This window comes from Achromobacter sp. B7 (assembly GCF_003600685.1).
GTDB lineage: Bacteria > Pseudomonadota > Gammaproteobacteria > Burkholderiales > Burkholderiaceae_B > Achromobacter > Achromobacter spanius_B.
This window is the reverse complement of record NZ_CP032084.1, coordinates 970,923-1,026,458: the sequence shown is the minus strand read 5'-3', so window position 1 is coordinate 1,026,458 and position 55,536 is coordinate 970,923. Positions and strand designations below refer to the sequence as shown.

The window sequence follows — 55,536 nt, the reverse complement described above, 5'->3', positions numbered from 1 at the left end:
CTGCTGGAAAAACTGTCGACCGGAGACGGCGCGCCGGTCCTGGACGCCCTGGCAAGCTTGGCGCCTGACGCTGAGATCACCGTGTCATGGCCGGGCGTCTACGCCCCCGCGCCGCTGCGCGCGATCACGCGGCAGGAGGTGGCGCGCCGCCTGGGCTTCGAGCCAAATCCGGCCGCGTAGCGCCAGATCTGCGGCGGGGCAACACGGGGCGGCTACTGGCAACACAAGGCGTTGCGGGAATCAGCCCCGGCCGCTTTTGACCAGGGCAAATTTGCCATCGCCCAGCAGCATCAGCACGGCGGCCGCCACGGTCAGGAAGATGGGATATTCCCAGCCGCCGCCCGCGTTGCCAAAGCCCCAGCCGTTGCCAAAGTGCACAGTCGACGCCACGAACAACTGCACCACCGCGATGGCCGCCACCCAGCGCGGCACGATGCCCAGGATAAGCAGCACGCCCGCGCCCACTTCAAAGAACGTGACCGGATAGGCCAGCCAGCCGGCAAAGCCGATCTTGGCGAAGAACTGGGCGGTGCCGGGCAGCGTGAAGACCAGCAGCTTGGTCAGGCCGTGGGCCAGGAACATGACGCCAAGCGCCACGCGCAGCAACAGTGCGGCATAGGGAGCGGTACGGGTATCGATCATGGCAAATCCTTCTGGGTAGCGCGGATCGTCCAAGACCGGACGATGCATCAGGCCGCCATTCTTACGATTCCAAAAACAAAGATAAATAGGCAGAATTGCAAATTATTGTTCCCCGATAGGAAACAATCTTGGACACTCACACCGCCATGCAGACCTACGCCAAGGTCGTCGAGCTTGGCTCGTTCGCGGCAGCCGCCGACAAGATGGGCCAGGCGCGTTCGGTCGTGACGCGGCAGATCGCCTACCTGGAACAGAAGTACGGCGTGCGCCTGTTGAACCGCACCACCCGCAAACTCAGCATGACGGACGCGGGGCGCGCCTTCTACGAGCGCGTCCGGCCGATCCTGGCGGAAGTGGCCGACCTGGAGCTGTCGCTACAGGCCGAAGGCCAGCGCCCCAGCGGCCGTTTGCGCGTCAGCGCGCCCGTGTCGTTCGGCATCCTGCACCTGGGGCCGGCCATTGTCGAATACCTGCAACGTTATCCCGACGTCATCATCGACCTGGACCTGAACGACCGCGTGGTGGATCTGGTCGAGGACGGCTACGACGTGGCGGTGCGCATCGGTCCGCTTCAGGATTCATCGTTGGTTGCGCGCCCGCTGGCGCCTCAGCAGTTGCTGGTCTGCGCGGCGCCGGCCTACCTGAAGCAGCACGGCACGCCGACCACCCCGGAAGACTTGAAGCAGCATCGCTGCCTGCACTATTCCTACGCCAGCACCGGCAATGAATGGCATTTCGAGAAGGACGGCGTGACGCATCTGGTTCGGGTGAACGCAGCGCTGCGCGCCAATAACGGCGATGTACTGCGCACGGCGGCGCTGGCGGGCCACGGCGTTATCCTGCAACCCGAGTTCCTGGTCGGCGACGACATTCGCGCGGGGCGCCTGGTGGCCTTGCTGGCCGACTATGCGCACACACCCATCTCCATGTACGCCATCTATCCGCATCGCCGCTTCCTGTCGCCCAAGGTCCGCTCTTTTGTCGAGCATCTTGAAGAGCGGTTTGGCGGCAGTGCGCCGGCCACCCCAGGGGGACGCGCCACGGCGCGCCGCAGCCGTTAGAATCCTACCCATGACCGCGAAACCGTCCATCGAATACTTCCCCGCCCCCCGCCGTTCGCTTTTTTGCAGCCAGTGCGCCACGCCCATCACCCGCCGGGTGCCGGAAGGCGACAACCGTGAGCGCGACGTCTGCGATCACTGCGGCGCGATCCACTACCAGAACCCGCGGTTGGTGGTTGGCACGGTGCCCGTGTGGGAAAAACGCGTACTGCTCTGCCGCCGTGCGATCGAACCGCGCTACAACACTTGGACGCTGCCGGCGGGTTTCATGGAATTGGGCGAAAGCACGGCACAAGGCGCGGCCCGCGAAACGCTGGAAGAGTCCGGCGCGCGCATTCAGCTTGGCGAGCTCTACACCATGATCGACCTGCCGCAGATCGACCAGGTGCACGTGTTCTATCTGGCCCAGGCGCTAGGCCCCGAACTGGACCCCGGCCCCGAAAGCCTGGAAGCCCGCTGGTACGACGAAGCCGACATTCCCTGGGACGACCTGGCGTTTCGCACGGTGGTAACGACCTTGCAACACTACTTCGACGACCGACGCCAAGGCGCGTTCGTGCCCCATCACTACACCCTTGAATCGCACCGTTGAAGCTGCCCTGGCTTGCCGTCGACACCCCGTTTCCGCCAGCGGAATATGCGCTGACGGAACCCGACGGCCTGCTTGCGGCCGGCGCGGACCTGTCGATGGACAGGCTGATCCAGGCTTACTCGAACGGCATCTTTCCCTGGTATTCCGAAGGCGAGCCCGTGCTGTGGTGGAGCCCCGACCCGCGCATGGTGCTGGCCACCAAGGATTTTTCGCCGTCCCATTCGCTGCGTAAGCTGCTGCGGCAGATCGCTGCGCAGGAAATCGACGCCCAGCCGCGCGTGCAAGTGCGTGTCGACACGGTGTTTTCGAGGGTCATGGCGCAATGCGCCGCGCCGCGTGACGGCCAACCGGGCACCTGGATCACCGCCGCCATGCAGCAGGCGTATGCCGAATGGCACCGGGCGGGCTACGTGCACAGCATCGAAACCTGGATCGATGGCGAGCTCGCCGGTGGCCTGTACGGCATCAGCCTGGGGCGCATGTTCTTTGGCGAATCCATGTTTACGCTCGCCCCTAACGCGTCGAAGATCGCGCTGGCGTACCTGATTCGCTACCTGGCCGCGCAAGGCGTCGAGCGCATCGATTGCCAGCAGCAGACCCAGCATCTGGCCAGCCTGGGCGCACGCCCGATACCGCGCGCGCAGTTCCTGCAACATGTACGCCGGGCTACCGCCCAGCCTCCGATTTTCTGGGCGCCGGGCACGCTGGACAGCCTGGGCCGCCTGTTGCCCGCGACCCGTTCCACATCCCACCAGGCAGCGGAACCGACGCGGGATTCAGCGTCCGATGCAACGCCACTTAAGCGTTAATATGTAGCCATCGCGTCGCGGACGTACCGCGCGATGCGCACTTCCCCATGAGCCAGCTCAAAGAACTTCCCTTCTCCACGCTGCAGTTCTATGCAACCGCGCCTTACCCGTGCAGCTACCTGCCGGGCCGCCAGGCGCGGTCGCAGGTTGCCGCGCCCGGGCATCTGATCAACGCGGGCACCTATTCCCAGCTGGTCGAACAGGGCTTTCGCCGTAGCGGGCTGTTCACGTACCGTCCCCATTGCGACAACTGCCATGCCTGCGTGCCGGTGCGTGTCGACACGTCGGGCTTTGCCCCCAACCGCAGCCAGCGGCGGGCGTGGCGCGATCACCAATCGTTGCAGTCGTTCGTTGCGGAATTGGCGTGGTCGCCCGAGCACTACCGGCTGTATACGCGCTACCAGCAAGGCCGGCATCCGGGCGGCGGCATGGACGAGGACAGCCGCACGCAATATGCGCAGTTTCTGCTGACCAGCCGGGTCAACACGCGGCTGGTTGAATTTCGCGACGCGGACGGTGTGCTGATGATGGTGTCCATCATCGACGTGCTGGATGACGGGCTGTCGTCGGTCTATACCTTTTACGACCCCGATATCGAGGGCAGCCTGGGCACCTACAGCATCCTGTGGCAGATCGAGCAGTGCCGCACGTTGAACCTGCCGTGGCTGTACCTGGGCTACTGGATCGCCGAAAGCCGCAAGATGTCTTACAAGTCCAGCTTCCAACCCGCGCAGTTTCTTGTCGACGGGGAATGGCGGAATCAGGACTACCTGTCCCTTTGATCGTGCCGTACGGTGCGCGGCCCGATTGCGGCAAGCGCGGCGAAATTGGCTCTACAATTCCGCCCCATGTCTATCCTCTTCCACGCCTACCCCCTGGCCCGCCCGGCGCTTTTTGCCATGGACGCGGAAACCGCCCACGAAGTCACGCTGTCGGGCCTGCAACGCGCCTATGAATGCGGCGCGACGCGCAAGCTGATGCATGCGCAGCCCTCGGCACCTAGCACGCTGATGGGCATGCGGCTGGCCAACCCCATCGGGCTGGCGGCGGGGCTGGACAAGAACGGCGCCTATATCGACGCGCTGGGTAACCTGGGCTTTGGTTTCATTGAAGTCGGCACCGTGACGCCTCGCGCGCAACCCGGCAACCCCAAGCCGCGCATGTTCCGCCTGCCGCGCGCCAACGCGCTGATCAACCGGCTGGGCTTCAACAACCAGGGCCTGCCGGCGTTCCTGGCGAACGTGCAGCGCAGCCAGTGGCGCAAGCAAGGCGGCATCCTGGGCCTGAATATTGGAAAGAACGCGGACACGCCGATCGAGCGCGCCGCTGATGACTACCTGATCGGGCTGGAGGGCGTGTACCCGCATGCCGATTACGTGACGGTGAATATTTCGTCGCCCAACACCAAGAATTTGCGCGCGCTGCAAAGCGGGGACGAGCTCTCTGCCTTGTTGGCGCAACTGGCCGACAAGCGCCGTGCGCTGGAAGACCAGCACCAGCGCCGCGTGCCCATGGCGGTAAAGATCGCCCCCGACCTGACCGAAGAACAGATCGACGCCATCGCTGACACGCTGCCCCGCCATGGCATTGACGGCGTCATCGCCACCAACACCACGCTGTCGCGCGATGCGGTCACCGGCCAGGCGCATGCCGAAGAAGCCGGCGGCCTGTCGGGCGCGCCGGTGCACGAGCTGTCATTGAAAGTGATTCGCCGCCTGAAGGCTCAGCTGGGCAACAGCCTGGCGATTATCGGAGTGGGCGGCGTGTTGTCGGGCGCACAGGCCCGCGAAAAGATGGACGCCGGGGCGGATGCCGTGCAGCTGTACACCGGCTTGATCTACCGGGGCCCCGCCCTGGTGGGCGAATGCGTGCGGGCTACGGCAAAGCGCTGAACGCTGCCTCCACACGCTCGCGGCGCGCAGCGCAAAATGCGGGACAAAAAAAAGGGGCCACCCGGTGGGTGGCCCTAATTCCAGCTCTGCTCTGTCACTCAACAGTACTACATTACTGCGATTTGCGCAGCATCGCGCGCCAGGACTCAGGCGGTGCGACGGCTACGGCTGGCAACCTTGGTGGCGGCGTCGGCAGCATCCGTCGCAGCCTTGAAGGTCGCGTTGGCGGCGGCATTCAGGTTCGATTCGGCGACTTCAGCGGCCTGCTTGGCAGCCTTGGTCACGGAGTCGTAGGCGCTGGTCGCGGTGGCCAGCGAGGACTTGATCAGGGCAACGGCGCTTTCCGAACCGGCCGGAGCGTTCTTCGACAGTTGGTCGACGGCTTCGCTCAGTTGCTGCTGGCTTTCAGCGATTTGCTCTTCGGTCAGCTTGACCAGGCTGCCTTGCACGCCGGCAACGATGTCGTACACGTGCTTGGTGTAAGCCATGGCCTTTTCAGCGCCCGGCTGCAGCAGGCCCGACGCAAACGCGGCGGCTTCCTGCGGATCCTTGACTTCAGAGGCTTGTTGCGACTTCTGGGCGACTTCGTCCAGCGTGGCGCGCACAACCTTCATGTTCAGCTCAACCAGCTTTTCAAAGCCGGCGAAAACGGCGGACTGGGCAGCCACAAAAGTGTTGATGCTTGCCTTTTGGCGATCCAGGACTTGCTGCGGAATTGCGCTCATAGAATGCTCCTTTAGGGGTAGCCGGAAGCTTTCCGGCAAGAAGGATTGGTGTCTGCGACGAGAAATAGGAACGTGCGCGGAAACTGGTACTACAAGCTACCGCCGGCCCGTTTGATGCACTGCACAATTCACATTCTAGACTGCCACAAATTGCTGTCAAGCAGTTTTTGTGCAACGCAACAAGTATTTGCACTTTAACGGTGCAGCCGCGTGCACGCCATTGATCCAGAACAAGGTTTTGCCCTGCTTCGGGAAAAACCCGACATGACGGCGTATCAATTCTTTTCTAAACTGCTTTCACGCTGATGACAGAAAAATCAATCCATAAGTCAGCGGCCAAAAACTAAATCGCAGCAAGCAAAACCCTGCAATTGGAGACTTCATGACCTTTATTCCCCGCACGCTTACGGCCCTGCTCGCGGCCAGCGCCATGTTCGCGGCCGGCGCCGCCCACGCGGAATTTCCGGAACGCCCCATCAATATGGTGGTGCCGTTCGCCGCAGGCGGCCCGACCGACAACGTCGCCCGATCGCTGGCCGAAGCCATGCGGCCGAGCCTGGGACAGACGGTCGTAGTTGAGAACAAGGGCGGTGCCGGCGGCACCATCGGCACCACGCAGGTTGCGCGCGCCCAGCCCGATGGCTATTCCATTCTGCTGATGCACGCCGGCTTCTCCACGGCGCCGTCCCTGTACAAGAACCCCGGCTACGACCCGTACAAGAGCTTTGAGCCCATCGGCCTGGTGGTCGACGTGCCCATGACCATCATCGCGCGTTCGGACTTCCCGCCGAACAACATCAAGGAACTGGCCGAATACGTCAAACAGAACAAGGACAAGGTTTCGCTGGCCAACGCCGGCATCGGCGCGGCCAGCCACCTGTGCGGCACCATGCTGGTGGAAGCGCTGGGCGTCCAGCTGCTGACGATTCCGTACAAGGGCACCGCCCCCGCCATGAACGACCTGCTGGGCAAGCAGGTCGACCTGCTGTGCGACCAGACCACCAACACGACGCAGCAGATCGAAAGCGGCAAGGTCAAGGCCTATGCCGTGACCAGCCTGAAGCGCGTGCCCACGCTGGACAAGCTGCCGACCATGGACGAATCCGGCTACAAGGGTTTTGAAGTGGGCATCTGGCACGGGATGTGGGTGCCCAAGGGCACGCCCAAGCCGGTGGTGGACAAGCTGATCAAGAGCTTGCAGGCCGGCCTGGCCGACCCGAAGTTCCAGGAACGCATGAAGCAGCTTGGTGCCACGGTGCTGACGGCCGAAGCCAACCCGCAGGCACTTGAGGCCAAGGTCAAGCAGCAGGTTCCGCAATGGGCCGAGCTGTTCAAGAAGGCAGGCGTCGAGCAGCAATAAGCTGACGCTGACGGCCGACCCTGGCCGAATGGCAAAAAAGCCCCGAAAGGGGCTTTTTTCATGGTCCGGACCGGCGCGGGCGCGGACTGCTCAGGGCCGCAAGGCTTCCGCCGCCATGCCCAAGCCGTTGAACCCGGTGGACACCGAGGGTTCGTAGCCGAGCGCCTCGGAAATGCTGGCGGCGGTATCGACCAGCGCGCGTATCCAGTCATCCTGCAAGCGTTCGGCCGGGGCCGAGATGGACAGCCCCGCCACCAGCTTGCCGGTATCGTCAAAAATGCCGGCTGCGATGCAACGCACGCCCAGTTCCAGTTCTTCGTTGTCGCGGGCGTACCCATGGCGCCGCACCAACGCCAGTTCACGTTCCAGGCGATCCAGGTCGGTCAGGCTGTTGCGCGTGTGGCCGGCCAGGCCGGTGCGCAGCGCGTACGCGCGCACTTGGCGCGCATCGCCGGTGGACAGGAACAGCTTGCCGGTCGAGGTCAGGTGCAGCGGGGCACGGCCGCCAATGGCACGCACCACCTGCATGCCCGAGCGCTCGCTCCAGGCGCGGTCGATATAGACGATTTCGTCGCCCTGCTGGACCGACAGGTTGATGGTCTGCCCCGTTAGCTTGTGCAGGGACCGCATGGCGGAAATGGCCGCTTCGCGAACGTTCAGCCGCCCTTTCACCAGCGACCCCAATTCCAGCAGGCGCATGCCCAGCTGATACAGGCCGTTGTCCACGCGTTCAACGTAGCGTCCGACGACCAGGTCGTTCAGGATGCGGTGCGCGGTCGAGGCATGCAGGCCGGTGGTGGCCGACAATTCCTTGAGGGTGACCGGGTCTTGCTGCGCGGCCAGGGCGTCGAGCAGGCGCATGGCTCGCTCGATGACCTGGATGGCGATGGGGTGGCCGGACGCGCCTTCGGTCTCGGCGTCCAGGGGAGTGCGGGGTGTCGTCAGACGGGGCATAGGGGGAGATAGGCTCGCGCCGCAACGCCGTAAAAGACCGGCCTTGCGGCAACGCAGCAAACAGTTCTTTCCCGTATTGTGAAATTTAAGACGCCATTTTGCAATGGCTTTTTTGCGACGAGATCAAGCCGCGGCGGGCGGCGCCAGCTTTCCGCCCAGGCGCAGCACCTCGGCGCGCAGGAACTCCAGCGCCTCGGCGGCGGCCGCCGGTTCCCCTTTGACGCCCAGCTCAATATGGGGCGTTCCGCCCGCTTCGCCCACGCTGGGCAGGCTGAAGGCGCGCACGTCGGGCCAGCGGCTTTCCACGCTGACCATAGCCGGCGTAATGCGCGATTCGGGCATGCTGAACACCAGGAAAGAATGCTCGACATGGGCGCGCACATGTTGCAGCGCACGATAGCGCGTGTCCAGGGTCCATTCGAGCATCGGCCAGGCCATCACGGGAAAGCCGGGTACGAAGGTGTGGTCGTGGATGAAGAAGCCCGGAATACGGTTGTACGGGTTGGGAACGATCTCGCAGCCTTGCGGAAACACGCCCATTTGCAGGCGCTGCTGGTTTTCCGGCGCGCTCATGTCGGCCGTGCCCTGGCCCTTGGCCGCCATTTCGGCGGTGCGCAGCGCAATCGCCTGCTCGGCCTCCGGGTGCAGCGCCAATGGCAAGCCCAGCGCGGCAGCGGCGGCTTGGCGGGTGTGGTCATCAGGCGTGCCGCCGATGCCGCCGCAGGAGAACACGACGTCGCCCGTGGCGAAGCTGCGCTTGTAGGCCGCCACCAGTGTGTCGCGGTCGTCGGGCAGGAATTCGGCCCACCCCAGTTGCATGCCGCGAGCACTGAGGAGCTCGACGACCTTTGAAAAATGCTTGTCCTGACGGCGGCCCGAGAGGATTTCGTCGCCAACGATGATAAGACCGATGCGACGGGCGGCGGATTCTGCGGCCATGTCCAGTTCCAAAACGGTAAGGGTTAAATGCCGGTCAGGCTTCGATGACACGATCCTGGCGCAAACGCCGAAGCGCTTCCAGGCCGTAGTGCGCGTAGACCAGCGCCGAAAACACCGGCAGGATAATCCAGGCGGGCGGCAGCAAGTTCAGCAGTGAACAAATAAGCCCGATGGTCCAGAAGCCGCCGTTGTTGCGTTCCAGGATCAGCTTGCGTTCTTCGGGGCTGGCGTGTTCCACGATGGCGTCCACGCGCATCATCCGCGAAAAAGCAAAGGCCCACCAGAAGATCGACAGGATGATCGCCATGGGCGGCACCAGCCACAAGGGCAGCGTCAGCACCCAGCCGGCGGCGAAGGCAGCCGATACCCAGATGGCGTTCCATACGCTGACCGCCGTCGAGAACTTGCCCTGCGGCGTCACGCTGGCATATTCGCGCTGCCCCACGTGGCGCAGCACCAGCGGCATCACGAAAACAGCGGCAATGGCCAGGCCCAGGATGCCGGACACGGGCAGCAAAATGGCGGCGGCAATGACGGGGATGAGATAGATCTTGAGCGAAAACAGGCCCATTGCGATCATCCATTCGTCGGCGCGATTCACCATGTCCCAGTGGGACACCTCGGCGCGCAGCCAGTCGGTCAATGGCGTCCAGAACAGATACAGCAACAGGAACGCGCCAACCAGCGCAATCAGGAACGGCAGCAGCACCGCGAACAGCATCGTGGGATGGCATTGCGACACCAGCGCGCGCTTGAACGCCTGGCCAACGCTGACGGCGCCCGTGCCGGCGCCAGAGAATCGGCCATTGCCGGGCGCGGCGGTATCGGGGCGTAAAGCGGTCATAAGAGCTTGAAAAAGGGGGTGGACATCCCGGGTATGATAGTCAAACACGCCCCGATCTGCTCACATGTCTCTACTCGTACCCGGCTCTGACCTGGCCGCCTTGCGCGCGCGGCTAAGCGCAACCCCCGACACCTGGCTCATCGCCTGCTTCTGCGCGGCCTGGTGCGACACCTGCGAACAGTACAAGCCCAAGCTTGAAGCGTTGGCAGACGCCCTGCCGCAGCACGTGTTCGCCTGGATAGACATCGAAGACCATGCCGAACTGCTGGGCGATATCGATGTCGAGAACTTCCCGACTCTGCTGGTGCAAATCGGGTCGCGCGCGGTGTTCTATGGCCCCATGTTGCCGCACATCGGCCATCTGGAACGCCTGATTGAAAGCGTGGACGCGAACAGCCCGGCAGTCAGTTCCGAACTACCCGATCTGCCAAAACTGCTAGCCGCCTGATTCCCGGCACCGACAAAAAAACCCGCAAGGCCAAACGGCGTTGCGGGTTTTTTATGCGGCCCGGGGCGGCGATCAGTTCTTGCGCGAGCCGCCCAGCAACACTGCCACCTGGCGCTTGGGCGACGACGAACCGCTGTCGTTCTTGGGCGCGGGTTCTTGCTCGGACGAAGACGACGCCGAGGGCTCGTAGGGCTTCAGGAAGAAATCATCCACCGGTTGGCGCGAGCCGCCTGACGTGTAGCCCGAGCGGCGATCGGATGAACGGCCACCGCGGTCGCCACGGCTTCCTTCACGGCTTGATTCACGACCCTCGCGCGAGGACGAGGACGAGGACGACGGGCGGTCTTCGCTGCGGCGATGGCTGCGCGCCACCGCGTCGGCCGGCAAGTCCAGCGTGCCGCGCGGCACTTCGCGCTTGATCAGCTTTTCGATGTCGAGCAGGAAGCGTTCTTCATCCGGCGTGAACAGCGCAATGGCTTCGCCCGATGCGCCCGCGCGGCCGGTCCGGCCAATGCGGTGCACGTAGTCTTCGGCGTTGTACGGCAGGTCATAGTTGATGACGCAAGGCACGCCGGCCACGTCCAGGCCGCGCGCGGCCACGTCGGTGGCCACCAGCACTTCCAGGTCGCCAGCCTTGAAGGCTTCCAGCGCCTTCATGCGGTCGGCCTGGGTCTTGTCGCCGTGAATCGATTCGGCCTTGACGCCATCGCGTTCAAGTTCGCGGGCCAGCCGGGCCGTGCCGATCTTGGTGTTCGAAAACACGATCACCTGCTTCAGACCGCGCGACTTCACCAGATGCACGACAGCGGCGCGCTTGGCGTCGCTGGACATCTTGTAGGCGATCTGCGTGATGGTGGTGGCCGTGGCATTGCGCGCCGCGACTTCGATCTCGACCGGCTGGTTCAGGTACGAACGGCCCAGTTTGCGGATTTCGTTGCTGAACGTGGCCGAAAACAGCAGGCCCTGACGCTGCGCGGGCAGCAGGCGGATGATGCGTTCCAGGTCGGGCAGAAAGCCCATGTCCAGCATGCGGTCCGCTTCGTCCAGCACCAGGATGCCGACCTGGCTCAGGTTCACGTTCTTTTGTTCGACGTGGTCCAGCAGGCGGCCGGGCGTGGCCACCAGGATTTCGCAGCCGCGACGCAGCGCTTCTTTTTGCGGACCGATATCCACGCCACCGAACACCACGGCGGAACGCAGGGGCGTTTGCTTGCTGTAGCGCTTGACGCTTTCGAACACCTGGTCGGCCAGCTCGCGCGTGGGCGTGAGGATCAGCGCGCGCACCGGGTGGCGCGCGGGCGAGGCGCTGGTGTTGGCCAGCGGCATCAGGCGGTGCAGGATGGGCACGGTGAACGCGGCCGTCTTGCCGGTGCCGGTCTGGGCGGCGCCCATGACGTCGCGCCCTTCCACCACGACGGGGATGGCTTGCGCCTGAATGGGCGTCGGAATGGTGTAGCCGGTTTCGGCGATGGACTGGAGCAGCAGCGGGTGCAGTCCAAAATCGGCAAACGTCGGCGCGGGCGCGTCGGCGGGGGGTGCTACGGATTGAGTGGATTCAGTCATCAGGGTTTGGCAGATACCGGGACCAGTGAAAAAGAACAAAACGAGAGTGCTACATGCACTGCACTACATATGCATCGGGGCAATCTGAATACGCGTGGTCGCATCGCGACGGCACGCAAATCGCCGCGAAGCGGATTCGGCTTCGCGGGCAATCGGCACCCTGCCTTGCAGGCCAGCGGGCGCATTCGGGATTCGATACTTATGAGGGCAGTACCAGGCCCGGATTGCTGTGGATAACGTGGATTTTAGCGCAGGCGCCCTACCACAACATCAAAGAGTGGTTTCAGACGGGTACGGCAACACCGCCAGACAACGGGCACGCCCGCTTCCAGCCGGTTTAGACTGTCCACCAGGTGGACTAATCATGATCGAAAGCCGAACATCAGCCGGCCAGCCAGCGCAGCCCCCACAAGACCAGCATGCCGACCACGATCACCAGCACCGCGCTACGGGTGCGGAGAAAAACCAGGATGGCGACCAGACCGGCCACCAACTTGTAATCAAACACCGGCCCCAAGCCCGCCTTCCAAGGCAAGAGGTCCGGCACGACGATGGCGGTCAGCGCGGCGGCGGGCGCATAGCGCAACGCGCGCCGCACGCCATCGGGCAAAGGAATGTAATCGCCGAAAAGCATGAAGCCGGCGCGCGTCAGGACGCTGCACAGGGCCAGCAACAGGATCGCCGAATAGACGTAGATCTCGGAGGGCCAGAGGGTCATGGACGCGCCTTGAAGAATCGTTCGGCCCACATGCCGGCCACGACGCCCGCGATGACGGCCGCGGCCAAGCCCAACCGCAATGGCAGGACCTGCCCGGTCCAGGCCACCACGCCGGCGGCCAGCATGGACACCAGCATCGGCTTGGAATTGGCCAGCGGCACGGTAATCGCCAGCAGGGCCAGCACCGCCGCAAAATCCAGCGACCAGCCGGTGGGCACCATGGTGCCCAGGTAAATGCCGACGATGGAAGACGATTGCCACACCAGCCACCCCGGCACGATGGTGCCCAGGAAGAACCAGAGTTGATCGCGCGTGCCGCGTTCGGCCGAATCGCCGTAGCGCGGCATGAACAGCACGAAGCCCATATCGGTGGTGAAGTAGCCCAGCCCCAAACGCTTGGGCCAGGACAGATGCCGGAAATACGGCTGCAAGGCCGCGCCGAAAATCAGAAAGCGCAGGTTCACGACAAAGCCGGCGGCGAAGATCAGCCAGAGCGGTGCGCCCGTGGCGATCAGCGGCAATGACGTCAACTGAGCCGAGCCCGCGTACAGCAAGAGCGTCATGGCCAACGCCATGGATTCGGTCAGCCCCGACTTGACCATCGCCACACCCGTCACCAAGCCCCAGGTTGCCGTGGCGATCAACGCAGGCACGATAGCGTGCACGCCGGCGCGAAAGGCGTTCAGGCGTTGCTGGCGCACCGCGCCGGGATCTTCGGATTCAGAAAGCGCGGATTCAGAGGACAACGGCTGGCCCCTGGCGGTTCGGACAGGACGACATGGGAACTCTTACGGATTGCGTGGGCCGAATGGCACCACGCCGGTGCGCGAATAGGCCGGTATTGTAACCTCGTCGCTTGATACAATACGCGCCTGAAAATTCTTGGCTGGTCGGGCCTGGCGCGGCGCAAAATCGGCCATGGTGAATGGCCGCGTCCCGAAGTACCATCACTGGCTAAGTCAGTTGTGATTTGCGCGGTGGGTTCAATACCGGCCGCACATTGCCCAATCCGCCGTTTATCGGTTTTTTTATTCAGGAAGATCCATGACCGCTGCCCCGGCCGCCGTCCCGAACGCTCACGAAGTCATTGAAGTCGGCGCTGAAGACCTGCCCGTTTTCTGTCCCGGCCCGAAGGCGCCGCTGTGGAGCATGCACCCGCGCGTCTTCCTTGACGTGGCCCGTACCGGCTCTGCAAGCTGCGCCTACTGCGGCGCGCAATATCGCCTGAAGGCCGGCACGGTGCTGCACGGCCACCACTAAGCCAGCCGCCTTCGACGCCCAACGCCACGGTTACCGCAGCCCTATGTTTGCCACCCCCGAAGAAGCCGAACACGCGTTCTACGAAGCCCTGGAACAGGGGGACTGCGTCCGCCTGATGCAGGTGTGGGCCGACGACGAAGAAGTCGTCTGCATCCACCCCGGGGGCCTGCGCATCGTCGGCCACTCGGCGGTGCACGACTCCTGGCAGCAGGTGCTGTCCAACGGGCCGCTGCATGTCCGTCCGCTGCGCCCGCTGGTCATGCTCAGCATGATGTGCGCGGTGCACGTGCTGGTTGAACAGGTGGCGGTGCGCACGCGCGAAGGCACGCAGTTTGCAAACTGCTACGCCACGAACATCTACCACAAGGGCCCAACCGGATGGCGCATGGTCATGCATCATTCGTCGTCGGCGCCCACGGAAGCCGGGGTGCTCGACTTGCACGACGTACCCGACATGCTGCATTGAATCGGGTGGATTTTTAGTTGGCCGCTGCTCGTCTTGACTCGTCTCCATGCCCCGTCCCCTCCTGGTTACCCGGAGGCGACAGCCAGACGGTCTACGCGTCCTTGTTCGCGCAATACCACCGGATCGCCTTCGTGCGCGACCGGGTGGACACGCCCGACACCGATTTCGTGGACTTCGACTGGACCGGACCCGGCCTGTTTCCGCACAAGGCTGCCGACGGTGCGCCTGTCAGCGGACAGGGCCCGGTTGCCAATGGCAAGACCGCCGCGGCGCGATGGATGACGGCACCCGATTGGCAGTCGCTGCCGCAAACGCCCGACACCCCCGCGCTGATCCTGTTCCATGGCCTGGAAGGCGGCAGCAACAGCCGCTACGCCCAGTCCGTTGCTCATTATTTCCGCGCGCGCGGCTGGATCGTCGTCATCGCGCATTTTCGGGGTTGTTCGGGCGTGCCCAACCGCCTGGCGCGCGCGTATTACTCGGGTGATTCCGCTGAAGTCGGCTTCCTGCTCAAGACCGTGCGCGACCGCATTCCGCATGCGCGCTGGCATGCGGTGGGCGTGTCGCTGGGCGGCAATGCGCTATTGAAATACCTGGGTGAACACCAGGAAGACACCACCTGGCTGACCGCCGCGGCAGGCGTTTCCGTGCCGCTGGACCTGGTCGCCTGCGGCAAGACCCTGTCCACCGGCATCTTCAACCGGCGCGTTTACACCGCGCATTTCCTGAAGACGCTCAAGCACAAGGTATTGGAAAAGGCGCATCGTTTTCCTGGCGCGATCGACGTGATGCGTATCGCGCATGCGCACGACCTGCGCGAATTCGACGACACCTACACCGCGCCGATGCACGGGTTTCGCAATGCGCTGGACTACTGGACGCGTGCGTCCAGCAAGCCGTGGCTGCCCAAGATTTCGGTGCCCACGCTGGTGCTCAACGCCCGCAACGACCCCTTCATTCCGGCGGCATCGCTGCCCAAGCCGGAAGACTGCGCGCCCACCATCCTGCTGCACCAGCCCAGCGACGGCGGCCATGCCGGCTTTCCGACGGGCGCGTTTCCCGCACACCTGAACTGGCTGCCCCAGCGGCTGGGCCGCTTCTTCGAAACGGGCCTGTAGCTGTAGCGGTAAGCGCGGCAGTAGTTGGCCACTGGCACAAGCGGTGGCCGGATGACTCCGGCCATTACGGCATCGCCGCCTGCCATCAACCCGATTTGAAGCGTTCCAGCAGCTGTCGTTCTTCGGCCAGCTTGTCTTTGACTTCCTTGATCTGCACGTCGATCTGCGATTGCTCGTAGAAGTCGGTCGACAGGCCGCGCGCCTGCTGTAGCTGCGACTCGGCGGCGGCGAACGCCCCGGTCATGACATAAAACCGCGCCAGGTCTCGGCGCGCCTGCACGGGCTTGCCATTGCGCTCTTCGCTTTGCGCCAGCATCTGATACAGGCTGGGTTCGTCGCTGCCCCATTGCTTGATCTTGGCGCGCAGATAATCCTGCGCCTCGGCATGGCGGCCGTTGCTTTGCAACGCCTGCGCATAGGCGATACCCAGCGCCCGCTGGTCCGGCCAGCGCTTGGCGGCGGCCTGCGCCAACTCCACGGCGCGGGCGGTGTCCTTGCGCGCCAGCGCGATGTCGACACTAAGCTTGGCCAATTGCGCGGAATTGCGCCCGTTTGCGGTGGCCAGGTTCCAGTACCGGTCGGCTTCAGCCAGGTTGTTGCGCTGGAACGCTTGCAGGGCCAGCCCGTAATAGGCGGCCGACTGCCGCACCCCCGACAGCGCTTGCGCCTCGTCCTGCAATTGCTGCCCGGCCGAGCGCAGGCTGACGGCGTCGCGCCCCTGCACCACGCGCATCTTGGCGCGCACGTACCAAAAATCGTCGCTGTCGATATGGCGCGAAGCCGGCAATGACCGCACCCGGTTCTGGACATCGGACATCCGTTCGATGGACAAAGGGTGGGTGCTGGCCCATGAACCGCCGCCGGCCCCTTCGTTCAGGCGCGACGCATTCATCAGCCGCGAGAACATCTGGGACATGCCCTCGGCGTCGTACCCCGCCTTGGTCAGCATCTGGAAACCGGCCCGGTCGGCCTCGCGTTCCGCATCGCGTGAAAAGCCCAGCTGTCGATTGATGGCGGCGGCCTGGCCAAACGCCGCCACGCCCATCGCCAGGTTGCCGCCGCCACCGGCCAGCGCGGCCAGCAACGCGCCGGCCAGGCTGGCCAGCATCACCATGCCGTTCTGGTTCTGCTGCGTCATGCCGCGCGCGATGTGGCGCTGCACGACGTGGCCGATTTCGTGCGCCAGGACGGCGGCCAGTTCCGATTCGCTGCCCGAGGACACGATCAGGCCGGTATTGACGCCGATAAATCCGCCCGGCATCGCAAAAGCGTTGATTTCGGGGTCGCGCACGCCAAACATTTCGACGTCGGGCACGGCCCCCGGCGCAAAGGCCGCCAGCTTGCGGCCCATGGTGGTCAGGTATTGGCTGAGCTCGGGGTCGTCGACATAAGTCGGGTCACGCCGGCCTTGCGACATGATGGCCTCGCCCAGGCTGCGTTCCAGCATGGGCGAGAGCTCGGCGGCGGATGCGGCCCCCATGGTTGGCAGACCCACCGGTTGCGCCCAGGCGGCAACGGGAAGGGAGGGGGCGATCAACGCGGCGCTCAGGGCGAGAATCGCGCTTCGTTTCGCAATAGCGCAAATGGATGGCATGTTCCTGCGGTTCATAAGCCTATGATAGCGATGAGCTTAAAATGTTTCATCGATACTCCCAACGAGGTCTCAATGCGTCCCGTCCGTAAAGCCGTTTTCCCTGTCGCCGGCATGGGCACCCGCTTCCTGCCCGCCACCAAGGCGATGCCCAAGGAAATGCTGCCCGTGGTCGATAAGCCATTGATTCAATACGCCGTTGAAGAAGCGGTCGCCGCCGGCATCACCGATCTGATCTTCGTGACGGGCCGCAACAAGCGCGCCATCGAAGACCACTTCGACTCGGCCCCGGAACTTGAATCCGACCTGGAAAGCAAAGCCAAACACGAGCTGCTTGCCATGGTGCGGGGCATTCTACCCGCGCATGTCAATTGCCTCTACATCCGCCAATCCGCGCCGCTGGGCCTGGGCCACGCCGTGCTGTCGGCCGCCCCCGCCGTGGGCGACGAACCCTTTGCCGTATTGCTGGCCGATGACCTGATCGACGCCGACACGCCGGCCATGAAGCAATTGGTGGATGTGGCCGTGGCCCAGAACGCCAGCGTGCTGGGCGTGCAGGATGTGCCCCGCGCCGATACCCGCAAGTACGGCATCGTGGCCACCCGCGCCGGCGAAGCGAATCTGGATCCGCGCACGGAACGCGTCACGCATATTGTGGAAAAGCCCGAGCCCGATGCCGCCCCGTCGACGCTGGCCGTCGTGGGCCGCTACGTGCTGGAAGCCGCCATTTTTGACCACCTGCGTTCAACCAAGATGGGCGCGGGCAACGAAATCCAGCTGACGGACGGCATCGCCTCGCTGATGCGCGAGCGCGCCGTGTTCGCGCACCGCTTTGACGGCGTGCGCTACGACTGCGGCAACAAGGCGGGGATGTTCCAGGCCACCGTGGCGCTGGGCAAGAAGTATCACGGACTGGTGCCGGAATAAGCCCCGGCCGGCCTGAACCACGTTCAGGCGGATAGCGCCGCACGGGCCTTGGCCCGGGCGCGCGCATCGCGGTCCACCTTGCGCAGCCGCCCCTTGGCGGACAAGCGCATCAAGGTGCCCAAGGCCACCATCAAGCCGATCACCTCGACCAAGGCAGCCGGAATCCACATCGTGAGGCCGCCGATGGTCTGGTCTGTTTGCGCCGACATGGCGATGGCGCGGCCACAGAGCTCAAACAACGGATAGATATCGCTTTCAGTGAAGGCGATGACGGCGCCCGCCACCATCTGCGGCAGCATGGTCAGCACCGGAGAAATCACGCGTCCGCCCGGCGTCATGGCCGCGGGCGGCGCGGGGCGGCGATCCAGGATCAGGTTCCAGTACATGAAGCCGCTGATCACCACGGACCAGTTCATCAGGCGATACAGGCGCCAGTCCAGCATGGAATAGAACTGCACGGACGGAATCAGCCAGACCAGCACCAGGAAGACGAACAGCGTCGGCACGAAAATCTTGTTGGTCAGTACGGCAACGGTGACCCGCCCGCTGCGCGTGCGCAGAAAGTCACGCAGCCGGATGCGCCAGGACATCGGCAGCCCGGCGCGCATGACCTGGCCCGGAAATGCCGCCATCACCAGCAGCGGACCCAAATGGTGTAGCACCAGATGCTGGATGCGGTGGATGAAGAACATCCGTTCGGCGTAGTAGTCGACGCGCGTATGCATCGACAGATACAGCAGCACCAGCCCCAGCCAAAAGAAAAAGCGACGCGCGCCGGTCACATGGTGAACGCGTTGCCCGCGCACGAACAGCACGATCGCCACCACGAAGGAGGCGACCAACGTGGGAGAGAACTCCCAGGGTATGAGCCATTCAAGACTATCCATGCGGGCCATCCGAAAGACATCGGGAAAGACTGGGCCGGCGGCGCGCGCCGGCCTGTGGGCTGATTGTAGTAGACCGCGCCGGCCCGTGGTCCGGTGGGCCGGCAGGATCAGAAGTGATGCGAAACGCCCGCTCCGACGCGCGTGGTGTGGGAATGGGCGGGGTCGAACTGGTCGTCCAGCGTGTAGTTGGACGCGTACCCGGCAAAGCCGTATAGCGTCGTGCGTGGTGACAAGGCATAGGTATAACCCAGGGTCGCCACCTGCGCCTTGCGCGCCGTCATGCCGTTGTCCCACTGCCAGTCGGGTCGCGCCAGGGACCACTGCACCAGCACGGTGCCCGGGCCGAACGGCACGCTGGCGCCCACCAGCCAGGCATTGATGGTGCCGCCCTGGACAAACGGGGCCGGACCCAGGCCCTGGCCCAGGTTGTCGGGGTCGCCGCCGTCCAGGCCGACATAGCCGTTTTGTTGCCGCGACCACGCCAGTGACAGTTTCAGCACTTCAAAGTCGTAAGCCGCGCCCAATTGCACGGCGCGGGGCCGCTTGGCCCCTGCAGCCGAATCGGAACTGGCCAGCTGCAATTGATCCCACGTGGCCACGGCCAGCAATGGTCCGCTTTCGTACTTCAGCCCGGCGCTGACCGCGCGGGTGTTCTGGTTGGACCGAAACCGATTCTGGTCGCCGGCATCGAACGAGTAGCCCGCGCCTAGCTGGAAGCCGTTCCAGTCCGCCGACGTCACGTTCACCATATTGCTGAACTGGAAGTTGTCCGAAGCCTTGAACGTGGCGCCCATGCCCATGTCCTTCCAGGACGCAATTTCCAGCGCGTTGCCGAACGTCTGGCCGATGGTGCGCTGGCGCCCCAGGCGCACCTCGCCATAGGTATCGTTGCCCAAGCCGACCCAGGCCGCGTAGTTGAACAGGCGGCCCTCGTCTTCCAGCTGGCCGCTGGACGGGTCGAAGCCGCTTTCAAGGCCGAAGCGGCTGCGCCAGCCGCCGCCCAGATCGTCGGTGCCCGACAGGCCCCAAAGTGAATCCGTCAGCCCGCCGTTCAACACGCCGGCGTGGCTGCCTTGTCCGGACACACTGGTCACCGCTACCCCGGCATCGACGACGCCGTACAGGTGCAGGCCGAAGTCTTCGACGGCGGCGGCCGTGGCCAGCACGGGCGACAAAATCAGCCCACCGACCATGACGACCGCGCAGAATGCCTTTTTCATGCTTTCTCCTATCAGGGCGAGCACCTTTGCCCGCCCCGCCAGATGTGACCTTATTGCGGCCTTATTGCCAGCCGTAACGACGTACCCAAATGCCCTTGAGCAACTGCGTCAGCACGCAGTAGCTCAGCAACACCCCCACCAGCCAGGGGAAATAGCCCCATGGCAACGCTTGCAGCTGGAAGTACTCGGCCAGCGGCGAGAACGGCAGCATCAGGCCCAGCACCACCACCATTGCCGTCATCGCCATCAACGGCCAGGACGCCCGGCTTTGCAGGAAAGGAATGCGGCGCGTCCGGATCATGTGCACGATCAGCGTCTGCGACAGCAAGCCCTCGACAAACCAGCCGGACTGGAACAGCGTCTGATGCTCCGGCGCATTGGCATGGAACACAAACCACATGATGCCGAACAGCGCGATATCGAACAGCGAGCTGATCGGGCCGAAGAACACCATGAAGCGCCCCAGGCCGTCCGCATCCCATTGCTGCGGCTTCTTCAGCAGTTCTTCGTCGACATTGTCGAAGGGAATTGCCGTTTGCGATACGTCGTACATCAAATTCTGCAGCAGCAGGTGAATGGGCAGCATCGGCAGGAACGGCAGGAAGGCGCTGGCGACCAGCACCGAGAACACATTGCCGAAGTTCGAGCTGGCCGTCATCTTCAGGTACTTGAGCATGTTGCAAAAGGTCTTGCGGCCTTCGATCACGCCGTCCTCCAGCACCATCAGGCTCTTTTCCAGCAAGATGATGTCGGCGGCTTCCTTCGAGATATCCACCGCGGAATCCACGGAAATACCGACGTCGGCCGCGCGCAGGGCCGGGGCGTCGTTGATGCCGTCGCCCATGAACCCCACCGTATCGCCTTGTGCACGCAGGCTGCGCACGATGCGTTCCTTGTGCGCGGGCGTCAGCCGGGCAAACACGTTGGCCTGGCGCACCGCCACCGCCAGTTCCGCATCGTCCATGGCTTCAATCTGCGCGCCCAGATACACGCCGCGCACCTCGAAATCGACCTCGCGGCAGACTTTCTGCGTGACCAGTTCCACATCTCCGGTCAACACCTTGACCTCGATGCCGGACGCTTTCAGCGCGGCCAGCGCCGGGCCGGTCGATTCCTTGGGAGGATCCAGGAAGGCGATGTACCCCACCAGCACCAGGTCCGACTCGTCGGCCACGCCATAGGCCAGTTGCGTGGGCGGCATTTCCTTGACGCCCACCGCGATGACGCGCAGCCCGTCGCGGTTCAGCTCGGCCGTGACGCGCCGGATATCCGCGCGCCGCGCGTCGGTCAGCGGAAATACCGAATCGCCCACGCGCAAGCCCGTGCACGCCGTCAGCATTTCTTCCAGCGCGCCTTTGCAGATCAACTCGTGATGGTCACGGCCGTTTTCCGTTTCGTTGACGACAACGGACATCCGCCGCCGCGAGAAATCAAAAGGAATCTCATCGACCTTGCGGTACTTGGTGGCCAGGTTCAGGCTGCGCTTGACCTCGGCATGCTGCAACACCGCCACATCCAGCAGGTTCTTCAGGCCGGTCTGGTAGTAGCTGTTCAGGTAGGCATAGGCCAACACATCGTCGCTGCTGGATCCGTACACGTCGGTGTGGCGTTCCAGCACGATACGGTCTTGCGTCAGCGTGCCCGTCTTGTCGGTGCACAGCACGTTCATCGCGCCCAGGTTCTGGATCGCGTCCAGGCGCTTGACGACGACCTTGCGGCGGGACATGCGCAACGCGCCCTTGGCCAGCGTGGCGGTAACGATCATCGGCAGCATTTCCGGCGTCAGGCCCACGGCGATTGCCAGCGCGAACAGCAAGGCTTCCAGCCAATCGCCCTTGGTGACGCCATTGATGACGAAGACGATGGGAGCCATGACCAGCATGAAGCGGATCAACACCCAGCTGACACGGTTGATGCCCTGCTGAAACTGCGTCGGGGCACGGCTTTCCTGGGTGACCCGGCCGGCCAGCTGACCAAAGTAGGTATTGGCGCCGGTGGCGATGACCAGCGCGCTGCCTGATCCGCTGACCACGTTGGTGCCCATGAAAGCCATGTTTTCCAGCTCTAGCGAGTTGTCGGTTTCCTCGCGCTGGACGGCGTGCTTTTCAACGGGCAGGGATTCGCCCGTCAAGGCGGCCTGGGCGATGAACAGGTCCTTGGCGTTCAGGATGCGGCAGTCGGCGGGGATCATGTCGCCGGCCGAAAGCAGCACCACGTCGCCGGGCACCAGTTCAGCCAGCGGCACTTCCAGCTGGTACGAGCCCGAGTCGTGCAGCGGGGCGCCGAACACGCGCCGGCCGTTGGCGGCATCCGGCGTCAGCACGTCCGCGCGCAGCACGGTAGCGGTGTTCTGTACCATGGCTTTCAGCGCTTCGGCCGCGCGGTTCGAGCGCAGTTCCTGGGCGAAGCGCAGCACAGTGGAAATCACCACCATGGAGCCGATGATGGCCACGGCTGTCCACGACTTGTCGTCGGCCTCGGCCATGCGCACGTCGGTCAGCCAGGACAGGCCGGCCAGCGCCGTCAGCAGCAGATTGAACGGGTTGCGGTACGACAGCCACAGGTGCGAATACCAGGACAGCAGCTTTTCGTGGTCGACTTCGTTGGCGCCGTGGCGTTCGCGGGCAGCGTCGGCCTGGGCTTGCGTCAAGCCGCCACGGCCACTGGCCAACTGCGTGAACAAGGCGTCCAGCCCCATGCGGGATTGCTCCAGCATGCGGCGGTTGGCGCGCCGCGATGCCTCCGACGGCGTCGACGCAACGGCGGTTTGAGCGCCCTGTTCAAGAATGGGGGTGCGACGGAAGTGACGGCCTGCGCGGCGGCGGCCGGCGGCCGACGAAAAGAAGGATTTCAGGAAGGTAAACATCGGAGTGCTCCGGTTTTTCTTGGATTTCTTGTCGGAGACACGGCTTTCCCGCCCAGGCGCCGGCCACGCGGGCAGGAACGGGCCACGGCCATGATGGAAAGCCGTGGGTCCGCCCATGCGGGCGTGCGCAGGCACCGGGGCAATGTTGCCGGTGTCCGGATCGCGGTGAATCGCGCCGGAGTGCAAAAAACGGAAAGGGAGCTAGCTGGGAATCGAAACCGGCGCCGTCGACGCGTTCGTCAGTGGGACGCGGTAAGGCCGGGGATTCAATGCTGCGGAGTCCGTCGGAACCGGAAGTCTGTCCGGCCGGTCGGCTCGCAGGCGAGAAGACAGGTCAGACAGGCATGCCGGCGCCGTGCACTTGGCGCAATCGAGGGTCGGGGTCTAAGGCACTAGGCATGATCTCTCCTGGGACAAGTGGGCGTTACGCAGCCATTGCGGCGGCTTGCGCGCCGAAATGCACGTGGCGCACGGCGGGGTTGGCGCTGAGGCGGCGCGCTTGCGACATCAATTCAGCACGCAGTTCGGGCGGGCAATTGACGGTGATGCAAGCCGATGCCAGGTTGGGGTCGCGGCCTTGGTCGACCTGCACTTGCGAGACATCCAGGCCGGCGGCGCTGAAGTCCAGGCAGATCTGTTTGCGCAAGGCGCCCAGTTCGTCGCGCGGGCAAATGACCGTCAAACGCGACGTGCCGCGACGGCGGCCCAGGGCGGTGGCACGGTCTACGCCGGCGCGGCGTAGGAACAAGTCGAAGAAACGCATAACGACCTCCATTGCGAAAATGGGGAGCGTGATCGCGAGTACGCGTGCAGCCGGACGCAGCGCATGGCAAACGTGCACAAAAGACGTGCACGAACGCTGACGCTGCGACTAGCGGCGGTTCTGGCGGTTTACGTTGGGGAATTTCCCGGCAAGCCGAAGGCTTGCGCTATTGCCCGGGGTGGAACCCTGGGCTTGGGATACGCCGCAACCTGTATGACAGGATGCGGCAGATGGAGCTCTGCGTGTTTCCTGTCAGACAGCGATGTCGATGCAAGATCGACTACTTTCGCCGGAATCGGTATTCACGAAGACTGCTCCTGGGATGGATAACGGACGGATTTTACGCGGGTTTCCACTGATGGACAAGGTTTTTGCGGTGCAACGACGCAACTGATGCAAAAAAGAAAAGCGGCGCGGGCCTGGCAGGCCGTGCGCCGTGTTTTCCGTACAGGCCAGCTGCTGTCAGGCGTAGAAATGCCAGCCCAGATAGGCCGCGAACAGGGCATAAAAACCGCCCACCGCCGACAACGCGGGCACGCTCATGACCGAGCGGCGAAAGCGCAGCCACAACAGGCCGATCGACAGCATCGTGAACAAGCCCGCCGCCAGCAAGGGCGCATCCAGCAGCCACGGCGTCATGAAAATACCGAGCGCGCTGGGTATGGTGGCCTGGATCATCATGGCGCCCGAAATATTCGCCAGCGCCAACCGTTCCTTGCCCTGCCGGACCCAGATCAGCGCATTCATGATTTCGGGCAGCTCAGTGGCCACGGGCGCCAGCAACAAGGCGGCCACGTGCGGGGACGCGCCCATGGCGACGCCCAGCAGCTCGATCTGGTTGACGAACACGTGCGATGCACCGGCAATCACCACCAGCGCCAGCACCGTTTGCATCGCCGCCCAGAACATCGACGGGTCGGTGTCGCGGGGCCGCAGCTTAAGCGGTTCGAGGTCTTCGGAATCGGCCCGTTCTTCGTCATGGCTAAGTTCGCGTTTGACGTACATGCCGTAAGTGGCCAGGAACAGAATGCCCAGCCAGGGCTTCCAGGCAAAGGCCAGCAGGCCCAGCCCCACCTTGAAAATGAAAATGCCCATGAACCAGGCCTGGTCGCGGGCCAGCCGGCGCTGGTCCGCGTTGATACAGTTGGCTTTTTCCGGCTGCCCCCCACGGCGGGCGCGCCACAGCGCGATGCCCACCACGGCGTATGCCAGGGTCGCCAGCACCAGCGGGCCGCCCATGGCTGCGCCGACGCCGATGTCTTTCTGTTCAGGGGTGTCGCCGAACACGACGGCCATGAAAGTGACCGCGCTTTCGGGCAAGGCCGTGCCGAAGGCCGCCAGCACGGTGCCGGTGGCGGTAGCGCCCAGATGGAAGCGGTGTCCGACCCATTCAACGCCATTGACGAAGAATTCGCAGGCGAAGTAAATCACTGCCGCGGACAGGAAAAACAGGAACAGGGTGAGCAACATATGAACGCAGCCGGACGAGCAGAAACCAATTGGCGCGACGCAACGGCTCGCCCGGCTAGGGTGAACGCTACGCGGCCAAAGGTCTCGCCTGGCTGATCCATGCGGCGGGCGGGCCGCTTGCATGGAAACCGTTAGCGCCATGGAGTTCTAGCAACCGCTACGCGGCACTGAACCACCAAGTCTGTTGACGCTAACTCCTTTGGGGGCAAAGGATGGCTACTCCCCAATGACAGAGCCGCGATTGTAGCAGCGCAAATCGCGCCGTCCAGTCAAATTCGCCTGGACCGCGCCGGTTGGGTTTCTGCTGTTGCGCGCGCGCGATAGCGGGGTAAAGTAAGCCGCATCCCTCACCTTTCGCGGGGCTAGCGCCCCTGCCCGCCATGAGCCTGCCTCCCGCCGACATCGCTCCCTTTGCCGCCCGCCGCCAACGCTTGATGGAACGGATGCGCGCCGACGGCGGCGGCATCGCCATCTTGCCGACCGCCCCCGAGGCGATCCGCAACCGCGACGCCGAGTTCCCTTACCGCCACGACAGCGACTTTTTCTACCTGACCGGTTTCACCGAGCCGGCAGCCTGGCTGGTACTGATCGCGGGCGCCACGGATCGCGCGCTGTTGTTTTGCCGGCCGCGCCATGTCGAACATGAAATATGGGAAGGCAAGCGGTTCGGCCCCGAAGCGGCCGCCGATTACTTCGGCTTTGACGACGCCCACCCGATCGATGCGCTGGACGAACTGATACCAAAGCTGATGCTGGACCACCCCACGCTGTATGCGCCCCTGGCCGGCGACAAGCATCGCGACGGCCGCCTGCATCGCTGGCTGTCCGCCGCGCGGAATGCGGGGCGCGCCGGGCATGCGCCGCCCAGTCGGCAACAAGACATTCGACCGTTGCTGGCGGAAATGCGGCTGATCAAGGACGCCTCTGAAATCGCCAGCATGCGGCGCGCCGCCAAAATATCGGCCGGCGCGCACGCCCGCGCCATGCGCGTGGCCCGCCCCGGCATGCACGAATACGAACTGGAAGCGGAACTGCTCTATGAATTTCGCCGCCACGGCGCCCAGGCCGTGGCCTACAACAGCATCGTCGCGGCGGGCGCCAACGCCTGCGTGCTGCATTACCCGGCAGGCGAAGCCGTGCTGCGCGACGGCGACCTGGTGCTGATCGACGCGGGCTGCGAAGTCGACAGCTACGCCAGCGACATCACTCGGACCTTTCCCGTCAACGGGCGCTACAGCGGCCCGCAGCGCGCGCTGTACGACCTGACCGTGGCCGCGCAAGAAGCCGCGGCGGCGGCCACCGCGCCCGGGCGCACCTTCAACGACGGCCACGACGCCGCGTTGCGCGTGCTGGCACAGGGCATGATCGACTTGAAGCTACTGAAGGGGTCCCTGGACGGCGTGCTGGAATCGGGCGACTACAGCCGCTTTTACATGCACCGCACCGGCCATTGGCTGGGGCTGGACGTGCACGACGTGGGCGATTATCGGCAACCCGGCCCCGCCCAGCCCTCCGGCGACCGGCCGTGGCGCACGCTGGAACGGGGCATGATGCTGACGATCGAACCCGGCATCTACGTGCGCCCCTCGGACGATGTGCCGGAAAGCTACTGGAACATCGGCATCCGCACCGAGGACGATGCGCTGGTTACCGATGAAGGCTGCGAATTGATCACGCGCGGGGTGCCGGTGCAGGCATCCGAAATCGAAGCGTTGATGCGCGAATAGGGCCGCCGGGCGGGGGCGGAAAGCGCAGCAGGCCGTGGGCAGCAATGAGCGCCGCGGCGGACAGCATCCCGCGCTACAGCACCAGCCCGTCCAGCCAGCCCATGGCGACCCAGACGTAGACCACCACCATCGCGATGGCGAACATCGACACCACCGAACCCACCAGGCAGGCCAGCAGCGCCACCAGCACCGGGCCCCAGCCCGTGGATGTGGGCCGCCCCAGGTCGGGGTTGTAGCGCCGGTCAAATTTCTCGTCGGACATCAGCGAGAACACGGCGCTTTCAATGAAGCCGTCGATCATCGGGATGAACAACAGGAAGAAGGCCGGGTTGTCGTACCAGACGGGGTAGAAGCGAAACGCGCAGAACAGGCTGACGATGGCCAGCAGCGTTACCGCCCAGGCGTAGCGGCGGCCCAGGTACCACCAATGCGCGCCAAACGAGCCGAACAGGCAGGCCAGCAGCCCCACGGCGACCTTGCCGCGCGGGCGGCGGGCGGTGGCGGATGCAGTGGCACTAACCGATGCAGCGGACACCGAAGAAGAAGCCTGAACCTGCGTCATGTCGATCAACCGGGAAGGGTTACGCGCGGCCCGCCGCGCTGGCTGTGCCGGATTGTAGTGGACGGTTAAAATCCCGGCATGACTGCATCCGCCTTCGATATCGCGATTCTTGGTGCCGGCCCCGTGGGCCGCGTACTGGCCCTGATGCTGGCGCGCGTCGCGCCGGACCCGTCGCGCATCGCCCTGCTGGCGGGCAGCGTTCCGGCAGCGGCCCCCGCCGCGCCGAGCACTGCGGGGGCGCCCGCCGCGGGGTCGCCCGCAGATACCATCCCCGCCGCTACCATCCCCGCCGCCACCATTCCCGCCGCCGATCCGCGCGTGCTTGCCATGAACCACGGCAGCCGCGTGTTGCTGGAGTCGTTGCTGGCGTGGCCGGATCGCTCGGCCGACATACGCAATATCCATGTGTCGCAGCGCGGCCGGCTGGGTCGCACGGTCATTCAGAACACCGATTTCAACGTGCCGCAGCTGGGCAGCGTGGTGGCCTATGCCGGCTTGCACGCCAAGCTGGACGAACGCGTGGCCGCCTGCGGCGTCACCGTGCTGTCCGGCCCCGCCGCGCAGGTCGAACGCCAGGACGCCCACGGCGTGCGCATCGCGCAGGGCGACAACACCCTGCTGTGCCAGGTGGCCGTGCAGTCCGACGGTGCCGGCGCCACGGACCTGCGCCGCGATTACGGCCAGCATGCCGTGCTGACCACGGCCCACGCCACGCTGCCGCGCCGGGGTTGGGCCTGGGAACGCTTTACCGCAGAAGGGCCGCTGGCCCTGTTGCCCCATCCGCAAACGCCCGATGCGTACTCGGTGGTCTGGTGCAGCGCCCCCGAACGCGCCAACGAACTGGCCGCGATGGACAACGCCGCGTTCTCGGCAGCGCTGACGCAAGCTTTTGGCGATCGCCTGGGCCGGCTGTCGAGCCAGTCCCCGCGCCACGTCTTCCCGCTGGCGCTGGCCGCCCGGCGCGCCCAGGTGCAAGGGCGCGTGGTGGCCATCGGCAACGCCGCGCAGACGCTGCACCCCGTGGCCGGCCAGGGCCTGAACCTGGGCCTGCGCGACGCCGCCCGCCTGGCCCAGACGCTGGCCGGCTGGCTGGCGCAGCCGCAATCCAGTCCCACCGCGCGCCTGACGGAATTCGCACAGGCGCGGCAGGTCGACCGTTTCATCACCGCCGGCCTGACCGATTTGATGCCGCGCGTGTTCGCCACGGGGCTGGCGCCCGTCGAGCACGCCTGTGGACTGGCCTTGCTGGGCATGGACCTTGCTTCGCCCCTGCGCGCCCCCCTGGCCCAGCACTTGTTGCAGGGCTTTCGCGCCTGAACCGCGCCGCTTGTTACCAAGCTGTCGGCCTCTGAAAACAGGGGTCCGATTCGAGCCGGTTAAAATGTGACCATGCGCATAGGCCAATGGACCCTTCCCAACAACGTTCTTGTCGCGCCCATGGCGGGCGTGACGGACCGTCCGTTCCGACAACTTTGCAAGAAGTTGGGGGCGGGCTACGCCGTGTCCGAGATGGCCGCCAGCAACCCCAAGCTATGGGATAGCGTCAAGACGTCCCGGCGGCTGAATCATGATGGCGAGATCGCCCCTATTTCGGTCCAGATCGCGGGCGCCGACCCGGCCATGATGGCCGAGGCCGCCGTCTTCAACGCCGGCAAGGGCGCGCGCATTATCGACATCAACATGGGCTGCCCGGTCAAGAAGGTGTGCAACGTGGCGTCCGGGTCCGCGCTGCTGCGCCACGAAGACCTGATCGTCCGCATCCTGGACGCCGTGGTCTCGGCCTGCGCGCCGCTGGGCGTGCCGGTCACGCTGAAGACCCGCACCGGCTGGGACCGCGACAGCCGCAACGCGCTGCGGGTGGCCAAGCTGGCCGAAAATGCCGGCATCGCGGCGCTGACGCTACACGGCCGCACCCGCGCCGACCTCTATACGGGCGAGGCGGAATATGACACTATCCGCGCCGTCAAGGCCGAGCTGACCATCCCCGTGATCGCAAACGGGGATATCGACTCGCCTGAAAAAGCCAAGCACGTCCTGGATTACACTGGCGCCGACGCGGTCATGATTGGCCGGGCGGCACAAGGCCGTCCCTGGATCTTCCGCGAAATCGATCACTATTTGCGCACGGGCGAGTCACTGGCCCCTCCCTCCTATGGGGAAATGCGCGAGCTGTTGCTTGAACATCTCGACGACCATTACCGGTTTTATGGCGAGCACACCGGCGTACGCACGGCGCGCAAGCATATTGGCTGGTATCTGGACGGCCTGCCGGGGGCGGATTCGTTCTGCGCCCACATGAACCTGATCGACAATACCCGCGACCAGTGGCGGGCGGTGTCGGATTGGTTCGATACCCTCTCGCGCGACGGAGAGCCCCATCCGGCGCCGGTCGCAGAAGCCCTGCTGGCGGCATAACCGCCTCAACACCAACATAAAAATATCTGTACTCAAATGAGCAAGAAAGATGTCCTGGAAGAATGCGTGCGCGCCAGCCTGGAGCGCTATTTCGAAGACTTGGGTGAATCCGAGCCCCACGATATGTGGGACATGGTGATGCGCTGCGTGGAACGCCCGGTGCTTGAAGTGGCGCTGGAGCGGTCGGGCGGCAACCAGTCGCGCGCATCCGAAATGCTGGGCATCACCCGCAACACCCTGCGCAAGAAGTTGCTGGCGCACAATATCCAGGTATAGCTTTTTCAAGAAGGACGGCCCCCCCAGCGGGCACCGTCCTTTCCTTCGCAGATTCCCATCCCGACCTGAACGAGAAAGGCCCACCGCCCGACTCCCGTCCCCCACCATGAAAATCGAAACCGCCCTGCTTTCGGTGTCCGACAAGACCGGCATCGTTGAATTTGCCCGCGCCCTGGCCGCGCGTGGCGTACGCCTGCTGTCGACTGGCGGCACCGCCAAGCTGCTGGCCGACTCCGGCCTGACCGTCACCGAAGTGGCCGCCCACACGGGGTCGCCGGAAATCCTGGATGGCCGCGTCAAGACGCTGCACCCCAAGATTCATGGCGGCCTGCTGGCCCGTCGCGACAGCGCCGAGCACATGGACACCATCAAGGCGGCGGGCATCGACCGCATCGACATGCTGGTGGTGAACCTGTATCCGTTCCGTGAAACCGTGGCCAAGCCCGATTGCACGTTCGCGGACGCCGTCGAGAACATCGACATCGGCGGCCCGGCGATGCTGCGCGCGGCAGCCAAGAACCACGGCACCGAAGCGGGCGGCGTGACGGTCGTGATCGACCCGATCGACTATTCCCGCGTACTGGCCGAAATGGACAAGAGCGGCAGCACGTCCTACGGCCTGCGCCTGGCGCTGGCCTCGAAGGTCTACGCCCACACGGCGGCCTACGACGGCGCCATCGCCGCCTACCTGACCAGCCTGACCGAAGCCGAACCGGCCCAGGAAGCGGTGCCCGCCCGTAACGAATGGCCCGGCACGCTTACCTTGCAGGTCAAGCAGGAACAGGCGCTGCGCTACGGCGAAAACCCCCACCAGACCGCCGCGTTCTACGTCGACGCGCAGCGTCCGGCCGGGCTGCTGGGCAACTACCGCCAATTGCAGGGCAAGGAACTGTCCTACAACAACATCGCCGATGCCGACGCGGCATGGGAATGCGCGCGCAGCTTCGATGTGCCCGCCTGCGTCATCGTCAAGCACGCCAACCCGTGCGGTGTGGCCGTGGCGGCCGACACGCTGGGCGCCTACCAGCAAGCCTTCAAGACCGACCCGACGTCGGCCTTCGGCGGCATCATCGCCTTTAACCGTCCGGTGGACGCGGCCACGGCCGAAGCCGTCAGCGGCCAGTTCATGGAAGTGCTGCTGGCGCCCGCCTACGACGGCGCCGCGCTGGCCATCCTGGCCGCCAAGAAGAACGTGCGCGTGCTGGAAGTGCCGATGGGCGTGGGCCAGAACGCCTTCGACATCAAGCGCGTGGGCGGCGGCTGGCTGGTGCAGACCCCGGACGCCTACAACGTGCCGCGCGATGCGCTCAAGGTGGTCAGCAAGCGTCAGCCCACCGAACAGGAAATGAACGACCTGGCTTTCGCCTGGAAGGTCGCCAAGTACGTCAAGTCCAACGCCATCGTGTTCGTGGGCGGCGGCATGACGCTGGGCGTGGGCGCCGGCCAGATGAGCCGCATCGACTCGGCCCGCATTGCGTCGATCAAGGCGGAAAACGCCGGCCTGACGCTGCAAGGCTCGGCCGTAGCGTCGGATGCGTTCTTCCCGTTCCGCGACGGCCTGGACGTGGTGGTGGCGGCGGGCGCAACCTGCGTCATCCAGCCGGGCGGCAGCATGCGTGACGATGAAGTCATCGCCGCGGCCGACGAGCACGGCATCGCCATGGTGCTGACCGGCACCCGCCACTTCCGCCACTGATGCGCGTCCTGGGCATCGATCCCGGCTTGCGCCGCACCGGCTTCGGTGTGATCGATGCCGAGGGCTCGCGGCTGCGCTATGTCGCCAGCGGGACCATCGTGGTCCCGCCGGCGCTGACGCTGGCCGAGCGCCTGAAAGTCATCCTGGACAATCTGCGCGAGGTCGCGCGCGACACGCAACCCGATGTCGCGGCGCTTGAAATCGTTTTCCTGAACACCAACCCCGCGTCTACCCTGCTGCTGGGCCAGGCCCGTGGCGCCGCGTTGTGCGCGCTGGCCGACAGTTCGCTGGCGGTGCATGAATACACGGCCTTGCAGATCAAGAAAGCCGTGGTCGGCACCGGCCGCGCCGCCAAGGAGCAGGTGCAGATGATGGTGCAGCACCTGCTGTCGCTGGACGGCGTGCCCGCGCCCGACTCCGCCGACGCGCTGGCCTGCGCCATCTGTCACGCCCACGTCGGCCCCTTGCAGGACAAGCTGGAACGGCTGGGCACGGCGCTGCGCATGGGCGGCAAGACGCGCCTGCGCAATGGCCGCCTGATCGGCTGAGCCCGCAGCGCACCGCCTGCCCGGGCGTATAGAATGCCCGCATTCGCCGCGCATTCCGCGCGCGCCATTGCTACCAGGCCATCATCACCATGATCGGACGCATTACCGGAACCCTGATTGAAAAGCTGCCTCCCACCATCTGTGTGGACGTGGGCGGCGTGGGGTATGACATCGACGTGTCCATGAGCACGCTGTATTCGCTGCCGGAGACCGGCGCGCGCGTCACGCTTTATACACACCTGACCGTGCGTGAAGACGCGCACATCCTGTATGGCTTCGGCACCGCCGGCGAACGCAGCGCGTTTCGCCAGCTGATCAAGGTCAGCGGCATTGGCGCGCGCACGGCGCTGTCGGTGTTGTCCGGGATGTCGGTGGCCGACCTGGCGCAGGCCATTACCTTGCAGGAATCGGGCCGCCTGACGCGCGTGCCCGGCATCGGCAAGAAAACGGCGGAACGCCTGTTGTTGGAAATGCGCGGCAAGCTGGGGGCGGATATCGGGGCGTCGTCGCACGCCACGCCGGATAACCAGTCGGACATTTTGAACGCCCTGCTGGCGCTGGGTTATTCAGAGAAGGAGTCGCTGTCGGCGCTCAAGACCCTGCCCGAAGGCGTGGGCGTGTCCGACGGCATCAAGCAGGCATTGAAGGCGTTGGCGCGCTAAGGCGCACGCTGTAGATAGCGTGGCGCCACGGCTTCCAGGCCGGTCGGCACCACGCGCAATTCAGGCGCCATCGGACCCACGCAGACGTTATCGCGGCGCAGGGAATCCAGATTGTCGCGCGACATCAAGGGTTCGCCGGGCATGCACTCGAACAGGCGCGCCTGGATGCGCCCCACGCCCATCGGCACCGGTACCACCGGGCGCGGATGGCCGCTCCAGGCGGCGCACAGCCGCGCAATTTCACCCAGCGTGTAAACCTGCGGGCCGCCCAGTTCATAGGTTTTGCCACAGGTCTGGGAATCGCCCAGCGCGTTGGCCATGGCCACTACCACGTCGCCCACATACACCGGCTGCATGCGCGCGTTGGCGCCCGCCAGCGGCAAGACCGGCAGCCAGCGCGCCAGCGACGCAAACATATTCGTGAAGTTGTCGTCCGGGCCGAAGATGACCGAGGGCCGGAAGATCGTCCATCCCGTATCGTTGGCGGATGGGAATTCGCTTTTGACAGCGGCCTCGCCGTCGCCCTTGGAACGCTGGTACATGCTGTCGCCCTGGGAATCCGCCCCCAGCGCGCTCATGTGCAGCAGGCGCCGAACCCCGTGACGTTGGCACGTCCGCGCAATGCGTTGCGGCAGATGCACGTGCGCCCGCGCGAACGCCGAACCATAAGGCCGGCCGACGTTGCCGTGCAAGATGCCGACAAGATTGACCACCGCGTCGCAGCCCCGCACCAGGCGGTCCAGCACGGCATCGTCATGGATGTCAGTCTGGATCAGCGTGGTGGTCGGAAGGACTTGCAGTTCGCTGCCGCGCGCCAACAGGCGGGTGGGCACGATGATCTGGTGCAGGTCGGCGGAAAGTCGGGCAATCAGGTGACGGCCGATGAAACCGGTGCCGCCGATGACAAGGATACGCATGCCGCAGCCCCTGTTCGAGTCAGGATCGAGACCCGATTCTGCCCTGCACGGGCAACAACCGCAAGCACGCATCGACGGCCCGGGGACGGGCCGCCATTTCCGCGTCAGGAAGCCAGCAGCCGGGAGTAGACCGGAAGGTCGACATTGCCACCGCTGATGATGACACCGACCCGCGCGCCGCTTACCGGCACCACGTTTTGCATGACCGCCGCGGCAGCCAGGCAGCCCGTGGGTTCCACCACCATCTTCATGCGTTCGGCAAAGAACTTCATGGTGGTGACCAACTGCGCGTCCGTGACGGTGACGATATCGCGCACATACTTCTGGATCAGCGGGAACGTCAGATTGCCAAGGTGCGTGGTGGCGGCGCCGTCAGCCAGCGTCTTGGGCGCGGGAATCCGGACGATTTCACCCTTGCGCAGCGACTGCTGGCCGTCATTGCCCGCTTCCGGCTCAACGCCATACACCAGGCAACGCGGGCTTAGCGCAAACGCCGACAGGGCCGATCCCGACAACAAGCCGCCGCCGCCCAGGCAGACGAACAGATAGTCCAGTTCGCCCACTTCCTCGAACAACTCCTTGGCCGCCGTGCCCTGCCCCGTGATCACGTCTTCGTGGTCGTAAGGCGGGATCAGCGTGGCCCCGGTTTCGGCCTGGATGCGCAGCGCGATCTGCTCGCGGTCTTCGGTGTAGCGATCGTAGGTGACGATCTTGCCGCCGTAGCCTTCCGTGGCGGCGCGCTTGGCCGCGGGGGCGTCCAGCGGCATGATGATCGTGGCCGACACGCCTTGCAGCTTGGAAGCCAGCGCGATGGCCTGCGCGTGATTGCCCGACGAAAACGTGACCACGCCCGCCGCGCGCTGCTCCGGCGTCAGGCGCGCGATGGCGTTGAAGCCGCCGCGAAACTTGAACGCGCCCATGCGCTGGAAATTCTCGCACTTGAAGAAGATCGACGCGCCGCTGATCGCGTCGGCCGTGGCCGAGGTCAGGACGGGCGTGCGGTGGGCGTTGCCGGCCAGGCGCTCGCTGGCGCGTACGACGTCATCATAGGTAGGCAGTTCGGGCAGCATGGAAATCTGGTCCTTTGATCGCGGGAATGTCGAAAAACCCCAGGATCATAAACCCGTCACGCCGATTGCGCCGCCCGCCGAGGCGACTAGCCTATTTGTTGAACAGGTCGCCGCTGCCGGTGGCCGCGCCCGCCGGTGGCGCCAGGCCCAAATGGCGCCAGGTGGACAGCGTGGCGGTGCGCCCTCGCGGCGTGCGTTGCAGGTAGCCGTGCTGGATCAGATAAGGCTCGATCACGTCTTCGATGGTGTCGCGTTCTTCGCCGATCGCGGCGGCCAGGCTGTCCACGCCGACCGGGCCGCCATCGAACTTGTGGATGATGGCTTCAAGCAGCTTGCGGTCCATCAGGTCCAGGCCTTGGGGGTCCACTTCCAGCATGGCCAGCGCGCGGCCCGCGACGTCGGCGTCGATGGTGCCGCTGGCCTTGACCTCGGCGTAGTCGCGCACGCGGCGCAGCAGGCGGTTGGCGATGCGGGGCGTGCCGCGCGCACGGCGTGCCACTTCCGCCGCGCCGTCCGGCGTGATGACGGCGTTCAGCAAACCCGCGCTGCGGGTGACGATGTGGCCCAGGTCCGTGGCGTTGTAGAACTCAAGCCGCGACACGATGCCAAAACGATCACGCAGCGGGTTGGTCAACATGCCGGCTCGCGTGGTGGCGCCCACCAGCGTGAACGGTTGCAGGTCCAGCTTGACGCTGCGCGCGGCCGGGCCTTCACCGATCAGGATGTCGATCTGGAAGTCTTCCAGCGCCGGGTAGAGGATTTCCTCGACCACGGGCGACAGGCGGTGGATCTCGTCGATGAACAGCACATCGTTCTTTTCCAGGTTGGTCAGCAATGCCGCCAGGTCGCCGGGGCGTTCCAGCACGGGGCCGGACGTCTGGCGCAACTGCACGCCCATTTCATGCGCAATGATGTGGGCCAGCGTGGTCTTGCCCAGGCCCGGGGGGCCGAACAGCAGCACGTGGTCCAGCGCCTCGCCGCGCTTGCGCGCGGCCGCGATGAAGATTTCAAGCTGTTCGCGGGCGCGCTGCTGGCCGACGTATTCCTGAAGGGCCTTGGGCCGCAAGGCGCGCTCGATCGATTCCTCGTTGGGCGACACCGGCTGCGGCGCCACGATACGAGGGGCGTCGGGACGAGAGGAAAGGGAATCGGACTGAATGGCCATGGTGCGAAAAACGACAAGGGACGAAGCAGGATGCATCGTACCGTATGGCGAGTCGGCGGGTGCGGGCGGCGGTGGGGGCCACTAGCTGGCCCCCACCCGCGTCAGCCGTTTTCCGACAACGGCAGCTTCACCCGCACGCACAGCCCGCCGGATTCCGCCTGGCGCAGTTCCAGGGACCCGCCGTGCGCGCGCGCAATCGCCTCGGCCAGCGCCAGCCCCAAGCCCACGCTGCCCGTGCGGGTACGCGCGTCGTCCAGGCGGCTGAAGGGGCGCAGCGCCTCCTGGCGGCGTTCCGGCACGATGCCGGGGCCATGGTCCGACACGTCCAGCACGGCCTCGCGGTCTTCGCGGCGCAGGCTGACATTGACCGGCGGCGCGCCATGATTAAGCGCATTGCCGATCAGGTTATCCAACAGGCGGCCCAGCGCCACCGCGTCGGCCTGCACCACCAGCGGCGCATCGTCGTCCACGGACGCCAGATGGATATCGGTGCCCGCCCCCTGCCACGCGCCCACGCGTTCGACCAGCCAGTCGGACAGCACGATGGGGGCATAGCGGTAGGCGGCCGGGTCCGTGCCGCGCACAAAACCGATGAACTGGTCGACCATGTGCTGCATGTCTTGCAGGTCGGTGCGCAAGCCTTCCTTCAGCTTGGAATCGTCGGCCATTTCAATGCGCAGCCACATGCGCGACAACGGCCCCTTCAGGTCATGCGGCAGGCCGGACAGCAGCGTGCGGCGCACGGAGTCGGACTCGGCCAGGGCGTCCAGCATGGCGTTGAAGCGTTCGCCCAGCGCGCGGGTCTCGTGCGGGCCGGATGGTTCCACGCGCTGCGGCTGCCCGGCGGCAAGCTGGTCGGCCGCATCGGCCAAGCGCGTGATGGGGCGCGTGATGTGCCACGAAAAGCCCACGGCCAACAGCAGCAACAGGCCCAATCCGCCCAGCCAGGCCGCGATGAACGGCGTGGCAACGGGCGGGTCCAGCCGTTCCAGGGGAATGACCAGCCATTCGCGCAGGCGCGGTACGTCTTCGCTGGCGGAATTGGGCGCCAGCGAAATGAAGATCTCGGGCGTGGGGCCGCGCGACAGCGCCACGCGCGTGCCGTCATTGAGCCGTTCGTTCAGCAACTGCACCAGCACGCGCAGGTCGCGACGGATGTCGTCGGGTTCGGGCTGGTAGCGCTTCATGCGCTCTTCATGGGCGGCGTGGTCGGCCTCGCGCTGCTGGGCGCTGCGCGAGTCGCCGGGGTCGACGCCGCGCCCGTCAGACGGCGGCGGAGGCGGCGATTCGCCGGGCCGGGAGTCGGGTCGCGAATCGGGCCGGGTGTCGGAACGGGTGTCGGGCCGGGTGTCGGAAGGCGGCGGCGGTGGCGGACGTGGCGCGGCACGTGGCGGCGGCGGCGGACGGCGGCCGTTGAAACGCTGAAGCTTGGCTTCGGCCGGCAACACGCGCGACCACAGGCGCCACTGGTTCTGCGACGCGGTGCGCACGAAATCGGCGCGGTCCTCGGCGGGCACCTCGGACAGCGCCGCGCGCAGCGTGCGGATCGTGGTGACGATATAGCCGATGGCCACGTCTTCCATGAACTTGTGCCGGAAGTAAGACACCGTCACCAGCGTGGCCGCTTGCGTCAACAGCACGGCGCCCAGGATCAGCAGGATCAGGCGCGCCCGCAACGAGCGCGGCACCAGGAAGCGGGCGGGAAAACGCATCAGGGGGAAAACCGGTAGCCGATGCCCCAGACGGTCTGGATCCAGCGCGGTTGCTTGGGGTCGTCTTCAATGACGCGGCGCAGGCGCAGGATGGCGATGTCGATGGCGCGGTCGTTGCGTTCGCCCGCGTCATCGTCGCGCGCCAGCGCCAGCAGGCGTTCGCGCGACAACGGCTTGCCCGCGTTGCGCACCAGCGCTTCCAGCAGGTTGATTTCGCCGCCGGTCAGCTTGACGACGGTGCCGTCACGGGACAACTGGCGGGTGGACGGGTCGAACAGGAACGGGCCGAACGTGACCGGCGCGTCTTTGGTCAGCGCGGACGGGCCGCGCTTGCGACGCAGCACGGCTTCAATGCGGGCCAGCAGTTCGCGCGGGTCGAAGGGCTTGCCGACATAATCGTCGGCGCCGGCTTCCAGGCCGATGATGCGGTCCACCGCCTCGTCGCGCGCGGTCAGCAAAATGACGGGGATGTCTTCGCCTTGCTCGCGCAGGCGGCGGCAGGCGTCGGCGCCATCGCCGCCGGGCAGCATGCGGTCAAGCACGAGCAAGTCGGGCGCGTAGCGGGTAATGCGCGACGACAGATCGGTGGCGTCCGGCGCCAGCAAGGTGTCGTAGCCGTGCCGATTCAGGTAGTCGGCCAGCAGTTGTCTTAGGGCCGGGTCGTCGTCCACGACCAGCAGCTTGGTATGAGGATTGTCCATGGATGCCATAGTGCGGCGCGGCGCGCCAAGCCGCAAGGGGCAGGAAATCAACTGAAATACACCTGTTGCATGATGTACGGCGGGCGTCTGGAAACGCTCCGGCAGCAGCTACCACGGGCGGTGGGCGCGTGATCGGCGGCGGGTTTGCAGGTGCTTGGCCATCTGCAAAACCTGTTCCGGACCCTTTTCCGCACCGGCCGACTAGCCGTAAAATACCGCTTGCCTTGCCGCTGGTCCGGTTTACTAAAAATCGTTTACAGCTACCGCGGCGTCCCCTTTCTACACTGTTTTTATGGTCGCCCCTGCAAACTGGCGCAGACGGCTGTTGCATGCGGCGCTGACGGCGGGAATGTGCTGCCCGCTGGCTACCGCGCTTGCCGACACGCTGGCTGCGTCCCCCCTTCCTAATTCGATGCCCGCCCAGGGCGCGCCGGTGCTGGTGGCACGCGGCATCGGCGTACTGTCCCCGGTACAGCCGATCCCCGTGCGCCCGGCGCCGTCGATCGAATCGCGTGCCGTGCCCCTGGGCCCGCCGCCCTGCGGCTTGCGGGCCGCCGAGCCGGCCTTGGACACCAGCGTGCAAGGCACCGAGGACAGCGGCGACGAAGCAATTCCCGGTTTGAATACCGGCTTGTCGCAAGGCATGGAGGGGGGCGCGCTGGCTTGCGACGATCAGGTTGCGGGCGCGGCCGACGGCAAGGCGCCGGACGACAGCGGCACGTCGGACAGCAGCGTGCCGGACTATTCCTTCGCGCTGGAAGAAAGTGACATACCCCGCATCCCCGTCGTGGTGATTTCGGGCGTGTCGCGCCCGACTCGCCCGTGGTTTTCATCGGTCAGCGGCCAGGACGGCCTGCGTTACGGCGGCGACCGCAATTGGGTCTACCGCAACACCGCCGGCCCGTCGCTGACGGTGGGCAACATCAACGCCAACGCCCCCGCCTGGGGCAGCACCGCCCCGGTAGGCGGCTTGCAGATCGCCAATTGGGCCGGGTCGGCCGCCACCGTGCCGGAGGGCAGCTTTGGCTATTCGTCGTCGGTGGGCAAGCTCAACCGCATGGACCCCGCCGCCAGTTCAGGCGCGGTGGACTATGGCGCGTCGGTCGGCATGGGCAGCGTGCGCTACGGCCTGACGCCCGCGCTGACCGTCGAAGGCCAGATGCAAAGCGCCCCGTCGCTGACCACGCGCGGCATGGGCACCACCTATGCCGCTGGCGAATACGGCACCTTCCAGGCCGGCGCCACGCAAAGTTCGTTCGACGCGTCCAACGCCTGGCGCTACCGCTTCGGCTACAACGTCGAGGTTGCGGACGCCGTCAACCTGGGCTACACGAACGAGCAGATCGGTGCGGGGTTCGGCGACCTGTCCAATTACTCCGGCGGCGTGGCCGCGGCCCCGCAATCGCGCAATACGCTGTCGGCCGGTGTGCCGATCCAGGGCTGGGGCACCTTCAGCGGCACCTATTCGGGCCTGCACGAAGGCTCGGTGCTTGCCGAGCAGCGCGTGGGGCTGACCCACAGCATGTTCGTCGCGCCCAAGGTCAAGCTGGCCGTGGGCGCCGACCGCGACATCGTGTCGGGCAACTATGAATGGCGGGCCAACCTGAGCATGCCGGTGGACACCTTCATGCGCGGCACGTGGCTGAGCTGGTAGCAGGCCGCAAGCCGGACGGAAATATCCCCCTGAAACAGGCGCCCGGAAATTGCGGCTTAAAATCCCTGCCATGATGCTTCCGGCCTACCCCCATGTCTGACGCGCGCGCCCTGGGCGTACTACAGCGCGTTTTCGGTTACGAATCCTTCCGCGGCGACCAGCAAGCCATTGTCGAACAAGTGATCGACGGCGGCGACGCGCTGGTCCTGATGCCCACGGGCGGAGGGAAATCGCTCTGTTACCAGATTCCGTCGCTGGTGCGCGAAGGCACCGGCATTGTCGTGTCGCCCCTGATTGCGCTGATGCAGGACCAGGTCGACGCCCTGACCGAATTGGGCGTGCGCGCCGCGTTCCTGAACTCCACGCAGGACTGGCGCGTGGCCCGCGACGTCGAACAGGCGTTTCTGGTCGGCGAGCTGGATCTGCTTTACGTCGCCCCCGAACGGCTGCTGACCGACCGCTGCCTGCAACTGCTGGAACGCGGCCGCATCGCCCTGTTCGCTATCGACGAAGCGCATTGCGTGTCGCAGTGGGGCCATGATTTCCGGCCGGAATACCTGGGCCTGTCCATGCTGCACGAGCGCTGGCCAGATGTGCCGCGCATCGCGCTGACGGCCACGGCCACGGCCGAGACCCGGACCGAGATCGCCCAACGCCTGTCGCTGGACGACGCCCGGCACTTCGTGTCCAGCTTCGACCGCCCCAACATCCGCTACCGCATCGTTGAAAAGAACGAAGTGCGCAAACAGCTGCTGGAAATGATCCGCACGGAACACCAGGGCGAGTCCGGCGTGGTGTACGGCCTGTCGCGGGCGCGGGTCGAGGAAACCGCCGAATTCCTGTGCAACCAGGGCATTGACGCCATGCCGTATCACGCGGGGCTCAGCCCGCAGGTGCGCGCCGCCAACCAATCCCGGTTCCTGCGCGAAGACGGCGTGGTCATGGTGGCCACCATTGCCTTCGGCATGGGCATCGACAAGCCTGACGTGCGCTTCGTGGCGCACATCGACCTGCCCAAGTCGGTTGAAGGCTACTACCAGGAAACCGGCCGGGCCGGCCGTGATGGGCTGCCCGCCACGGCGTGGCTGGCTTACGGCCTGCAAGACGTGGTGCAACAGCGCCGCATGATCGATGAATCCCCCGGCGACGAATCCTATCGCCGTCGGCTGGGTCAACAGCTGGACGCGATGCTGGGCCTGTGCGAAACGGTGGAATGCCGGCGCGTGCGGCTGCTGGCGTACTTTGGCCAGCACATTACCGCCTGCGGCAACTGCGACGTCTGCCTGGAACCGCCGCAAGCCTGGGACGGCACGGTGGCCGCGCAGAAAGTGCTGTCCGCCGTCTACCGCTTGTGGAAAGAACGCGGCCAGCGCTATGGCGCGGGCCACATCATCGACATTCTGCGTGGCAAGGTCACCGACCGCACCAAGCAGCACGGCCATGAAACGCTAAGCGTGTTCGGCGTGGGCGAAGACCTTAGCGATACCGCGTGGCGCGGCGTGCTGCGCCAGCTGCTGGCGCAAGGCTTGTTGACGGTGGACAACGAAGGCTTCGGCACCCTGGCCCTGACCGAAGGCAGCCGCGCGGTGCTCAAGGGCGAACGCCAGCTGATGCTGCGCCGCGAATCCGAAAAGAAGACGCGGTCGGGCAAGACCAGCAGCGGGCGGCCCAAGGCAGCGGCCATCGACCTGCCGGCCGAACTGCAACCCGTGTTCGAAGCCCTGCGCGCCTGGCGCGGCGAAGTGGCCAAGAGCCACGGCGTGCCGGCCTATGTCATTTTCCATGACGCCACGCTGCGTGAAATTGCCCTGGCGCAGCCAGAGTCCATGGACGCCCTTAGCCACATCAGCGGCGTGGGCGCACGCAAGCTGGAAGCCTACGGCGAAGAAATCCTGCAACGCGTGGCCAAGCCGGTGCTGTAAGGGCCCGCCCCTGGGGAGCGTTCCTTTTTCCGGCGCCCCGCCCCGCGCCCCACGCCTCAAGCTTCAATACGACGGCGGCGGCAACAGCGGCACCGGCGGGCGTTCCTTGCCGAACACCGACCGGTACGCCAGGATGTTGAACACCAACACCACCGGAATGCCCACGACCGCGCCGGCCATGACCAGGCGCATCGACCCCAGCGCGCCCGCGCCATCCCACAGCGTCATGTCGTCCAGGATCAGGTACGGGAACAGGCTGTAGGCCAAGCCGCTCAACATCAGCAGGAACAGCGCCACGCACAGCACGAAGGGCAACCAGCTGAAGCGGTCGGCGCGGCCGGGAAGGCGCGTCAGCAGCATTTCGGCCGCGACATAGCCTGCCAGCATCAGCACCCACACCGTGGCGGCCAGGCTCAGGTGCGCGATGTTGCTCCATTTGTAGAAGATGCCGGCATTGGCCAGGCCCAGCGTCACGGCAATGGCCACCATGCCCACCGCCGTCCAGCGGATGGCGTGGCGCGCCCAATAGGCGGCGCGGCGTTGCAAATCGCCGTCCACGCGCATGACCAACCACGATGCACCCAGCAGCACATAGGCGGCTACCGCGCACAGGCCGACGAACATGGCGAACCAGCCGTAGCCCGCATCGGACTGATAGCCCGTGGCGATGCGCCCCAGCAGCATGCCCTGCCCGAACGCCGTGATGAGGGAGCCCGCCCAAAAGCCGAAGATCCAGCGCGGCTTCATTTCGTTGCGCGCGCGGATGCGGAATTCAAACGACACGCTGCGCAGCACCACGCCCAGCACCATGAACGTCAACGGCCCGTACAGCTTGCCCAGCACCGCCCCCCACGCAAACGGGAATGCCGAGGCGAACAGCCCCATGCCCAGCAGCAACCAGAATTCGTTGGCGTCGCGCCACGGGCTCAACAGCGACATCATGCGGCCGCGCTCGTGTTCGGGCGCCAGTTGCAGCAGGATGCCCACGCCCAGATCGAAGCCGTCCAGGACCATGCCGGCGGCAATCACCACGAACAACAGGCCCATGAAGGCCAACGGCATCCAGAAAGAAGGGTCTTCGGGGCTGAGCCCCTGCGACGCGGCCAGCATGGCGATCATGGCGAGCCTCCGCCCAATTTACGTACCGGCACCACCCCATAGCGGGCGGCGTGAAACAGCATGCCCGTGAACGCGGCCAGCAGCAGGGCATACAGCAGGCCATAGCCCATCAGCCCGTAGAGCACCGTGCTGGACGGCATCTGCCCCAGCACTTCGGATTGCGTGATCGTGCCGTTCACCACGAAAGGTTGCAGGCCGATGATTGACACCCACCAAGTGGCCACCACGGCGATTCCGCCCGAAAACATCATGCCGCACAGCACGCGCTGCCACCACACGGGCAGCGTCGATGGGTCCAGCCCGCGCCGGAACGTCCACAGGAACGTCACGCACGCCACGGCCAGCATCAACAGCCCCGCCGCCACCGCCACCCGCAGCGACCAGAACGTCAAGGCCACCGGCGGCAACATGCCGGAATACTTGTCCAGGCCCCGGTAGGTGCCGTCGGCGTTGCGATGCAGCCAGCGGCCACCGGCATTGTGAATGGTGATGTCGGACACGTTGGTGTGGGCGCGCGCATCGGGCCAGCCAAACAGCACCAGCTGAGGTTCGGCGCCGCTTTCCCAGAAGCCGGCGGCGGCGGCGGCCTTGGCCGGTTGCAGCTTGGCCACCATCTGGCCCGCGCCGGTGGCCACGGGAATTTGAAGGATCGCGGCCAGCACAGCGATGACCAGCGCGGTCTTGAAGGCGTTGCGTTCGCCATCGCCCAGCGGACGGCGCAGCGCCTGCAATGCCGTCACGCCCATCATCAGGAATGAGGCAGCCAGCGCCGCGCCCACCGCCACCACGGCCATGCGCCAGCCCAACGACGGGTTCAGCACCACGGCCACCCAGTCGTAGACCTGGTAGCGGCCATCGACCAGGATCGCGCCATCGGGTGTCTGCATCCATGACTGCAAGGCCAGCACCCAGAACACCGCCACCAACTGGCCCACGGCCACCATCAGCACGGCCAGGGTATGGGCGCCGTCGGACACCCGGCGCTGCCCGAACAGCATGACGCCCAGAAAGCAGGACTTCAGGATGAATACCGACAGGATGCCGTAGCCCAGCAGCGGGCCGGCCACGTTGCCGATCTTGTCCATCAGGCCCGCCCACAGGCTGCCTATCTGGATCAGCACGGGCACGCTGGCCGCCAATGTCAGGACGAAGGCCAGCGCAAAAATGCGCACCCAGAACCGATAGGCGGCGGTCCAGCCGGGGCGGCCGGACCAGCGGGCGCGCACTTTAAAAAACAGAAGCACCCAGGCAAGCGCCAGGGAAACCGCCAGGAAAAGCGCCAGAAAGCTCAGGCTGGCCACGAACTGCGCACGGGCCAGGGAAAGGGTGGATATATCCATGATGGCCCGTAGTGTAGAGCCAGTTACAAGGCTGTGGGGACAGTTTGAAACCGGTTGCAGAGGGTTCAAAAAGGCCCCTGTTGCGGAACGTGGCAAAATTGACGCTTTGTCGCCGCTTTTTCCTATTCTTTCAAGAATGACCTCCGCCACGACGCCGACCCCTGCTGCATCCAATTTCCTGCTCAACATCGTCCAGGACGACCTCGAAGCCAACCGCTTCCAGGGCAAACGCTGGGCGGGCAAGCCTGGCCCGGCCGCCGTGCAGGAACAGGGCGACCCGGACCCGGCCCGCATCCGCACGCGCTTTCCGCCGGAGCCCAACGGCTACCTGCACATCGGTCACGCCAAGAGCATCTGCGTGAACTTCGGCCTGGCGCGCGACTTCGGCGGTGTCTGTCATCTGCGCTTTGACGACACCAACCCCGAAAAGGAAGACCAGGAATACGTCGACGCCATCATCGAAGCCGTGCGCTGGCTGGGCTTTGACTGGAAGGCCGCCGATGGCAAGGAAAACCTGTACTTCGCCAGCGACTACTTCGGCTATATGTACGAATTCGCCGAAGCCCTGGTCCAAGCCGGCCATGCCTATGTCGACGAGCAAAGCCCCGAGGAAATCCGCGCCAACCGTGGCACGCTGACCGAGCCGGGCACCGATTCGCCGTGGCGCAACCGCCCCGCCGCTGAATCGATCGCCCTGCTGCGCGAGATGCGCGACGGCAAGCATCCCGACGGCAGCCTGGTGCTGCGCGCCAAGATCAACATGGCTTCGCCCAACATCAATTTGCGCGATCCGGTCATGTACCGCGTGCGCCACGCCACCCACCACCGCACGGGCAACCAGTGGTGCATCTACCCGATGTACAGCTGGGCACATCCGGTGGAGGACGCGCTGGAAGGCATCACGCACAGCGTCTGCACGCTGGAATTCGAAGACCAGCGTCCGTTCTACGACTGGATCCTGACGCGCCTGGCCGAACTGGGCAAGCTGGCCCAGCCGCTGCCGCACCAATATGAATTCGCCCGCCTGAACCTGAGCTACGTCGTCACCAGCAAGCGCAAGCTGTTGCAACTGGTGCGCGAAGGCCACGTCGACGGCTGGGACGACCCGCGCATGCCGACCATCTTCGGCCTGCGCCGCCGTGGCTACACGCCGGCCTCGATCCGCCTGTTCTGCGACCGCACCGCCGTGTCCAAGTCCGATTCGCGCATTGACTACAGCCTGCTTGAGCAAGCCGTGCGCGACGACCTCGACCCCATCGCGGCCCGCTCGGTGGCCGTGCTGGACCCGATCAAGCTGGTCATCACGAACTACCCCGAAGGCCAGTCCGAACCCTGCACCGCGCCGCGCAACCCGCACGACCCGGAAGCCGGCGTGCGCGAATTCCCGCTGTCGCGCGAACTGTGGATCGAACGCGACGACTTCCGCGAGGAAGCGCCCAAGAAGTACTTCCGCCTGTTCCCGGGCAACACCGTGCGCCTGAAGTACGGCTACGTCGTGCGCTGCACCGGCTTCACCAAGAACGAAGCCGGCGAAATCGTCGAAGTGCAGGCCGAATACCTGCCCGAGACCAAAAGCGGCACGCCGGGCGCGGACAGCGTCAAGGTCAAGGGCAACATCACCTGGGTCAGCGCGGCCCACGCGGTGCCCGCCCAGATCCACCTGTACGACCGCCTGTTCGCCGATGCGCGTCCCGACGGTGGCGACAAGGACTTCCTGACCTGCCTGAACCCGAACTCCAAACAGACCGTCACGGCCTGGCTGGAACCCGGCACCGTCGCCACGCCGGGCGCCACCTGGCAGTTCGAACGCCTGGGGTATTTCACGGCCGACCTGAAGGAATCCACGCCTGACGCGCCGGTGCTCAACCGCATCGTGACCCTGCGCGATTCCTGGGCGCAAGGCTAAGCCGCCGCGCCACGCCGCCACGCGTGCGTAACACGGAAAAAGGCGCCTTCGGGCGCCTTGTTCTTTCGTCTTCCCCCCTGCGCACCCCACCCCGGCGCGGGTTATCATGCCCGACATCCCGCAGCCGGTTACGCGCGCCGTTTTCCTGGCGCCCGGACCGCCAGCCACAATCAAGATGAATACTGAATCGCTAGCCCTGGACTTCAAAAGCGCCACCCTTTATGCCATTCGCGTGGTTCTGCACAGCGCGGACCCCGAACGCCTCGCCGCCGCGCTGGCCAAGCGCATGGCGGATGCCGGCAGCTTTTTTGAAAACGAACCCGTGGTCATCGACGCCAGCCGCGTCGAAGACGCCATCGACTGGCCGGCGCTGGTTGCCGCGCTGCGCGCGCACAACCTGCCCGCCATCGGCGTGGTGGCCGAAGGCGCCAACCTGAAGGCCGCGCGCGACGCCGGCCTGGCACCGGTTGAGCTTTCCACCCCGCCCGCGCGCCCTGCCCCCGTGGTGGACACCGCGCCGCCCAATGATGTGTCGACGCCCGTGCCGTCGGTGCCGGCCGCGGCCGTTGAAACCGCGCCCGCCCCCACGGATACCTCGGCGGCGGATAGCGCAGCCACGGATAACGCTGCCACGGATAGCGCTGCGGCTGACACGCCCGCCAAGCCCACGTCCGCCGAGCCGATGCCCGCGCGCGAAGCCAGCAACACCACCTCTGCCCCCACCCCCACGCAGGCCGCGCCGCATTCCGCATCGGCGCTGGTCATCACCAAGCCGCTGCGATCGGGCCAGCGCGTGTACGCGCGCCACACGGACCTGGTCGTGATCGGCATGGTCAGCCAGGGTGCCGAAGTCATTGCCGACGGCAATGTGCACGTCTACGGACCCTTGCGCGGCAAGGCCATGGCGGGCGCGCGCGGCGATACCTCGGCGCGCATTTTCACGACGCATCTGGACGCGGAACTGCTGGCCGTGGCCGGCGTGTACCGCGTGGTGGAAGACAAGCTTGACCGCACGTTGCAAAACCAGCCGGCGCTGGTTCGCCTGGATGGCGACACGCTGCGAATCGAGGCCCTGAAAAGCTGATCGGACGATGGCAAGGCGGCGTGCGCGCACGCCACGCACATCGTCCGGAACCTCAGGTCTCAACACATTCTGTAAGAAGCCTTACATGGGCTTTTTGCTTTACGATAACGCGATTTATTCGAACATAAGGGTTTGATCGTCATGACACGCATTGTTGTGGTGACTTCCGGCAAAGGCGGCGTGGGTAAAACCACGACGAGCGCCAGTTTTTCCGCGGGCCTCGCGATGCGGGGCCACAAGACCGCTGTCATCGACTTCGATGTCGGCCTGCGCAATCTCGACCTCATCATGGGCTGCGAGCGTCGCGTGGTGTACGACTTCGTCAACGTGATTCAGGGCGAAGCCACCCTCAACCAGGCGCTGATCAAGGACAAGCAGCTTGAAAACCTGTTCATCCTGCCCGCCTCGCAAACGCGCGACAAAGACGCGCTGACGCAGGAAGGCGTGGAAAAGGTCATCAACGACCTGAAGGAAATGGGTTTCGAATACATCGTCTGCGACTCGCCGGCCGGTATTGAAACGGGCGCGCTGATGGCCGCTTATTTCGCCGACGACGCATTGGTCGTGACGAACCCGGAAGTCTCGTCGGTACGCGATTCCGATCGCATCCTGGGCATCCTGGCGGCCAAGTCCAAGCGCGCGGTGGACGGCGGTGAACCCGTCAAGGAATTCCTGCTGCTCACGCGCTACAACCCCAAGCGCGTGGTCGACGGCGAGATGCTGTCGCTGGGCGATATCGAAGACATTCTGCGCATCAAGCTGATCGGTGTCATTCCCGAATCGGAAGCCGTGCTGCAAGCCTCCAACCAAGGCCTGCCGGCGATCCACCTGAAAGAGACCGACGTCTCCGAAGCGTACAAGGACGTCGTGGCCCGTTACCTTGGCGAAGACAAGGCCCTGCGCTTTACCGATTACGAAAAGCCCGGTTTCCTGAAACGCCTGTTCGGAGGCAAGTAAGCAATGTCCTTCCTGTCGTTTCTGCTTGGTCAAAAGAAAACTTCCGCGTCCGTCGCCAAGGAACGGTTGCAGATCATCCTGGCCCACGAGCGGGGCCGCGGCGACTCGCCCGACTACCTGCCGCAGCTGCAGCAGGAACTTATCGCCGTGATTTCAAAGTACGTGAAGATCAACCCCGAAGACATCAAGGTGCACCTGGAACGCCAGGACACGCTGGAAGTGTTGGAAGTGAAGATCGAGATGCCGCAGAACGAAACGTGATGCGGCGGTCGCGCCGGCTTGCCGGCGCGAATCGCATCTTGGTCACGGCCAAAAAAAAGCCCGGCATTGCCGGGCTTTTTGCTGCTGGGCAGCGTTTAGTGCTTGCCGACCTGATCGCCGATCACGCCGCCGATCGCCGCTCCACCCACCGTACCCAGGACCCCGCCGTTGGTGATGACGGCGCCTGCGACGCCGCCCAAAGCGGCCCCGCCCACCGTGCTCTTTTGACGATGGCTCATGCCATCCCAGGACGAGCAGCCTGCCATGGCGGCGGTCATTGCGAGTGCGACACAGATTTTGGAAAGAGATGCGATTTTCATGATGAGGCTCCTATTCTTATCCCCGGGGCCGCACCATGGACCTGACGCGAGCGCGCGATCCCCATATGGGTTTAGAAACTTCAGGATCTCAAAATATCCGCACGTGTGGTGTTAGGTTTGCCCAGGAATTGTGTCAAACAGCGAGAGAATAATTGCGCGCCCCAGGGACGATGTTGCAGGGCGCGTCGGCTATTTGACGAGACGTAACACCTCGCGAAAACGGGGATGTTCGCAAGTTTGCATCCATTCGAATATCGCCATTTCCGATGTGACGATATCCGCGCCATGTGCCCGCGCGCGGCGCAGCGCGGCGTGGTGGTCCGACGGCTTGCGCGAGCCCGCCGCGTCCGACACGAGCACCGCGTGATAGCCCATGTCGGCCAGGCCGATCACGGTTTGCAGCACGCAGATATGCGCCTCGCAACCGGCCACCAGAATGGTCTTGCGCGCGGCCGGCAGCCACGCTTCAAAGCCTGGTTCACGCGTGGAAGAAAAGTGCATCTTCTGAAAAGTGGACTGCACGATGCCGCGCAACGGGTCCACGGTGACGCCCAGCATCTTGCTGTGATGCTCGGTGGCGATAACCGGCACATCAAGCAAGCGCGCCGCCTGCGCGAGCTTGTGCGTGGTGTGCAGCACGGCCTCGTTGTCGTGAATGACGGGCATCAATCGACCTTGCATGTCGACGATGAGGAAAGTGGAATCGGAGGCTTGCAGCAGCATTGGGAATCTCCGGAAAGCCGGCAACGGAATAGAGGGGAACCGCAACGCGGCGCAGCCGAAGCGCGCGCGTGTTGCCTAATGATATAGCGGCGACCCGACCGGACAGGTTCAGCGTCTTGGCGACAGACCGCAGATGCTTGTCTTCGGTCCACAGCAAGGCACTGGACGCACGACGCAATTTTGATTTCATCGCCGCGAAAAAAATCCCGGCGCGTGGGCCGGGATTCTTGGACTGAACAAGCTGATTGCTAATTCAGCACTTACTTCAGCACTTACTTCAGCACTTACTTCAATGCCTTGTAGCGCAGGCGCTTGGGCTTGGCGCCTTCTTCGCCCAGGCGGCGCTTCTTGTCGGCTTCGTACTCTTGGTAGTTGCCATCGAAGAACACCACTTGCGAATCGCCTTCAAAGGCCAGGATGTGCGTGGCGATGCGGTCCAGGAACCAGCGATCGTGGCTGATGACCATGACGCTACCGGGGAACTCCAGCAAGGCATCTTCCAGCGCGCGCAGCGTTTCAACGTCAAGGTCGTTGGACGGTTCGTCAAGCAGCAGCACGTTGCCGCCGGCGATCAGCGTCTTGGCCATGTGCAGGCGGCCGCGTTCGCCGCCAGACAGCTGGCCCACGACCTTGTTCTGGTCGCCGCCCTTGAAGTTGAAGCGGCCCAGGTAGGCGCGCGACGACATTTCGAACTTGCCCACGGTCAGGATGTCGGCGCCGTCGGCCACCGCATCGAACACCGTCTTTTTGTCTTCCAGCGCATCGCGCGACTGGTCCACGTAGGCCAGCTTGACGGTTTGGCCGATGGTGACTTCGCCCGAATCCGGTTGCTCGCGGCCCGCGATCATGCGGAACAGCGTGGACTTACCGGCGCCGTTGGCGCCGATGATGCCGACGATGGCGCCCGGCGGGATCTTGAAGCTCAGGTTATCGATCAACAGGCGATCGCCATACGCCTTGCTGACGTTGTTGAATTCGATGACCTCGTTGCCCAGGCGCTCGCCCACGGGAATGAAGATTTCCTGGGTTTCGTTGCGCTTCTGGTATTCGTAGGACGACAGTTCTTCGAAGCGGGCCAGGCGAGCCTTGGCCTTGGCCTGACGGCCCTTCGGGTTCTGGCGCACCCATTCCAGTTCTTTCTTGATGGTCTTCTGGCGGGCAGATTCCGAGGACTCTTCCTGCTTCAGGCGGTCTTCTTTTTGCTCAAGCCACGAGCTGTAGTTGCCCTTCCAGGGGATGCCGTAGCCGCGATCCAGTTCCAGGATCCATTCGGCGGCGTTGTCCAGGAAGTAGCGATCGTGGGTCACGCCGACGACGGTGCCGGGGAACTTGTGCAGGAATTGCTCCAGCCATTCCACGCTTTCGGCGTCCAAGTGGTTGGTGGGTTCGTCCAGCAGCAGCATGTCGGGCTTGGACAGCAGCAGGCGGCACAGGGCCACGCGGCGCTTTTCACCCCCGGACAGGTTGCCGACGATGGCGTCCCAGGGCGGCAGGCGCAAGGCGTCGGCGGCGATTTCCATCTGGTGTTCGATGTCGTCCGAACCGCTGGAGGCGGCGGCGGCGATGATGGCTTCGAGGTCGGCCTGTTCAGCGGCCAGCGCGTCGAAGTCGGCGTCCGGCTCGGCGTAGGCGGCGTAGACCTCGTCCAGGCGCTTCTTGGCGGTGACGACGGCGCCCAGGCCCTCTTCGACCGATTGGCGCACCGTGTGCTCGGGGTTCAGTTGCGGTTCCTGCGGCAGATAGCCGATGTTCAGGCCCGGCATGGGAATGGCTTCGCCTTCGATCTCTTTATCGACGCCCGCCATGATCTTCAGCAGCGTCGACTTGCCCGAGCCGTTCAGGCCCAGCACGCCGATCTTGGCGCCAGGAAAAAACGAAAGCGAGATGTCACGCAGGATCTGCCGCTTGGGCGGCACGATCTTGCCGACGCGGTTCATGGTGTAGACGTATTGGGCCATGGGCTCGTATAGGGAAAGAAAGCTGATGAACCGTCGATTGTAGGCCGGAACCCTGACAGGCGTGCGTCAGCGGGGGAACGTCGGGGTTACCCCCCGTTCTCCGCCCCGGTTCTCCGTCCCTGTCATTGCCCGGGTCACTGCCCGGGTCACTGCCCGGGTCACTGTCCGGGTCGCTGCCCGGGTCGCTGGCCCGGTCACCGCCCCCCTTCGTCGCCCCTCTACCCTCGCCGTGCCCCCAGGCGCGGCGTACGCATCTGCGCCAGCATGACCCCGGCCAGCGCCAGCAAGCCGCCCACGATATGGAACAGATGCGGCTTTTCGTCCAGGAACACCGAAGCGATAGCCACCGTGCCCACCGGCATCAGGTTCAGGAAAATGCTGGCCCGGTTCGGGCCCAGGTGCTTGACCCCCTGCATCCACAAGAAAGGCGCAAACAGGGACGGAAATATCGCGGCATACAGCACCAGGGGCACGTTGTCGGCATTCAGCGGCGACGGCGCGGCCATCAGGAATGCCGGCAACTGGAACAGCACCCCAAAACCAATCTGCACGTACAGCGACACCCACGGGCCCACCGGCAAGCCCCAGCGACGCAGCAGCACGCCATACAGCGCATAGGCGAGCGCGGCCATGCCCATCAGCAGGTCACCCGGGTTGGCGCCCACGGACAGCAGCCGCGCGGGGTCGCCTTCGCCGATCAGCAGGGCCAGGCCGGCCAGCGACACCACGCCGCCCAGCATCGCCATCAGCGTGGGCCGCTGGCGCAGCACCACCGTGCCCACCGCGATGGTCAAGAGCGGGATCATGGCGGTGATGATGCCCATATTGGTGGCGGTGGTGCTGGACGCGGCTACATAGGCCAGCCCTTGGTACAGCGCCATGCCCAAGCCGCCCAGCACGGCGAACTTGGGCAGGTACGGCAGGATCAGGCGGCGTTGCGTCCACACGCCTTGCAACGCGAACGGCGTCAGCACGGCGCCGGCCGGCGCCCAGCGGTAAAAGCCGATGACGGCGGGCGAGATCACGCCGGCGGCCATCTTCGTGACGATCATGTTGACGGACCAGATCAGGGCAGCCAACAGCGGAAACAGCAGGTAGCGGGCGGGAACGGCGGAAGGGTCGGATCGCGACATGGATGGGTGATGCGAAAGAGGAATATAAGAACAGGGCGCAAGTGTAGGGCCTGTCCGAATGACGGTGTGCCGTTGCCGCGGTACGCCATCGGGATACGGCCGCAGGTCGGGCATTGCCGGTGGAACAAAGGCTGAAAACAGGACGCCGGCAAGGCATTGAGCCGCCGGCCCGCGCGGGCCTGACAGCCTTGTAACGCCGCGTCATCCAAGCGCCTGATGCAACGCAGCGCCGATCGCGCGACAATAGCGCCTGACTTTACGTATTTTGCCGTGCCGTCGCGGCTTCATCGCGCCCAGGAACCCTCTTCATGTCCGCCTCTGCCACTCCCCCAGCCTCCGTCACCCACTTCAGCACGTCCGAGCTGGACATGCTGGCCAAGACCGCCGACGCCCTCAGCGCCTATCTGGGCAAGCCGGTGCTGGCCGAAGTCATCCTGGGCGACGAAGGCACCGAGTGGGTCACCTATGGCGTGCCGATGGACGAAGGCGCGGAAGCGGACGATGAGCAGACTCACGTCCAGATGGGCGGCGCGGGCTCGCGCCTGCTGGGCAATCGCGGCGGGCTGCCGCATGCCGATGACGACACCTACGACTGCCTGTACCTGTGGGCCGTGCAGATTTCGCTGAACGAAGGCGAACGCTTCATCAAGCTGGACCACGACGGCGAAGAATCCGCGTGGTCCGACAACCTGGAAGACGTCCTGCCCTTTGCGCTGACCGAAGAACCGCAAGCGGACCCGAGCACGGCCGACGCAGAGGACGAAGACGAGGACGAGGACGATGAGGACGACGACACGCCATACGACTCGGTCCACGAACCCCGCCACTGATACCCGGCGGGGTCGCGTCCGGCCCGTGACGGCTTGGCGCCATTGCAGCCCGCCCTTATCGTTCGGGCGCATCCTTCCTCAGGCGCGCCCTTCCTCTACCGCATGGCAGGCCACCACGGAAGCCCCAGTCAACATGGCAACCGGCGCTTCGGCCCGGCAGCGGTCATTGGCGTGCGGGCAGCGCGGATGAAACGTGCACCCTGATGGCGGGTTCAGCGGATTGGGCACTTCGCCGGCCACCGCCGTGCGCGGCTTGCCCGCCCCGTTGATATCCGGAATCGCCTCAAGCAGCATGCGCGTGTACGGATGCCTGGGCCGCGCAAACAGTTCATCGCGCGGCGCCACTTCCACCATCCGGCCCAGGTACATCACGCCCACCCGGTCGGCCACATGGTGCACCACCGCCAGGTTGTGCGAAATGAACAGATAGGTCAGCCCCAGCTTGCGTTGCAGGTCCTTCATCAGGTTCAACACCTGCGCCTGCACCGATACGTCCAGCGCGGACGTCGGTTCGTCGCACACCAGGAATTCCGGGTTCACCGCCAGCGCCCGCGCAATCGAGATGCGTTGACGCTGCCCGCCCGAAAACTGATGCGGATAACGCCCCTGGTCAGCCGGGTCCAGCCCCACCTGCAACAGCAATTCACTGACGCGCGCCACACGTTCGGCGGGCGTCATGGTTGTGTGCGTCAGCATGGGTTCGGCGATGATGCGGCCCACGCGCCAACGCGGGTTCAGGCTGGCGTACGGGTCCTGGAAAATCATCTGCAAGCGCTTGCGCAGATTGCGGCCGCCCTTGTCCGACATGCGTGACAGCGGCTGGCCGTCGAAACGGATGTCGCCACGCGTCAGTCCGTACAAGCCCACCAGCATGCGCGCGACCGTGGATTTTCCACAGCCCGATTCGCCCACCAGCGCCAGCGTTTCACCGCGTGCAATGTCGAACGACACACCGTCCACGGCGCGCAGCATCACACGCGGCTTGCCCGCCAGCTTGCGTTCCAGCCACGGCGGCGACACGTCGAACCAGCGCGCGGCATCCTTTACTTCAACCAAGGGCGCGTTCATGCGGCCACCATCGCTTTGTCGTCATGCAGCCAACAGGCCGCGCGGGACGTGCCCGCCGGCAGTAATTCGGGGCGCTCGGTCGCGCAGCGCGGCAGGCGCTGGCCGCAACGCGGATTGAACGCGCAGCCCGGCGGAATGGCGTTCAGGCGCGGCATGCTGCCGTCGATCTGCACCAGCCGTTCCGTGTGCCCGTCCATTGACGGGATGGATCCCATCAACCCCGCCGTATAGGGATGGCGCGGCTTGTGGATCACGTCGGCCACCGGCCCGATCTCGGCCACGCGGCCCGCGTACATCACCGCCACGCGGTCGGCGGTTTCGGCGATGACGCCCATGTCGTGCGTGATCAGCATGATCGCCGTGCCGTGGTCGCGGCACAGGCGTTTCAGCAGTTCGATGATCTGCGCCTGGATGGACACATCCAGCGCCGTGGTGGGCTCATCGGCCACCACCAGCTTGGGCTCGGCCGCCAGCGCCAGCGCGATGACCACGCGTTGCCGCATGCCGCCCGAGAACTGGTGCGGATAGTGGTCGATGCGTTCACGCGCGGCCGGGATGCCGGTGGACGCCAGCAATTCCACCGCGCGGTTGCGCGCCTGCGACCACGTCATGTCCAGATGCGTGACGATGGTTTCCGCCAACTGCCGGCCCACCGTGTACAGCGGGTTCAGCGACGTCAACGGGTCCTGGAACAC

The 55,536-nt window shown here is 65.2% G+C and carries 54 protein-coding genes and 1 riboswitch (2 of these 55 running past the window's edge); of the genes, 26 read left to right on the top strand and 28 right to left on the bottom strand.

Going from position 1 to position 55,536, the window contains the following annotated elements:
* On the top strand, window positions 1–180 hold the end of the coding sequence (locus DVB37_RS04590) for a DUF2946 family protein (protein WP_120154031.1). It extends 411 nt beyond the left edge of the window; 180 of the gene's 591 nt are visible here — the last part of the coding sequence; the start codon falls outside the window, past its left edge; its stop codon occupies window positions 178–180.
* Between the two features lie 60 nt (window positions 181–240).
* Here DVB37_RS04590 and DVB37_RS04585 read toward each other — a convergent pair whose 3' ends face one another.
* Window positions 241–642, bottom strand: a complete 402-nt coding sequence (locus tag DVB37_RS04585; protein ID WP_046803545.1) for a DoxX family protein — start codon at window positions 640–642, stop codon at window positions 241–243.
* 128 nt (window positions 643–770) lie between these two features.
* On the opposite strand from DVB37_RS04585, the gene DVB37_RS04580 reads away from it, so the two are divergent.
* From DVB37_RS04580 to DVB37_RS04560, 5 genes are all read left to right on the top strand, one after another.
* Window positions 771–1,703: a LysR family transcriptional regulator gene (locus DVB37_RS04580; RefSeq protein ID WP_162941155.1), complete on the top strand. Its 933-nt coding sequence runs from the start codon at window positions 771–773 to the stop codon at window positions 1,701–1,703.
* A gap of 10 nt (window positions 1,704–1,713) precedes the next feature.
* A complete protein-coding gene (locus DVB37_RS04575; protein WP_120154027.1) occupies window positions 1,714–2,295 on the top strand; it encodes an NUDIX hydrolase in 582 nt (193 codons plus the stop codon).
* Window positions 2,292–3,104 (top strand): leucyl/phenylalanyl-tRNA--protein transferase, encoded by an 813-nt coding sequence (gene aat, locus DVB37_RS04570; protein WP_240434038.1) that lies wholly within the window; start codon window positions 2,292–2,294, stop codon window positions 3,102–3,104. Before DVB37_RS04575 ends, aat begins: the two co-directional genes overlap by 4 nt.
* Window positions 3,105–3,151: 47 nt before the next feature.
* Window positions 3,152–3,886, top strand: coding sequence for an arginyltransferase (locus tag DVB37_RS04565; protein WP_104143552.1), 735 nt, complete (start codon window positions 3,152–3,154; stop codon window positions 3,884–3,886).
* Window positions 3,887–3,952: 66 nt separating this feature from the next.
* Window positions 3,953–4,996: a quinone-dependent dihydroorotate dehydrogenase gene (locus DVB37_RS04560; RefSeq protein WP_046803468.1), complete on the top strand. Its 1,044-nt coding sequence runs from the start codon at window positions 3,953–3,955 to the stop codon at window positions 4,994–4,996.
* 146 nt (window positions 4,997–5,142) lie between these two features.
* On the opposite strand, the gene DVB37_RS04555 is transcribed toward DVB37_RS04560, so the two are convergent.
* Window positions 5,143–5,721 (bottom strand): phasin family protein, encoded by a 579-nt coding sequence (locus DVB37_RS04555; RefSeq protein WP_046803469.1) that lies wholly within the window; start codon window positions 5,719–5,721, stop codon window positions 5,143–5,145.
* 382 nt (window positions 5,722–6,103) lie between these two features.
* On the opposite strand from DVB37_RS04555, the gene DVB37_RS04550 reads away from it, so the two are divergent.
* A complete protein-coding gene (locus tag DVB37_RS04550) occupies window positions 6,104–7,081 on the top strand; it encodes a tripartite tricarboxylate transporter substrate binding protein BugD (RefSeq protein ID WP_046803470.1) in 978 nt (325 codons plus the stop codon).
* A 90-nt stretch (window positions 7,082–7,171) separates the two neighbouring features.
* On the opposite strand, the gene DVB37_RS04545 is transcribed toward DVB37_RS04550, so the two are convergent.
* From DVB37_RS04545 to DVB37_RS04535, 3 genes are all read right to left on the bottom strand, one after another.
* Window positions 7,172–8,035, bottom strand: coding sequence for an IclR family transcriptional regulator (locus DVB37_RS04545; protein ID WP_104143548.1), 864 nt, complete (start codon window positions 8,033–8,035; stop codon window positions 7,172–7,174).
* 123 nt (window positions 8,036–8,158) lie between these two features.
* The gene (locus tag DVB37_RS04540) at window positions 8,159–8,974 is read right to left on the bottom strand and encodes a molybdopterin-binding protein (protein WP_046803472.1); all 816 of its coding nucleotides are present in this window, start codon (window positions 8,972–8,974) and stop codon (window positions 8,159–8,161) included.
* A 34-nt stretch (window positions 8,975–9,008) separates the two neighbouring features.
* Entirely contained in the window at window positions 9,009–9,818 is an 810-nt protein-coding gene (locus tag DVB37_RS04535) for an EI24 domain-containing protein (protein WP_046803473.1), read from the bottom strand.
* 64 nt (window positions 9,819–9,882) lie between these two features.
* Between DVB37_RS04535 and DVB37_RS04530 the strand changes: the two genes are divergently transcribed.
* A complete protein-coding gene (locus DVB37_RS04530) occupies window positions 9,883–10,266 on the top strand; it encodes a thioredoxin family protein (RefSeq protein WP_120154025.1) in 384 nt (127 codons plus the stop codon).
* A 72-nt stretch (window positions 10,267–10,338) separates the two neighbouring features.
* Here DVB37_RS04530 and DVB37_RS04525 read toward each other — a convergent pair whose 3' ends face one another.
* The 3 genes from DVB37_RS04525 to DVB37_RS04515 form a co-directional block, all read right to left on the bottom strand.
* Window positions 10,339–11,829, bottom strand: a complete 1,491-nt coding sequence (locus DVB37_RS04525) for a DEAD/DEAH box helicase (protein WP_104143545.1) — start codon at window positions 11,827–11,829, stop codon at window positions 10,339–10,341.
* 382 nt (window positions 11,830–12,211) lie between these two features.
* Complete coding sequence (locus DVB37_RS04520; RefSeq protein WP_046803475.1) at window positions 12,212–12,547, bottom strand: AzlD domain-containing protein; 336 nt, start codon at window positions 12,545–12,547, stop codon at window positions 12,212–12,214.
* Window positions 12,544–13,293: an AzlC family ABC transporter permease gene (locus DVB37_RS04515; RefSeq protein WP_046803476.1), complete on the bottom strand. Its 750-nt coding sequence runs from the start codon at window positions 13,291–13,293 to the stop codon at window positions 12,544–12,546. Before DVB37_RS04515 ends, DVB37_RS04520 begins: the two co-directional genes overlap by 4 nt.
* A 298-nt stretch (window positions 13,294–13,591) precedes the next feature.
* Here DVB37_RS04515 and DVB37_RS04510 point away from each other — a divergent pair, with 298 nt between their 5' ends.
* Genes DVB37_RS04510 through DVB37_RS04500 form a run of 3 tightly spaced genes read left to right on the top strand, consistent with a single transcriptional unit; the run spans window position 13,592 to window position 15,391 of the window.
* Window positions 13,592–13,807 carry a zinc-finger domain-containing protein gene (locus DVB37_RS04510; RefSeq protein ID WP_006217686.1) on the top strand — a complete coding sequence of 72 codons (216 nt, stop codon included), beginning with the start codon at window positions 13,592–13,594 and terminating at the stop codon, window positions 13,805–13,807.
* Window positions 13,808–13,850: 43 nt separating this feature from the next.
* Entirely contained in the window at window positions 13,851–14,273 is a 423-nt protein-coding gene (locus DVB37_RS04505; protein WP_006217685.1) for a nuclear transport factor 2 family protein, read from the top strand.
* A 17-nt stretch (window positions 14,274–14,290) separates the two neighbouring features.
* On the top strand, window positions 14,291–15,391 hold the full coding sequence (locus DVB37_RS04500; RefSeq protein WP_120154023.1) for a YheT family hydrolase: 1,101 nt from the start codon (window positions 14,291–14,293) through the stop codon (window positions 15,389–15,391).
* Window positions 15,392–15,476: 85 nt separating this feature from the next.
* Here DVB37_RS04500 and DVB37_RS04495 read toward each other — a convergent pair whose 3' ends face one another.
* Window positions 15,477–17,000, bottom strand: coding sequence for a M48 family metalloprotease (locus tag DVB37_RS04495; RefSeq protein ID WP_046803478.1), 1,524 nt, complete (start codon window positions 16,998–17,000; stop codon window positions 15,477–15,479).
* A gap of 57 nt (window positions 17,001–17,057) precedes the next feature.
* Between DVB37_RS04495 and galU the strand changes: the two genes are divergently transcribed.
* The gene (gene galU / locus DVB37_RS04490; RefSeq protein WP_046803479.1) at window positions 17,058–17,909 is read left to right on the top strand and encodes a UTP--glucose-1-phosphate uridylyltransferase GalU; all 852 of its coding nucleotides are present in this window, start codon (window positions 17,058–17,060) and stop codon (window positions 17,907–17,909) included.
* Between the two features lie 23 nt (window positions 17,910–17,932).
* Here the strand turns inward: galU and DVB37_RS04485 are convergent, their stop codons facing one another.
* The 5 genes from DVB37_RS04485 to DVB37_RS04465 all read right to left on the bottom strand — a co-directional run bounded on the left by DVB37_RS04485 (window position 17,933) and on the right by DVB37_RS04465 (window position 25,115).
* The gene (locus tag DVB37_RS04485) at window positions 17,933–18,805 is read right to left on the bottom strand and encodes a cytochrome c oxidase assembly protein (protein ID WP_104143544.1); all 873 of its coding nucleotides are present in this window, start codon (window positions 18,803–18,805) and stop codon (window positions 17,933–17,935) included.
* A gap of 98 nt (window positions 18,806–18,903) precedes the next feature.
* Complete coding sequence (locus DVB37_RS04480; protein WP_120154021.1) at window positions 18,904–20,016, bottom strand: porin; 1,113 nt, start codon at window positions 20,014–20,016, stop codon at window positions 18,904–18,906.
* Between the two features lie 61 nt (window positions 20,017–20,077).
* Window positions 20,078–22,882 carry a magnesium-translocating P-type ATPase gene (mgtA, locus tag DVB37_RS04475; protein WP_120154019.1) on the bottom strand — a complete coding sequence of 935 codons (2,805 nt, stop codon included), beginning with the start codon at window positions 22,880–22,882 and terminating at the stop codon, window positions 20,078–20,080.
* 424 nt (window positions 22,883–23,306) lie between these two features.
* Window positions 23,307–23,645, bottom strand: a complete 339-nt coding sequence (locus DVB37_RS04470; protein ID WP_039882806.1) for a hypothetical protein — start codon at window positions 23,643–23,645, stop codon at window positions 23,307–23,309.
* A 462-nt stretch (window positions 23,646–24,107) separates the two neighbouring features.
* Window positions 24,108–25,115, bottom strand: coding sequence for a sodium:calcium antiporter (locus DVB37_RS04465; RefSeq protein ID WP_120154017.1), 1,008 nt, complete (start codon window positions 25,113–25,115; stop codon window positions 24,108–24,110).
* Window positions 25,116–25,195: 80 nt separating this feature from the next.
* Window positions 25,196–25,359: riboswitch (yybP-ykoY riboswitch) on the bottom strand.
* Between the two features lie 136 nt (window positions 25,360–25,495).
* Here DVB37_RS04465 and DVB37_RS04460 point away from each other — a divergent pair.
* Window positions 25,496–26,842, top strand: coding sequence for an aminopeptidase P N-terminal domain-containing protein (locus tag DVB37_RS04460; protein ID WP_120154015.1), 1,347 nt, complete (start codon window positions 25,496–25,498; stop codon window positions 26,840–26,842).
* Between the two features lie 73 nt (window positions 26,843–26,915).
* On the opposite strand, the gene DVB37_RS04455 is transcribed toward DVB37_RS04460, so the two are convergent.
* Complete coding sequence (locus DVB37_RS04455) at window positions 26,916–27,404, bottom strand: TM2 domain-containing protein (RefSeq protein ID WP_082134374.1); 489 nt, start codon at window positions 27,402–27,404, stop codon at window positions 26,916–26,918.
* Window positions 27,405–27,482: 78 nt separating this feature from the next.
* Here DVB37_RS04455 and DVB37_RS04450 point away from each other — a divergent pair, with 78 nt between their 5' ends.
* The 6 genes from DVB37_RS04450 to ruvA all read left to right on the top strand — a co-directional run bounded on the left by DVB37_RS04450 (window position 27,483) and on the right by ruvA (window position 33,001).
* Window positions 27,483–28,721, top strand: coding sequence for a UbiH/UbiF/VisC/COQ6 family ubiquinone biosynthesis hydroxylase (locus tag DVB37_RS04450; RefSeq protein WP_120154013.1), 1,239 nt, complete (start codon window positions 27,483–27,485; stop codon window positions 28,719–28,721).
* 72 nt (window positions 28,722–28,793) lie between these two features.
* Entirely contained in the window at window positions 28,794–29,819 is a 1,026-nt protein-coding gene (gene dusB, locus DVB37_RS04445; RefSeq protein WP_046803485.1) for a tRNA dihydrouridine synthase DusB, read from the top strand.
* Window positions 29,820–29,855: 36 nt separating this feature from the next.
* A complete protein-coding gene (locus DVB37_RS04440; protein ID WP_006217670.1) occupies window positions 29,856–30,095 on the top strand; it encodes a helix-turn-helix domain-containing protein in 240 nt (79 codons plus the stop codon).
* A 106-nt stretch (window positions 30,096–30,201) separates the two neighbouring features.
* Window positions 30,202–31,791 carry a bifunctional phosphoribosylaminoimidazolecarboxamide formyltransferase/IMP cyclohydrolase gene (gene purH, locus DVB37_RS04435; RefSeq protein WP_120154011.1) on the top strand — a complete coding sequence of 530 codons (1,590 nt, stop codon included), beginning with the start codon at window positions 30,202–30,204 and terminating at the stop codon, window positions 31,789–31,791.
* On the top strand, window positions 31,791–32,339 hold the full coding sequence (ruvC, locus tag DVB37_RS04430) for a crossover junction endodeoxyribonuclease RuvC (protein WP_046803487.1): 549 nt from the start codon (window positions 31,791–31,793) through the stop codon (window positions 32,337–32,339). The genes purH and ruvC overlap by 1 nt, the downstream gene beginning before the upstream one ends.
* Before the next feature lie 89 nt (window positions 32,340–32,428).
* The gene (ruvA, locus tag DVB37_RS04425; RefSeq protein WP_046803488.1) at window positions 32,429–33,001 is read left to right on the top strand and encodes a Holliday junction branch migration protein RuvA; all 573 of its coding nucleotides are present in this window, start codon (window positions 32,429–32,431) and stop codon (window positions 32,999–33,001) included.
* Here ruvA and DVB37_RS04420 read toward each other — a convergent pair.
* The 5 genes from DVB37_RS04420 to DVB37_RS04400 form a co-directional block, all read right to left on the bottom strand.
* The gene (locus DVB37_RS04420) at window positions 32,998–33,918 is read right to left on the bottom strand and encodes a complex I NDUFA9 subunit family protein (RefSeq protein WP_120154009.1); all 921 of its coding nucleotides are present in this window, start codon (window positions 33,916–33,918) and stop codon (window positions 32,998–33,000) included. The genes ruvA and DVB37_RS04420 overlap by 4 nt on opposite strands.
* 104 nt (window positions 33,919–34,022) lie before the next feature.
* Window positions 34,023–34,988, bottom strand: coding sequence for a threo-3-hydroxy-L-aspartate ammonia-lyase (locus DVB37_RS04415; RefSeq protein WP_120154007.1), 966 nt, complete (start codon window positions 34,986–34,988; stop codon window positions 34,023–34,025).
* A gap of 91 nt (window positions 34,989–35,079) precedes the next feature.
* Complete coding sequence (gene ruvB / locus DVB37_RS04410) at window positions 35,080–36,153, bottom strand: Holliday junction branch migration DNA helicase RuvB (RefSeq protein WP_046803491.1); 1,074 nt, start codon at window positions 36,151–36,153, stop codon at window positions 35,080–35,082.
* Between the two features lie 101 nt (window positions 36,154–36,254).
* Window positions 36,255–37,865, bottom strand: coding sequence for an ATP-binding protein (locus tag DVB37_RS04405; RefSeq protein WP_120154005.1), 1,611 nt, complete (start codon window positions 37,863–37,865; stop codon window positions 36,255–36,257).
* Complete coding sequence (locus tag DVB37_RS04400; RefSeq protein ID WP_039882801.1) at window positions 37,865–38,566, bottom strand: response regulator; 702 nt, start codon at window positions 38,564–38,566, stop codon at window positions 37,865–37,867. Before DVB37_RS04400 ends, DVB37_RS04405 begins: the two co-directional genes overlap by 1 nt.
* Window positions 38,567–38,858: 292 nt before the next feature.
* Between DVB37_RS04400 and DVB37_RS04395 the strand changes: the two genes are divergently transcribed.
* On the top strand, window positions 38,859–40,220 hold the full coding sequence (locus tag DVB37_RS04395; RefSeq protein WP_240434037.1) for a fimbrial protein: 1,362 nt from the start codon (window positions 38,859–38,861) through the stop codon (window positions 40,218–40,220).
* A 92-nt stretch (window positions 40,221–40,312) separates the two neighbouring features.
* The gene (gene recQ / locus DVB37_RS04390) at window positions 40,313–42,142 is read left to right on the top strand and encodes a DNA helicase RecQ (RefSeq protein ID WP_120154001.1); all 1,830 of its coding nucleotides are present in this window, start codon (window positions 40,313–40,315) and stop codon (window positions 42,140–42,142) included.
* 63 nt (window positions 42,143–42,205) lie between these two features.
* Here the strand turns inward: recQ and DVB37_RS04385 are convergent, their stop codons facing one another.
* Complete coding sequence (locus tag DVB37_RS04385; protein WP_046803495.1) at window positions 42,206–43,261, bottom strand: cytochrome d ubiquinol oxidase subunit II; 1,056 nt, start codon at window positions 43,259–43,261, stop codon at window positions 42,206–42,208.
* Window positions 43,258–44,601 carry a cytochrome ubiquinol oxidase subunit I gene (locus DVB37_RS04380; protein ID WP_046803496.1) on the bottom strand — a complete coding sequence of 448 codons (1,344 nt, stop codon included), beginning with the start codon at window positions 44,599–44,601 and terminating at the stop codon, window positions 43,258–43,260. Before DVB37_RS04380 ends, DVB37_RS04385 begins: the two co-directional genes overlap by 4 nt.
* 136 nt (window positions 44,602–44,737) lie before the next feature.
* On the opposite strand from DVB37_RS04380, the gene DVB37_RS04375 reads away from it, so the two are divergent.
* The 4 genes from DVB37_RS04375 to minE all read left to right on the top strand — a co-directional run bounded on the left by DVB37_RS04375 (window position 44,738) and on the right by minE (window position 48,809).
* Window positions 44,738–46,507, top strand: coding sequence for a glutamine--tRNA ligase/YqeY domain fusion protein (locus DVB37_RS04375; RefSeq protein ID WP_120153999.1), 1,770 nt, complete (start codon window positions 44,738–44,740; stop codon window positions 46,505–46,507).
* A gap of 175 nt (window positions 46,508–46,682) precedes the next feature.
* Window positions 46,683–47,591, top strand: coding sequence for a septum site-determining protein MinC (gene minC / locus DVB37_RS04370; protein ID WP_120157388.1), 909 nt, complete (start codon window positions 46,683–46,685; stop codon window positions 47,589–47,591).
* A gap of 141 nt (window positions 47,592–47,732) precedes the next feature.
* Complete coding sequence (minD, locus tag DVB37_RS04365) at window positions 47,733–48,548, top strand: septum site-determining protein MinD (protein ID WP_006217655.1); 816 nt, start codon at window positions 47,733–47,735, stop codon at window positions 48,546–48,548.
* A 3-nt stretch (window positions 48,549–48,551) separates the two neighbouring features.
* Complete coding sequence (gene minE, locus DVB37_RS04360) at window positions 48,552–48,809, top strand: cell division topological specificity factor MinE (RefSeq protein ID WP_006217654.1); 258 nt, start codon at window positions 48,552–48,554, stop codon at window positions 48,807–48,809.
* A 95-nt stretch (window positions 48,810–48,904) separates the two neighbouring features.
* Here the strand turns inward: minE and DVB37_RS04355 are convergent, their stop codons facing one another.
* From DVB37_RS04355 to DVB37_RS04340, 4 genes are all read right to left on the bottom strand, one after another.
* Window positions 48,905–49,129, bottom strand: coding sequence for a glycine zipper 2TM domain-containing protein (locus DVB37_RS04355; protein WP_039882797.1), 225 nt, complete (start codon window positions 49,127–49,129; stop codon window positions 48,905–48,907).
* A gap of 189 nt (window positions 49,130–49,318) precedes the next feature.
* A complete protein-coding gene (locus tag DVB37_RS04350) occupies window positions 49,319–49,852 on the bottom strand; it encodes an isochorismatase family protein (protein ID WP_046803498.1) in 534 nt (177 codons plus the stop codon).
* 284 nt (window positions 49,853–50,136) lie between these two features.
* On the bottom strand, window positions 50,137–51,810 hold the full coding sequence (gene ettA / locus DVB37_RS04345; RefSeq protein WP_006217650.1) for an energy-dependent translational throttle protein EttA: 1,674 nt from the start codon (window positions 51,808–51,810) through the stop codon (window positions 50,137–50,139).
* A gap of 218 nt (window positions 51,811–52,028) precedes the next feature.
* A complete protein-coding gene (locus tag DVB37_RS04340) occupies window positions 52,029–52,943 on the bottom strand; it encodes a DMT family transporter (RefSeq protein WP_120153997.1) in 915 nt (304 codons plus the stop codon).
* 308 nt (window positions 52,944–53,251) lie between these two features.
* On the opposite strand from DVB37_RS04340, the gene DVB37_RS04335 reads away from it, so the two are divergent.
* Window positions 53,252–53,773 (top strand): hypothetical protein, encoded by a 522-nt coding sequence (locus tag DVB37_RS04335; RefSeq protein WP_104143530.1) that lies wholly within the window; start codon window positions 53,252–53,254, stop codon window positions 53,771–53,773.
* A 78-nt stretch (window positions 53,774–53,851) separates the two neighbouring features.
* On the opposite strand, the gene DVB37_RS04330 is transcribed toward DVB37_RS04335, so the two are convergent.
* The gene (locus tag DVB37_RS04330; RefSeq protein ID WP_120153995.1) at window positions 53,852–54,841 is read right to left on the bottom strand and encodes an ABC transporter ATP-binding protein; all 990 of its coding nucleotides are present in this window, start codon (window positions 54,839–54,841) and stop codon (window positions 53,852–53,854) included.
* Window positions 54,838–55,536: the 3' portion of an ABC transporter ATP-binding protein gene (locus tag DVB37_RS04325; RefSeq protein ID WP_120153993.1), read on the bottom strand. 282 nt of this gene lie beyond the right edge of the window; the window shows 699 of its 981 coding nt (coding positions 283–981); the start codon falls outside the window, past its right edge; the stop codon is at window positions 54,838–54,840. Before DVB37_RS04325 ends, DVB37_RS04330 begins: the two co-directional genes overlap by 4 nt.

What these genes read in the sequence shown, in the direction of transcription:
- purH (WP_120154011.1), top strand. Translation starts at nt 30,202, where the DNA reads ATGAAAATCGAAACCGCCCTGCTTTCGGTGTCCGACAAGACCGGCATC.
- ruvB (WP_046803491.1), bottom strand. Translation starts at nt 36,153, where the DNA reads ATGGCCATTCAGTCCGATTCCCTTTCCTCTCGTCCCGACGCCCCTCGT.
- DVB37_RS04460 (WP_120154015.1), top strand. Translation starts at nt 25,496, where the DNA reads ATGAGCCTGCCTCCCGCCGACATCGCTCCCTTTGCCGCCCGCCGCCAA.
- DVB37_RS04405 (WP_120154005.1), bottom strand. Translation starts at nt 37,865, where the DNA reads ATGCGTTTTCCCGCCCGCTTCCTGGTGCCGCGCTCGTTGCGGGCGCGC.
- DVB37_RS04565 (WP_104143552.1), top strand. Translation starts at nt 3,152, where the DNA reads ATGAGCCAGCTCAAAGAACTTCCCTTCTCCACGCTGCAGTTCTATGCA.
- mgtA (WP_120154019.1), bottom strand. Translation starts at nt 22,882, where the DNA reads ATGTTTACCTTCCTGAAATCCTTCTTTTCGTCGGCCGCCGGCCGCCGC.
- DVB37_RS04450 (WP_120154013.1), top strand. Translation starts at nt 27,483, where the DNA reads ATGACTGCATCCGCCTTCGATATCGCGATTCTTGGTGCCGGCCCCGTG.
- DVB37_RS04375 (WP_120153999.1), top strand. Translation starts at nt 44,738, where the DNA reads ATGACCTCCGCCACGACGCCGACCCCTGCTGCATCCAATTTCCTGCTC.
- DVB37_RS04560 (WP_046803468.1), top strand. Translation starts at nt 3,953, where the DNA reads ATGTCTATCCTCTTCCACGCCTACCCCCTGGCCCGCCCGGCGCTTTTT.
- DVB37_RS04415 (WP_120154007.1), bottom strand. Translation starts at nt 34,988, where the DNA reads ATGCTGCCCGAACTGCCTACCTATGATGACGTCGTACGCGCCAGCGAG.
- ruvA (WP_046803488.1), top strand. Translation starts at nt 32,429, where the DNA reads ATGATCGGACGCATTACCGGAACCCTGATTGAAAAGCTGCCTCCCACC.
- DVB37_RS04340 (WP_120153997.1), bottom strand. Translation starts at nt 52,943, where the DNA reads ATGTCGCGATCCGACCCTTCCGCCGTTCCCGCCCGCTACCTGCTGTTT.
- DVB37_RS04355 (WP_039882797.1), bottom strand. Translation starts at nt 49,129, where the DNA reads ATGAAAATCGCATCTCTTTCCAAAATCTGTGTCGCACTCGCAATGACC.
- DVB37_RS04535 (WP_046803473.1), bottom strand. Translation starts at nt 9,818, where the DNA reads ATGACCGCTTTACGCCCCGATACCGCCGCGCCCGGCAATGGCCGATTC.
- DVB37_RS04525 (WP_104143545.1), bottom strand. Translation starts at nt 11,829, where the DNA reads ATGACTGAATCCACTCAATCCGTAGCACCCCCCGCCGACGCGCCCGCG.
- minE (WP_006217654.1), top strand. Translation starts at nt 48,552, where the DNA reads ATGTCCTTCCTGTCGTTTCTGCTTGGTCAAAAGAAAACTTCCGCGTCC.
- DVB37_RS04555 (WP_046803469.1), bottom strand. Translation starts at nt 5,721, where the DNA reads ATGAGCGCAATTCCGCAGCAAGTCCTGGATCGCCAAAAGGCAAGCATC.
- DVB37_RS04455 (WP_082134374.1), bottom strand. Translation starts at nt 27,404, where the DNA reads ATGACGCAGGTTCAGGCTTCTTCTTCGGTGTCCGCTGCATCGGTTAGT.
- DVB37_RS04395 (WP_240434037.1), top strand. Translation starts at nt 38,859, where the DNA reads ATGGTCGCCCCTGCAAACTGGCGCAGACGGCTGTTGCATGCGGCGCTG.
- recQ (WP_120154001.1), top strand. Translation starts at nt 40,313, where the DNA reads ATGTCTGACGCGCGCGCCCTGGGCGTACTACAGCGCGTTTTCGGTTAC.
- DVB37_RS04510 (WP_006217686.1), top strand. Translation starts at nt 13,592, where the DNA reads ATGACCGCTGCCCCGGCCGCCGTCCCGAACGCTCACGAAGTCATTGAA.
- DVB37_RS04330 (WP_120153995.1), bottom strand. Translation starts at nt 54,841, where the DNA reads ATGAACGCGCCCTTGGTTGAAGTAAAGGATGCCGCGCGCTGGTTCGAC.
- DVB37_RS04350 (WP_046803498.1), bottom strand. Translation starts at nt 49,852, where the DNA reads ATGCTGCTGCAAGCCTCCGATTCCACTTTCCTCATCGTCGACATGCAA.
- ruvC (WP_046803487.1), top strand. Translation starts at nt 31,791, where the DNA reads ATGCGCGTCCTGGGCATCGATCCCGGCTTGCGCCGCACCGGCTTCGGT.
- minD (WP_006217655.1), top strand. Translation starts at nt 47,733, where the DNA reads ATGACACGCATTGTTGTGGTGACTTCCGGCAAAGGCGGCGTGGGTAAA.
- DVB37_RS04505 (WP_006217685.1), top strand. Translation starts at nt 13,851, where the DNA reads ATGTTTGCCACCCCCGAAGAAGCCGAACACGCGTTCTACGAAGCCCTG.
- DVB37_RS04440 (WP_006217670.1), top strand. Translation starts at nt 29,856, where the DNA reads ATGAGCAAGAAAGATGTCCTGGAAGAATGCGTGCGCGCCAGCCTGGAG.
- DVB37_RS04420 (WP_120154009.1), bottom strand. Translation starts at nt 33,918, where the DNA reads ATGCGTATCCTTGTCATCGGCGGCACCGGTTTCATCGGCCGTCACCTG.
- DVB37_RS04385 (WP_046803495.1), bottom strand. Translation starts at nt 43,261, where the DNA reads ATGATCGCCATGCTGGCCGCGTCGCAGGGGCTCAGCCCCGAAGACCCT.
- galU (WP_046803479.1), top strand. Translation starts at nt 17,058, where the DNA reads ATGCGTCCCGTCCGTAAAGCCGTTTTCCCTGTCGCCGGCATGGGCACC.
- DVB37_RS04575 (WP_120154027.1), top strand. Translation starts at nt 1,714, where the DNA reads ATGACCGCGAAACCGTCCATCGAATACTTCCCCGCCCCCCGCCGTTCG.
- DVB37_RS04550 (WP_046803470.1), top strand. Translation starts at nt 6,104, where the DNA reads ATGACCTTTATTCCCCGCACGCTTACGGCCCTGCTCGCGGCCAGCGCC.
- DVB37_RS04470 (WP_039882806.1), bottom strand. Translation starts at nt 23,645, where the DNA reads ATGCGTTTCTTCGACTTGTTCCTACGCCGCGCCGGCGTAGACCGTGCC.
- minC (WP_120157388.1), top strand. Translation starts at nt 46,683, where the DNA reads ATGAATACTGAATCGCTAGCCCTGGACTTCAAAAGCGCCACCCTTTAT.
- DVB37_RS04545 (WP_104143548.1), bottom strand. Translation starts at nt 8,035, where the DNA reads ATGCCCCGTCTGACGACACCCCGCACTCCCCTGGACGCCGAGACCGAA.
- ettA (WP_006217650.1), bottom strand. Translation starts at nt 51,810, where the DNA reads ATGGCCCAATACGTCTACACCATGAACCGCGTCGGCAAGATCGTGCCG.
- DVB37_RS04495 (WP_046803478.1), bottom strand. Translation starts at nt 17,000, where the DNA reads ATGAACCGCAGGAACATGCCATCCATTTGCGCTATTGCGAAACGAAGC.
- dusB (WP_046803485.1), top strand. Translation starts at nt 28,794, where the DNA reads ATGCGCATAGGCCAATGGACCCTTCCCAACAACGTTCTTGTCGCGCCC.
- DVB37_RS04335 (WP_104143530.1), top strand. Translation starts at nt 53,252, where the DNA reads ATGTCCGCCTCTGCCACTCCCCCAGCCTCCGTCACCCACTTCAGCACG.
- DVB37_RS04485 (WP_104143544.1), bottom strand. Translation starts at nt 18,805, where the DNA reads ATGGCCCGCATGGATAGTCTTGAATGGCTCATACCCTGGGAGTTCTCT.
- DVB37_RS04530 (WP_120154025.1), top strand. Translation starts at nt 9,883, where the DNA reads ATGTCTCTACTCGTACCCGGCTCTGACCTGGCCGCCTTGCGCGCGCGG.
- DVB37_RS04540 (WP_046803472.1), bottom strand. Translation starts at nt 8,974, where the DNA reads ATGGCCGCAGAATCCGCCGCCCGTCGCATCGGTCTTATCATCGTTGGC.
- DVB37_RS04585 (WP_046803545.1), bottom strand. Translation starts at nt 642, where the DNA reads ATGATCGATACCCGTACCGCTCCCTATGCCGCACTGTTGCTGCGCGTG.
- DVB37_RS04520 (WP_046803475.1), bottom strand. Translation starts at nt 12,547, where the DNA reads ATGACCCTCTGGCCCTCCGAGATCTACGTCTATTCGGCGATCCTGTTG.
- DVB37_RS04400 (WP_039882801.1), bottom strand. Translation starts at nt 38,566, where the DNA reads ATGGACAATCCTCATACCAAGCTGCTGGTCGTGGACGACGACCCGGCC.
- DVB37_RS04480 (WP_120154021.1), bottom strand. Translation starts at nt 20,016, where the DNA reads ATGAAAAAGGCATTCTGCGCGGTCGTCATGGTCGGTGGGCTGATTTTG.
- DVB37_RS04465 (WP_120154017.1), bottom strand. Translation starts at nt 25,115, where the DNA reads ATGTTGCTCACCCTGTTCCTGTTTTTCCTGTCCGCGGCAGTGATTTAC.
- DVB37_RS04380 (WP_046803496.1), bottom strand. Translation starts at nt 44,601, where the DNA reads ATGGATATATCCACCCTTTCCCTGGCCCGTGCGCAGTTCGTGGCCAGC.